Genomic DNA, 57,671 nt, shown 5'->3' with positions numbered 1-57,671 from the left:
ATCGTTAAAAAAACTATGACTTTTTTTCTTGTTTATGTCGTTTAACAAAATTAATTTTGCCCCTGTAATGGAAAAAAAGCATAGCTATTTTAATGTTCTAGTATCATTTTTACTAGTTATTGGATTTCAATTTTTTGGAAACCAATCCATGCTTTATGCAGCATCTTCCAGTTCTACAGTACTAGTTGACACTATAGAATCTAATGTTTCTTTAGAAATTCAAAAAGATCAAGTTGATAGTTCAATAAGTACAACACAACAGTTACTTGTTGAAATAGAAGAAGAAGTCTTAGAGGAAAGAAAAGGTGTAAAGATACGTACACACAATGCTGTGTTCCATACATTTTATACAGCTTTTCTAGAGCTTTTATTCTGCATTTATAATAAAGAAATGCATTCTTTTGAGGCAAGTAAACTAGTCTCATCTATTCCCTTATACTTACAACACGAAGTTTTCAGGTTATGATTGTATTACTAAGATGGGGTAACCTGCCTTAGTTAAATTTTTACTTTTTAATTGTTCACTTAAACAATAATATGTCTTTTGTGTACAATATTCATTTTACAATTATAATATATTCACAATACAACCCTAATGAAAACATTCATTTTGTTTTTGGTTGCTAGTATAACATTAACTAGTTGCAACCATCATAAAAAAGAACACAAAGAAACCATAAAACATATAGTAACAAGTCCTGTAAAAATGGACACATTAATAACAAAAGATTATGTATGCCAAATCCATTCTATTAAACATATAGAATTAAGAGCTTTAGAAAAAGGCTACCTCCAAAACATCTCGGTAGATGAAGGACAATTTGTTAAAAAAGGACAATCAATGTTTAAAATTATGCCTAATGTTTATGAAGCCGAATTAAAGAAGGCAGAAGCCGAAGCAGATGTAGCCAATATTGAGTATAAAAACACCAAATTATTAGCAGATAGTAATGTTGTTTCCCCTAATGAATTAGCAATGTCTAAAGCCAAATACAATAAAGCAAATGCAGAAGTAGCTATGGCAAAAACACATTTAGGGTTTACCAATGTTAAAGCGCCATTTGATGGTATAATGGATCATTTACACGTTAGAGAAGGTAGTTTATTAGATGAAGGAGAGTTGCTAACAACATTGTCTGATAATAGTAAAATGTGGGTATATTTTAATGTGCCAGAAGCCGAGTATTTAGATTATGTAATGAATGGTCAACAAGAGGATAATAAAGAAGTAAGTCTTTTAATGGCTAATAATAGAGAATTTAACCAAAAAGGAATTGTTGAAACAATTGAAGGAGAATTTAACAACGAAACAGGAAACATTGCTTTTAGAGCAACATTTCCAAACCCAGATAAAATACTAAGACACGGTGAAACAGGCAGTGTTTTAATGGAGGTGCCTTTAAAAGATGTGCTTATTATACCACAAAAAGCAACTTTTGAAGTATTAAACAAAAAATTTGTTTATGTATTAGACCAAAACAATAGCATACAACAAAGAGAAGTAGTTATAGGAGCAGAATTGCCACACCTTTTTATTATAGAAAAAGGACTTTCAGAAAATGACAAAGTATTGTTAGAAGGGTTAAGATTGGTAAAAGAAGGGGAGCAAATAGATTATGAATTTGTTAATCCTAAAAAAGCGATATCTAATCTAGAACTCTACGCAGAGTAGTCCACCCCTAAAAATCAAGACAAATGTTTAGTAATTTTATAAAAAGGCCAGTATTGGCCATAGTAATCTCTGTTATTATTATAATTACAGGGTTACTATCCATAAATAAACTACCAACCTCACAATTTCCACAAATTGCACCAACTACCGTAAATATTTTTATTGCATATCCAGGAGCGAGTGCAGATGTACTTGTAAAATCGACTTTAATTCCATTAGAAACGTCTATTAATGGAGTACAAGGTATGCGTTACATAGCTTCTGATGCAACTAGCGCTGGAGAAGGAACATTAAGAATTATTTTTGAACCAGGAACAGACCCAAACCAAGCAGTAGTAAGAGTAAAGACTCGTGTAGATCAAGTCATGCCATTATTACCGCCTTTGGTTCAACGAGAAGGTGTAATTATTACGCCAGTACAACCAAGTATGTTAATGTATGTAAACCTGTATAGTGATGATGCTAAACAGAACGATGAGAAATTTCTATACAATTATGCATACACGAAAATTGTACCAGAAATACAGCGAATTAATGGTATTGCAAGTGCTAAAATTCTAGGAAGTCGTAAATACGCCATGCGAGTTTGGTTAAAACCAGATAGAATGCGTGCCTATAATATTTCTGCAGAAGAAGTGTTAGAAGCTATGGATGAGCAAAGCCTTATTGCTCGTCCAGGTAGATTAGGAAGAAGTTCTGGAAAAGAAGCACAATCTTTAGAGTATGTATTAACCTACGAAGGGAGATTTAATGAAGCAGACCAGTACAAGAATATAGTTATAAAAGCCAATGAAGAAGGCGAAATTTTAAAATTAGGAGATATTGCAGATGTAGAATTAGGAAGCGAGTTTTTCGATATCTATTCTAACCTAGATGGCAAGCCATCTGCATCCATTGTATTAAAACAAACCTTTGGTAGTAATGCAAGTGATGTTATAGACAATGTAAAAGACAAACTAAAAGAATTGGAAGCCTATCTTCCTCCAGGAGTAGATTATAAAATAAGCTATGATGTATCTAATTTTTTAGATGCTTCTATAGAGCAGGTAATGCATACTTTACGAGATGCTTTTATTTTAGTGGCTATTGTAGTCTTTTTGTTCCTAGGCGATTGGAGGTCTACTTTAATTCCAATTATAGCAGTTCCAGTATCATTAATAGGTGCATTTTTTGTTATGCAATTATTTGGTTTATCTATAAACCTTATCACCCTGTTTGCACTTGTACTTGCTATAGGTATTGTAGTAGATGATGCTATTGTAGTTGTAGAAGCAGTACATGCAAAAATGGAAGAAGAGCATTTAAAACCATACGAAGCAGTAAAAAGTGTTATTAGCGAGATAGGTGGTGCCATTATAGCCATTACTTTGGTTATGGTAGCTGTTTTTATTCCAATTTCTTTTATGACTGGGCCTGTAGGTGTGTTTTACAGACAATTCTCTATTACAATGGCAGGTTCTATTATCATTTCGGCAGTTGTAGCATTAACACTTACCCCTGTGTTATGTGCAATGATATTAAAGAATAATCATGGTAAAGCAAGAAAAAAATCTCCAATAAACCGCTTTATTGATTGGTTTAATACAAGATTTGATAAGTTAACAGGAAGGTATGTTAATATCCTAAAATTAATAGTAAACCGAAGAATATTAACCTTTGGAATTTTAATTGCATTTTGTGTAGGAATATTTGTTACAAATAAGGTTTTGCCTGCTGGATTTATACCTAATGAAGACCAAGGAACAATATATGCTATAATACAAACACCACCAGGAGCTACCTTAGAGCGAACCAATGAAGTTTCTAGAAAATTACAGAAGCTATGTGAAGAAATGGACGATATAGCATCTGTATCTTCGTTAGCAGGATATGAAATAATGACCGAAGGTCGAGGCTCTAACGCAGGAACCTGTTTAATAAACCTAAAACCATGGTCAGAAAGAGAACACTCTGTACATGAAATTATGGAAACGTTAGAAGCGTCTAGTAAAGATTTAGGAGCAGTAATTGAGTATTTTGAACCGCCTGCTGTACCTGGTTTTGGATCTTCTGGTGGCTTCTCAATGCGACTATTAGATAAAACAGATAATACAGATTACCATGAGTTCGAGACCATAAATAATAACTTTATGGATGCGCTTAGAACACGTAAAGAACTTACAGGCTTATTTACTTTTTTTGCAGCTAATTATCCACAATACGAATTAGTTATAAATAATAAAGCAGCAATGCAAAAAGGCGTCTCTGTTGGAGCTGCTGTAGAGAATCTTAATATTTTAATTGGTAGTACATACGAACAAGGATTTATTAAGTATGGCCGTTTCTTTAAAGTGTATACCCAAGCAGCTCCAGAGTATCGTAGACTACCATCAGATTTAGAGAAACTTTATGTAAAAAATGAAACAGGAGATATGGTGCCATATTCTGCCTTTATGACCTTAAAGAAAAAATTGGGACCTAACGAGATAACACGATACAATTTATATAATTCTGCGGCTATAAGAGGCTTACCAGCTAAAGGTTATACAAGTGGAGATGCTATTGCAGCAATAAAGGAAGTTGCAAAAGAAACCCTTCCTAGAGGGTACGATATTGCGTGGGAAGGCCTGTCGTACGATGAAGCAGGTAGAGGAAACGAATCCTTTTACATTTTTGCGGTGGTACTTGTATTTGTATACCTTGTACTAGCTGCACAATATGAAAGTTTCTTGTTACCCTTAGCCGTTATCTTATCCTTACCAGTTGGAATTTTTGGTTCGTTTTTATTGTTAAAAGTTATGGGATTAGCCAACGATGTCTATGCTCAAATTGGATTAATTATGTTGGTTGGACTTCTTGGCAAAAATGCCGTACTTATTGTAGAATTTGCTGTACAAAGGCGAAGGGAAGGCATCGGTATTTTAAAAGCAGCAATAGAAGGAGCAAAGATGCGTTTTCGTCCAATTTTAATGACTTCGTTTGCTTTTATTGCAGGCTTAATACCTCTTGTAATAGCTACAGGAGCTGGAGCTATTGGAAATAGAACCATTGGAGGCTCTGCAATGGGCGGAATGCTTATAGGGACAATAATTGGCGTATTGGTTATTCCTGGATTATACTACATTTTCGCAAAAATGGCAGATGGCAAAGGGCTAATTAAAAACGAAGCAGATGAACCCATCTCAGAAGAATTTATAAGAGCTTCCGAAGAGAAAAATACAATTAAAACACAATTGAGAGAGTTAAGAAAACGCATATCAAAATTAACCTCAAGTAATAAAAATAACAAAAAATGAAGATAACGATGAAATTTAAATCTATAGCAATACTTCTCCTTTTGTTAACTGTAGGAATTCAATCGTGTGTACCAGCAAGGCAGGTTAGGGCGGTTAATAAAAAACTACCACAGGAATATAATAATGCTGTAAAAGACACCTTTAATAGTGCCTCTATAGCTTGGAGAGCATTTTTTGCAGAGCCAGAATTAAATGCATTAATAGATTCTGCATTAGTAAATAACCAAGAATTAAATATTTTATTGCAAAAGGTAGCAATAGCTAATAATGAAATAAAAGCAAGAAAAGGAGAGTACCTTCCTTTTGTAAATTATAGAGCAGGTGCCGAGGTTGATAAAGTAGGGAAGTATACCAGAAACGGAGCAATAGAAACTAATCTTCCTGTAAAGGATAACAAAATGTTTCCAGAACCCTTTACCAATTATTCTGCGGGTTTAGTAGCAACTTGGGAGCTTGATGTTTGGAAAAAGCTTCGCAACTCTAAAAAAGCGGCTGTTATGGAATACCTTTCTACGGTAGAAGGGAAGCACTTTATGGAAACCAATTTAATTGCAGAAATAGCTAATGCTTATTACGAACTTGTTGCGTTAGATAATCAATTAGTAATTATCAATCAAAATTTAGAAATACAACAGAAAGCATTAAAAATTGTTAAACTCCAAAAGGAAGCAGCTAGAACTACAGAATTAGCAGTAAAACGTTTTGAAGCTGAGGTATTAAAAAATCAAAGTGAAAAATACGACATTAAGCAACAGATTATTGAGGTTGAAAACCAGATTAATTTTTTAATAGGAAAACAACCAGCTACAGTTGTAAGGCATTCTACTAATTTTTTAGAAAGGTCTATAGATACAGTAATGACAGGGATACCATCTCAATTATTAGGGAATCGCCCAGATATTCGTAAAGCAGAATACGAGCTAGCTGCTGCCAAACTAGATGTTAAAGTTGCCAGGGCTAAATTTTATCCCTCATTTGGCTTAAAAGCTGGTATAGGATTAGAAGCATTTAAACCAAAATATTTAGTATCTGGAGCAGAATCTTTATTATATAATTTAGGCGGAGACATTGTAGGACCTTTAATTAATAGAAATGCAATTAAAGCAGAATATAATACAGCTAATGCAAAACAACTTGCAACTGTTTACGAATATGAAAAAGCTATTTTAAATGGTTATATTGAAGTTGCTAATGAACTTTCTAATATTGAAAACCTTAAAAAAAGTTACGTGTTTAAAAGTAAAGAGGTTGAAGCTTTAACCAAATCTATAGAAATCTCAAATAAATTATACCAATCTGCCAGAGCAGATTATATGGAGGTATTATTAACGCAAAGAGATGCACTAGAATCTAAAATTAAGCTTGTAGATATTAAAAAAGAACAATTATTGGCTCGTATTAATGTGTATAGAGCCTTAGGTGGCGGTTGGAGATAAGCTTATAGCTAGACGTTAGTATATAATATAAAAAGGTTCATTTATACAAGTGAACCTTTTTATGTATAAAATACTGTAAGTGGTTTTTTCGTTATAAATCTGTACTTATAGCATTGTTATGCTTAATTCTACTATTATGTTTATTAGTAAAAAATAAAAAAAGCTTAGCTATATGGCTTTGATAAAATCTATTAAGTTTTGGTCTCTTGTTAATTTTAGTTTTTTACGGAGACTATGCCTGTAGTTATTAACACTTACTATTGCTATATTTAATTGAAGGCTTATTTGCTTAGAAGTGTGCCCCAAACGTATTAATGTTGCTATCCTTTTTTCTTTTTGAGTTAAGTTTGGGTATTGTTTTGTTAGTTGTTCATAGAACGAATCATTACCATCTTCTACATTTAAGTAAAGTTGAGATTTTTCTTTGTTTCTTTTTATGTCATTATTAATAGATATAATAAGATTTTTAATTGCATCGTTTTTATTATGGATATTGGTATCTATTATTTGTAATTTAATTTTTTCTAGCAAATCATTCTTCTCTGTTATGTGTATAGCAAAATCTGTAAGTTGTTTTTGCTTACTACTAACTTCAAAATTAAGTTTTTCTTGTTTTAATTCTTCTACTATTTTTTCAGCATGCCATCTTTCTTTATTAAGACGGTTAATTTTTTTATAACGAAATAAAGAAAAAATGGAGAAGAGAAGTATTGTAGTAAAAATTAATATAGTTAGAATATTATTTTTTGATTTTATTTGGTTTCTTTCTTCTAAAGAAGCTAGCATTCGTTTATGCTCAGCAATTTCATTTTCTACAAACCTATGCTCAAAAGAATGTTTTAATGATTCTATATTATAAATATTATTCCTGTTTTGAAATTCTTCTTTAAGAGCTATATGTTTTTTGTAAGCAATTAATTCTTCTTTATCTTTATGTAATAGATTATAGATTTTTGATTTTAACAAAAAAACATCTTTTAAATTATTGTCAGTTGGTAAATTAACTATTTGACTTATTAATTCTAAAGCTTTATTAGGTTGTTTGCTTTGATAATACAGATTAGCTTTCTCGAAAAGCACATCTATATATAAATCTTTACGAAATCCTTTTTTAGATATATCTTCTGCATATTCAAGTTGTTTTAAGGCGGTTTCATAATTTTTGTTTTCTATATCAATCTTTGCTAAATACAAGTGGGCTTCAATATCATTTCCTTCTCGTTTAGAAAAAGTTGAATTAATAACTGTCTGAAAAAGACTTTTTGCCTTAGTGTATTCCTTTTTATTGTAATGTAAAATTGCAGTATTATGTATTAACATTAGTTCACCATTTTTGTCGCCTAATGCTTTAGATTTTTCTTTAGCAATTTCCATATACTTAAAGGCATCATTATGATTGTTAATTTCACTGTATACACAGGCTATAGAACTGTAGGCATGCACCTCTTCTTTTAAATACTTAGTATTTTTTGTTAGTTTAATTATTTTGTCTAGATAGTTTAAGGCATTCTCATAGTTTTCTAATTCCAAATTGTAAAAGGCAATATTATTTAGGTTTCTTATTTTTAATGGAAAAATACTATCTGTTTTACTAAAACTATTTTCTGTTATTAAATTGTATTTTAAAGTTTTTAAAAAGTCACCCTTTTCGTAAAAATAAGTAGCTTTTTCATAGAAGGCATAACCTTCTAAGTAATTATCATTTAGTTGTTTTGCTATTTTTATTGCGTTGTTAAAATTTCTTATTGCTAAAGTATCTTGCCCAACTTTATTATTAATGTGTGCATATAATAAATTAACATTATACATGCCCTTTTTTAGTTTTAGCGAGTCGCTAATTATTTTAAGTTTTTCTGTATATACCTTTGTGCTATCTAAGTTTTTATCTTTAAAAAAATTAGCAAGCATAGTCAATGAAGAAACTTTTTCTGTAGGCGTTTTAGAGTTTGCTAAATTAGTATATAAGAGGCCAATGTCTTGGCTTTGAGAAATAGAGGTATTACAGTACAAACAAAAAAATAATAAGTATGTTACTTTTTGTAAACTCATAATAAAAACAACTTAGGTTTGTTGTAAAAATAACTATAAAAGAGCTATTTGTAATTTTAAATTTATAAAAACAACTAGTTATGTAAGTTTTTATGCAGTTTAGGTGAATTCTTCTAAGTTTAATATTGGCGTATTACAACAAATATAAGCTTACCTAAATACAATATTTAATATTTTTTATTCGGCATTAAAATACAATTTAATTTAATAATATGAGTTTTTTGTGATCTATAAGTGAGTTTTTAGTGAGTGTAACAGGTTGAAATAGTGATATATATCATGATTTCAGAAAGGCACTGAATTTAATTTTGAGATATAATTTTAAAACTCAAAATATTATGAAAAAAGTAATTTTAGTATTAGCAATTTTAGTATTAGTATTTGGATGTAGTAAAGAAGATCTATATGATTATCAAGAAGACATTACAAGTCAAACATTAGAAGATAACAGTAGTATGTTTGCCAGAACTTTTGGTCTTGGTAGCGGTGTGGTAACAGGTTATAATATGCGTTGGAGGAATACGCCAAGTATTACAAAAACAAATGTTGCAAGTTTAATGGATAGTTTAAAAACTGGAGTATTTAGGTATCCAGGGGGCACAGTTACCCATAAATGGAACTGGAAAAATGGATATATAACAGGTGGAGCAGCGGCAACAGATTTCGTTCATAAAATTGAGGATGTCAAAAGAGTTGTAGATACTACAAAGGCAAAAGTGTCTTTTGTTTTAGATGTTGTTAACAGTTCTCTTAAAGACCAAATAGAAATGATAAAAGCTGCAAAAGTACCCGTTAGTTACATTGAATTAGGAAATGAATTATATGCGCCAGATTATACAACAGAATTTCCTACAGGAAAAGCATATGCAGATACAATTAATTCATGGGTTCCAGAGTTACGAAAAGAATTTTCTGGTGTAAAAATTGGAGCAGTATTAATTGCTAGAACAACAAACAAAGATAGGTCTAAAACATGGAATAATGATGTAACAAAAAATATAACAAAGCCTGTAGATGCTCATATTTATCATGTTTATATAGCTAAAGACGAAAGTGTAGCAGATAGAATAACCAGATTGGCTAGTAAATTTGTTTCAGATAGTTCCGTAGAAACTTGGATCACAGAGTATGGCGATAAAGGACAGACGGTAAGTAAAACATTTGATTTGGCTAAAAAACTTACAGCCTCCCCTTATAATGCAAAATTAATGCTTAATCATTGTATTATAGCTGTAAGTGGGAACTTTACTAAAATAAAGAAAACAACTTCAAACGCTAATAAATATACCTTTACAGATGAAGGAATTGCTTTCTTAGACAAGTTCAATCCGTATGTGTCTGCTTTACCATACCAAGAAACATTTGAAGATTATTCGGGAACGTATAATTTAAAAAATACAGGTATTAGAACTTTTAAACATTCTAATCAAACATTACCAGCTAATAAACTAATAGCTTTTGAAGAAAATGCTGGTAAGTATACAAGTGTAAGCGATGTAACGGCTACTTCTAATAAAGGAATAACAATCTCTCATGATTTAGGATCATCAACAACTGAAACAAAAGTTTTAGATAATATATTGGTTTCTCCGCTAATAGTTGCAAAAGATAAAACGAGTTTAACATTACAAGTTGATGCAGCTTACAATTATGAAGATGAAAATAATGCCAAAGTAACTTATTATTGGTCAACCACTTATAAAGGAGAAAGTACATTCGATTCTAGTAAATGGACTGAGTTAGGAGACAATACAGTTTCAGGTATGGGAGATGATTATGCAGAAGAGGTTTTTAAACGAAATAGTTTTAATATTAATAATTCAGGAAATAACAATATATATATAGCTATTAGAGTAAACCAGACACTAAACTCTACTAATTATAGAACACAATGGCGTTTTGATAATATAAAAGTTTCTAGTAATTAAACTGTAATAAAAACTTTAGGTAATACAAACCATTGTTATTAATTAACTAGATAACGTTAAAGCAAAGCTTATAAGTATCAATTATATACTTGTAAGCTTTGATAAAAGAAAAGTGATATTTTGGTGATTGATTACTCGTTTTAATAATGAATAAGTGATTTTTTAATGATTAATTATTAAAACCAGATTTTAATCTTTAGCTAATATTGTATTAGCTAAAAACATCAAAAAAATATAATAGACTTTACTTTCTTTTGCTCGGTTTTTTATTGCAAGTATACTTTTTAAAGAATCTAAGTGTTTGTAGCGCCAATGCGAAATAAACACAATAATACTTTTAGTGTTTTAAGCGTGTAACGTGTGGAGTTAATATAATAAATACATGTAAGTAAAATATTAAAAAACGAAATATGTTTAAGACATAATTATATGTCATTAAACCATTAATCTACCTTATTTAATATAAACACAAAACAAAAAATATGAAAACAATTATAAATTTAAGAGCGAGTGTTGCATTACTCTTATTAGCACTATTTGCTGGAATTGAAATTAGCTCTGCTCAAGTAGAAGAATCTGATTGGTCTTTTTCTAAAACTCAAAAAATTAATGACAAGGCAGAAAATTTAATTAATGCCGCATTACCTACGGATTATTCTGTTTGGCAAATTTCTATAGCAAATTTTAAAAGTAAATTGCAAGAGACTAATGAGCCACAAGAAATAAAAATTCCTTCACCAGAAGGTAAATTTGAAACCTATATTATAATACCATCTAAAGTTGTAGCAAATGAAGTTGCACATTTATACACCATAAAAACATTTAGAGGGTATAAAAAAGGAGAGCCAAGTACTTTAATAGCTTGCGATGTTAGTGATGCTGGTTTTCGAGCCTCTATCTTTACAGCCAATAATTCTTATTTTATAGAGCCACTTTATAAACATTCATCAGAAACAGTAATAGCTTTTTATAAAAAAAATGCAGCTACAAGTGTGTTTAATTGTATGACCACTAGTATTGCTTCAAAACTGAATAAACAAATTAAAAATATAGATACTGCTAAATCACCATCCACTAAAAGAACATATCGTTTAGCAATACTTGCAGCAAATAGCTATAGGTTGCAATTTGGAGGTAATCCATATAATCCTGTAAATGTATTAAATGCTTTAGCAGCAGGAACTAATATGATTAATGTAATTTATTTAAGAGATTTTGGAGTAGAATTTTCTCTTGTTAGTGATAATGCATTAATACAACAGGATAACGACTCAGACAACTTAACAAATAAACTTAACGACGCTATTGGTGTTAATGCTTACGATGTTGGACACATGGTTTTATGGGGAGCTGAAAATGGTTTAGCGGGCCTTCAAGTAGTTTGCGGAAACGACAAAGGGAATGGGTTTTCATCATCTAGTATGGGGGTTGCGACATTATGGGTCGATTATGTAGCGCATGAAGTTGGTCATCAATTTGGATCAGAACATAACCAGTCTGGCTGCAACAGTGTGCAGAATTATAGATACGAACCAGGAGAAGGATCATCAATAATGGCTTATGCAAATGTTTGTCAAGGTAATGAACAATATGCACAAAACTCAGATCCCTTTTTTCATTATGCTTCAATAGCACAAATAATAGCAGAATTGCCAAATTTTAATTGTTCAGTTAATGATGCTGGAGGCAATGCTAATAATCCTGTTGCAAATGCTCAAGCAGATTTTACAATTCCAATGCAAACACCTTTTATTGTTGTTGGAAGCGGTAATGATAATAACGACCCAGCTAACAATTTAACTTACCATTGGGTACAATACGATGGTAGCGGACTATTAGTTAATAATTCTCCTTCTTGTAATGTTAACAATAATGCATTATTTCGTTTTCGTTCTGCGACAACAGATAATTACCGTAGCTTGCCTCAATATAGTGATGTTTTAGCTGGAAATAATAATCAACAATGGGAACTGCTACCATGTACCACGAGAGACATAAATTTTTCACTTACAGTTAGAGATAATAATTCTACATTTGGAAGATTGGCAGAAGATAGAACAGTTGTTACGGTTGCAAACACAGGCCCTTTTGAGGTTACTAGCCCCAATGGAGGAGAAATATTTTCAGGAAACGATACGCATACAGTAACATGGACGGTTAACCAAACCAATACACATTGTGCTAATGTAGATATTTTAATTTCAACAGATGGTGGTAATACTTATTCTGTTGTTTCAAACGCTACCGCTAATGATGGTGCAGAAAGTATTACTATTCCAAATACTATAACAACTAATGCACGAGTTTTGGTTCGTTGCGATGTTAATGGTGGGTTTAGAGCAGCTTCTACTTTTTACGATGTATCTAACTTTAATTTTGAAATTCAAGAAACTTTAAGTGTTGGTGAATTTTCTTTATTTAATATTAACGTTTTTCCAAATCCTGCATCAAACGCTTTATATATTAATTTAAGTGATAATAAATCTTTCGATTATAAGTTATACAGTGTTAATGGCAGATTAATATATAATGACGAGATTAACAAATCTACAGTTTTAAATACCTCTAGTTTAGCTAATGGGTTATATTTTCTTCAAATCAGAGATGTAATAACAAATAGACAAGCAGTTAAAAAAATTATTATAAGTCATTGATAAGTAATAAAAAATAACTTTAATATTAGCGTGTTTTATCTACAGTTGAACTACTATAATAACTAAAGAAACAATATTTTAATATTAAAGTATATAAACAAAAAAGCATCCTACTGTGCGATGGATGCTTTTTAATATGCTTTGAATAAACTCCCTACAATTTATTCAGTTACAAAGTAATAACTTAATAATGAAAAAGTAGTAAGGATTTTCATTAGTATTAGTAAGGGAATACATTAAAATAATCTAAATCCTGTTTTCCGAATAGTCTATTTATAAAGCAGCATGTATGTCATTCCTGTTAAAGAAAAAGCACCGTACTATTATTCAGGTGCTTTTTAGTACTATTGCTTCTTACGTTGAAGAAACTTACAATATTGTATAATTATAACACAACTGAGGGTTAAAATTCTCTATGAGATACCTACTTATTTTAGATTATGTGATAATGCTTTTTAATTTTCTTTATTATTATATGAAGTGAAATAATTAGGTATAGGAGATTATAGTATGTCGTTCTAAGTATTTTTTATCAAGTATTTATCTTAGATGACACTAAAGCTATAGAAGGTTTTGAATGTTTTAAAGTAATTGTTGCAGTTAAAGAACAATCTGATACTAATGATGAAGTAAGCCAAGATATACCTGCTGTTTTAAAAGAAGCGATACTTAATACTGAGACAGAATATATAATGTATGTTACAGATAAAATTAAAAATAGTTATCATCCTGTAATAAAGTATAAATCTGTTTTGGGTAGATATTATCCTATTATAAATCATCGAAACAGAGAATAATATTAGAGGTGCTCAGATAAACTACAATTTAACAAGATTAGAGTTAAAATAAGTTTAACCTTTAAAGTTATATTTTTTTAATTTTTAGTAGTATGAATATGTAGTTAAATAATATACTTCTGACATCTACATTGGTACTTAAAAAACAAAGCCTTGTAAATCAAAAGATTACAAGGCTTTTCGCGGAGAAAGAGGGATTCGAACCCCCGGAGGTGTGACCCTCAACAGTTTTCAAGACTGCCGCATTCGACCACTCTGCCATTTCTCCTTGAGCGTCTCATCAGGTATTCCCTGATTGCGGGTGCAAATATAAGACCCTTTTTAGATTAAAAAAAATAAAAAAAGTATTTTTTTTAAAATTTTTAATCCAGTATTGCTATTGGTTTCATGTCTTCATTAACAGCAACAAATGTAAAGAACCCAGTAACAGATAGTTCACGAGATTTATCGTACATTTTCTCCATAAAAATATCCACTTTAACCACACAACTTGTACGGCCCACTTTATTTATTGTAGCCACTAGTTCTACAATAGTGCCTTCAGGAATGGGTTTTGTAAAGTCAATTTTATCGGTAGAGATGGTAACCACTTTCTTTCGGCTAAAACGTGTAGCACAAATAAATGAGGCTTCATCCATCATATGTAATGCGGTACCACCAAAAAGGGTGTTGTAGTGGTTTGTAGTGTTGGGGAAAATAGCTTTAAAAATTCTGGTTTCCGAAGCTTTAATTAATTCATCAGTTAGTTTCATAATAGTAGTATTACTTTTTATTATAACAGCAAGGTCTGTTATGTAAATGTCAAATAGTATTTTTGTGTAAAGATAAACCGTATTTAATGAATATTATAGATAAATTACAGTGGCGTTACGCAACAAAAAGTTTTGATGCTACAAAACTAATTTCAGGCGCTAAGTTAAACACTATATATGAGGCCTTTAACCTTACAGCAACCTCTTATGGACTACAACCCTTAAAATTAGTTGTAGTTAGCAATAAACCATTACAAGATAAATTAGTACGTGTTTCTATGAACCAACAACAAGTGGCACAAGCCTCTCATGTATTAGTGTTTTGTATAGAAACCACAGTAGATAAAGCCTATATAGAAAACTATTTTAATCGTGTAAAAAGCATACGCCACACACCAGACGAAATTTTAGCGGGGTTTAAAGATTTTTTAATTCATGATTTTGAAACTAAGCCAAAAGAAGCCATAGCACTTTGGGCTACAAAACAAGCCTATTTAGCAATGGGAAACCTATTAACGGTTTGTGCGATAGAAGGGATCGATGCTTGCCCAATGGAAGGATTTGAGCCTTCTAAATATGATGATATGCTAGCCTTAAAAGCTAAAGGCTTACAATCTGTATTAGTAATGCCAATAGGTTACCGTGCTGATAATGATATGTTTGCAGGATTTAAAAAGGTGAGAAAACCATTACAAGACTCTATTATTGTAATGTAACACAATATAATGGCAAGATTTTTGTTATTTAGATAAAAGTTTTATTATTGTAGTATTAATCTGAAGGAGTTTATGAAAAAATTAATTGTAATATTAACATTATGTTTCGCAGTACAAGGCTTTGCACAGTATGATGAAGAGGAAGTATCTAACCTAAATTGGTTAACAGATATAGAAGAAGCAAAACAAGAAGCAAAGGCATCTAAAAAGCCAATATTACTATTTTTTACAGGAAGCGATTGGTGTCCACCATGTAAATCTTTAAAAAAGGATTTCTTTAACTCTGAAGCCTTTGAAAAAAAATCGAAAGACTTTGTGTTGGTAATGGTAGATATACCAAGACGAACAGATATTATTACACCAGAACAGCGTAAAAAAAATAACATATTAGTTAGCAAATACAATAAAAAAGGAAGCTACCCCAATTTAGTAGCCTTAAACGGAAGCTTAAACGTCATTGGAGAACTCTCTGGCTATACTTTTTTACGAGAGACCGATACGCACTTTAATTTTATAGATTCAGTTTTAGAGAATTATTAAAGTTGTTTTAAATAGAAACTGAAGTCGAAATTGAAAAAATAAATCGAAATGTCAGTTCGAGTGATTCCGAAGTATGAGGAATCGTATCGAGAACTATTTTGTTCTAAAGTGTATGTTCTCGATACAAATTTTACTCTTTTTCAATCGTAAAATCCACTCGAATTGACGAATTTCATTAAAAAACATAACACTCAAGCCTTAATAAAAACATTAAAAAGCCTGTAAAACTTAGTGTCTACAGGCTTTTTTAATTGACTAATTTCTGTTAGTTTTGACGTTGAAACTATAAAAGATATACAATGCCTGGATTTGAACGCTTTGGAGACCAAGAACGAAAAGAAGTACAAGATGTATTAGATAACGGCGTATTGATGCGCTATGGGTTTGATGGTATGCGAAATGGCCATTGGAAAGCAAAATCTTTAGAGCAAGAGTTACAACGTACCTTTAATACAAAACACGCGCAATTAGTATCTAGTGGAACAGCAGCCGTATCTGTAGCCTTAGCAGCAGCAGGAGTAGGAGCAGGAGATGAAGTTATTATGCCAACCTTTACATTTGTAGCTAGTTTTGAAGCCATAACCATGCTTGGTGCTATACCTGTTTTAGTAGATATAGACGCTACATTAACATTAGACCCGAAAGCAGTAGAAGCCGCTATTACCCCAAAAACAAAAGCAGTAATGGTAGTACATATGTGTGGAAGTATGGGTAATATGGATGCATTGCAAACAATTTGTAATGCACATAACTTGTTATTGTTAGAAGATGCTTGCCAAGCTATAGGCGGAACCTATAACAATAAAGCTTTAGGAAGTATAGGCGATTTAGGATGTTTCTCTTTCGATTTTGTTAAAACAGTAACCTGTGGAGAAGGAGGAGTCGTTATTACAAACAATGCAGAATATTATACAAACTCTGACCATTATAGCGATCATGGACATGACCATGAGGGGAACGATAGAGGAGCAGAAACACACCCGTTTTTAGGTTATAATTTTAGAATATCGGAATTACATGCCGCAGTAGGTTTAGCACAAATAAAACGTTTACCAGAGTTTTTAGCTGTACAAAAACAAAACTATACCATTTTACGAGACGCGTTATCGCAAATACCAGAAGTGACGTTTAGAACTGTACCAGAAGGAGGAGAGGAGAGCTATGCGTTTTTAAATTTCTTTTTACCAGATTTAGAATCGGCAAGAAAAGCATCAAAAGGCTTTAAAGAGCAAGGCGTAGATGTTTGTTTTCATTATTACGATAATAATTGGCATTATGTGCGTAGATGGGAGCATTTAAAAAATGCAAAATCGCTATATCCAATGAGTGCAGATATTAAAAAAGGATTAGAAGAACTTTCTAATAAAACCTTTACACAATCCGATCATTACATTGGGCGCAACATTTCGGCATTAATAAAACTATCTTGGACCGAAGAGGAAGTTAATGCAAGAGCTGCTAAAATGGTAGAGGTTATAAAAGCGTCTATTTAAAAAAGTTAATATTTATTACATAAAAAAGCCTTTACAATTAATGTAAAGGCTTTCTTTTTATTTTAAAACTAAAATGTTTTAATAGGTTACATATTCTACAATTTCTAAACCATAACCAATCATTCCCACACGCTTACTCTGTTGCGAGTTCGACACTAATTTTAGTTTATGAATATTTAAATCGTGTAATATTTGTGCTCCAATACCAAAATCTCTTTCATCCATATTAATCGCAGGCGCCTTAACCACTTTATTCTCTTCTTGAGAAGCTTTTAAAAGGCTTAAACGGTTTAATAGGTTTAAGGATTGTGCTTGCTGATTAATAAATAGTATAGCACCTTTTCCTGCCTTGTTTACAGCCTTAAACATGTCGTCTAGCTTTTTATCGGCATTATTAGTTAAGGTTCCTAAAATATCATTATTAACTAAAGTAGAATTAACACGAGTTAAAACGGGCTCGTTAGTTGCCCAATCTCCTTTTGTAAGTGCTATATGTACTTGGTTATTGGTTGTTTGTTGGTAGGCTCTTAATCTAAAACTACCAAAACGCGTTTCTATATTAAAATCTTCTTTTTTATCTATTAAAGAGTCGTGATCCATTCTGTAAGCCACTAAATCTTCAATAGACACGATTTTTAAATCGAATTTTTTAGCAACCTCTATTAATTGAGGTAAACGCGCCATAGTACCATCTTCATTCATAATCTCAACGATTACACCAGCTGGGTTTAAACCAGCTAAACGTGCAAAATCTATTGCTGCTTCTGTATGGCCAGTACGTCTTAATACACCGCCTTCTTTAGCTACAAGAGGGAAAATATGTCCAGGGCGTGCCAAATCGAATGGTTTAGTAGTAGTATTAACTAAAGCTTGTATTGTTTTTGCTCTATCACTTGCAGAAATACCAGTAGTAACCCCATGTCCTTTTAAATCTACAGAAACCGTAAATGCAGTTTCCATAGGATCGGTATTATTGGTTACCATCATGTGTAAACCTAAATCTTTACAACGGTTTTCGGTAAGTGGTGCGCAAATTAACCCACGTCCATGCGTTGCCATAAAATTTATCATTTCTGGAGTTACAAGTTCTGCTGCAGCTAAGAAATCACCTTCATTTTCTCTATCTTCATCATCTACAACAATAATAACTTTACCAGCTTTAATATCGTTTATAGCGTCTTGTATGGTATTAAGTTTAAACTCTACTTTACTTTCAGTATTGGTAATCATTATAAAGACTTTTTAGTTTCGCAAAGATATCGCTTATTTGTGATTAATGCTTAAAATCGGATTCTATTTTTCGATTTCGGAATAGATGAATTATTGGGTAAATTATAAAACCAACTATTAATAATAATGGTTTTTTAGGAGCCGTAAGGTCCTCTATGTTATAATAGAGTTTACTAAAACTAAAATAACTCTTTAGGTAATGTACTATATATATTATAAACGAAATAAGACATAACTGTAGTGTAGCTGGAGCTAATAATGGTTTGTTATTATTTAAAACAAAGTATAAAATAAAAAGTATAACAGCAAAACCATAGAATATATAAGAGAATGTTGCGACAGTTTTATAATCTTTTAACTTAGTTTTTGAGACTAAAACATTTGATGTCGTTATTTTTTCTGCGTTTTCTATAACTGGTTTATTATGAGTACTTTCTTTTAAAGACACAGGTTTCATTTTAAGTTCTTTTGCAATCTGCTTGCTCTGAATAAAATAATTAACCATGTATAGTGGAATACCAAATAGTAAAAAGACTAAAGCCCCACCAATAGCACTTTTGTCTAATTGTTTTGTTAAGTTAGAAAAGCTGTTAAATGATTTCATAAATGAAAATAGAAACAGAACTTCTATAACAATACCTGTAACAAATAAAATGTTTCCTATAAGCGGGAATGTATTGTTTTTTAATATACTCCCTAATAGTATTAAAGGAACTGCTATAGCATATAAGATAAGAGACAATTTTGAATCTTCATCGTACATGTGTTTTAAACGTACAGCTTCTTCATATTTTTGATTGGTAAAGTGTCCTCCAATTTTTAATTCTTGTGCAGTAATGCCTCTTGTTTCTAAAATAGCTACCGAAGAGTTTTTGTAAGCAATACTATAGTCGTATTCTCTATAATTTTTAATAACATCTATAAGCTTATTATTATCATAACCTTCTAGAGTAGTATATGCATTAGAGTTAGTTGCTAAAAGTGTTTCGCTTTCTGAAACTGTTTTCTGTTTTACACCAAACAGTTTTTTAAGTGGCTCTAAAATACTATCGGTTTCAAAAGCACCTTTATCTTTCGTTGCTCTTGTAGTTAAGTAAATACTTAATGGTAACATAATAAGAGTAGAAAACCAAGTCGCCATTGCGGGGTTAAACGAACCATCTTTAGCACTGTTTTTTGCGAAAATTCCTATAAAGTGATAGGATAAAAATAGTACAATTGCAATTACCATTGGTAAACCTAGTCCACCTTTTTTAATTAGTGCTCCTAATGGCGCACCAACAAAAAAGAGAATAATACAAGCTATAGCTAATGCAAATTTTTCATGAAAAGCTATAATATGCTTATTAAACCAGATAGTTCTAGCTTTTATAGTGTTTTGTTTAGATGTAATAATTTGTATGGTACTAGAAGATGCATTTACAGCATAATCTAATAGTTGTACTTGTCGTTTAGTTTTAAATAAGCTTAAAATATCATGACCAGAATAAATTGTATCTTTTCTTGGTTCTACCGTAAGATTTAAGGTTCCTATATTTGTTCTATCGTATAACGATTTGGCGTTTGTAGCATATAAATTTTGGCGTTGTGTATTTAAAGAATCTATTGCATAGTTTAACTCGTTAATACTAAGCATTGTATATTTATCGTCAATGTTTTTCTGGCTTAAATCTACAGTGTTTAATTGCGATAAATCAATATTCATAATATACTTATCAAAAGAACTCTTTGTAAATGGACGCCTTAGCCTTTTTTTATAATCTTTTGGTGGCGTATCATCGTAATGATAGCCATCAAAAAGCACTAATTGTAATACATCCGATTTTTTGCTACTTATTAGCTCTCCCGTTTTTGCTATGGTTGTTTTATGGTTACCAGGTTTCCCTTTTTGACTTTGGTGTATAACAACATCTTCTAAAAACTGTCCGCGCTCTCCTGTTTTTTTAGCAACTTTAATATTAAAGTTTTCGCCTATTTGATTAAACTGCCCTTCGGCAATAGCCATGGCTGGCTTTACTTTTGCAATGTTTTTTCTTAAATTATAACTATTATACTCCGCCCAAGGAATAACATTATTACTAAAAAAGAAAGTGGTAATAGCTAACAGTACAATAAAAACACTTAAGCTAGACATAGCACGTTGTAATGAAATCCCTGTAGATTTCATTGCAGCAAACTCATAGTTTTCAGCAAAATTTCCAAAAACCATAATAGAAGATAGTAGTATGGTAAGTGGTAATATTAATGGAATTAGAGTGGGGGTTATATAGAATAAAAACTTTAGTACGGTTAATATATCTAAATCTTTTCCTGCTAATTCTTTAATATATAACCAAATAGCCTGTAATACAAAAATCAGCATGAGAATAACAAACACGCTGATAAAAGTTTTAAGATAAGAGGTTAATATATATCTATCTAATATTTTCAAAGGGTAACTAATCTAATGTATTGATGTAGTAATCGCTATATTTACTTTCGTCAAAGGTAAACAAGCTTTTTGAAATAGGTTCATTTGTTTTAAAAGAATTAACAGTCAAAGTTGTTTTTGTGTTATTCTTACCTATTTCAATTAAGTTATAAATGTGCTTTGTTTGCGAATCTATACCTAGTAAAATATATTTTATTTCAGATTTAGAATCTATAGGCGTTAACTTTACATATTGTATTTTTCTTCCTTTTACATTTTGAACAATATCCATTTTGTAAGTAAATCCCTCTTCGTAAAATGAAAGCATTTTACTTGGCGTAATACTATTTTCGTCGTCTTCATTTTCATTAGAAATTGTTACTTCTTCGTCTGCAGGGCTAATGGAATACAATTTAGAACCGTCAAAAATTCTGGTAATTCCTAATATATTAAGTTTATACTTGTCTTTTTGCAATGTAACATCTCCACGTGTTTCTTGCTTGATATTTTCTTTTTTCTTTTCTAATACATATTTAAAATCTATAGCAATATTATCATAGCTTTTTACTTTCTCTGATACTTCAGTTAATAATGCCTTTGCATCACCTTTACTTTGTGCAAATGTTACTGAACTTACTAATAATAGGAGTAATACTATTTTTTTCATTTTAAAATTTTAATTTTAATAACTTCCACGAAAGTGAAAATCTTATTATTCTTTTTATTGACCTTCGTTTGCTAAATGTTCATCGAGTGCAACTAAATCTGTTATTAACACTTGTCTTGCTTTACTACCTTCAAAACCACCTACAATACCCGCAGCCTCTAATTGGTCGATTAAACGACCTGCTCTGTTGTAGCCTAGTTTTAATTTTCGTTGTAATAAAGAGGCTGACCCTTGTTGTGCTGTAACTATAATTTCTGCAGCTTCTCTAAACAATTTATCTCTGTCTGAAATATCTATATCAAGAGTTGTGCCACCTTCTTCACCAACATATTCTGGAAGTAAATATGCATCTGGATAAGCTTTCTGAGCACCTATAAAATCTGTAATTTTTTCTACTTCCGGCGTATCTACAAAAGCACACTGTATTCTAATTAAATCATTACCTTGTGTATAAAGCATGTCTCCACGACCAATTAATTGATCTGCTCCTGGGCCATCTAAAATGGTGCGAGAATCTATTTTAGATGTTACCCTAAAGGCTATTCTGGCTGGGAAATTTGCTTTTATAATACCTGTAATAACATTAACCGAAGGTCTTTGTGTAGCTACAATTAAATGTATTCCAATGGCACGTGCTAATTGTGCTAAACGTGCAATAGGCGTTTCTACTTCTTTTCCAGCTGTCATAATTAAATCGGCAAACTCATCGACAACTAATACTATGTATGGTAAAAACTGATGCCCATCGTTGGGGTTTAATTTACGAGCCTTAAATTTAGTATTATACTCTACAATATTTCTACAAAATGCATTTTTAAGCATTTCGTAACGGTTATCCATTTCAATACATAAAGAATTTAAGGTATTTATAACCTTAGTATTATCTGTAATAATAGCCTCTGCACTGTCTGGCAGTTTTGCAAGATAATGGCGCTCTATTTTATTAAATAGTGTTAATTCTACTTTTTTAGGGTCTACTAAAACAAATTTAACTTCTGCAGGATGCTTTTTATATAAAAGTGACGTTAATACAGCATTTAACCCTACAGATTTTCCTTGCCCAGTAGCACCAGCCATTAATAGGTGAGGCATTTTTGCTAAATCTACAACAAGAGTTTCGTTACTAATTGTTTTCCCTAATGCAACAGGTAAATGCATTTCAGATTTTTGAAACTTCTGTGAAGCAATTACAGAACGCATAGAAACTATAGTTGCATTTTTATTTGGCACTTCTATACCAATGGTTCCTTTACCTGGAATAGGCGCAATAATACGAATTCCTAATGCAGAAAGTGATAGAGCTATATCGTCCTCTAAATTTTTAATTTTAGAAATACGTACACCTGCTTCTGGAACAATCTCATATAAGGTTACAGTTGGCCCAATAGTAGCTTTAATAGACGAGATGCCTATTTTATAATTATTTAAAGTTTCAACTATTCGGTTTTTATTTTCTTCAAGTTCTTCTTGATTTATTGTAATTCCTTCAGTATTATATTTTTTTAATAAATCTAAAGGAGGAAATTGATAATTACCTAATTCTAAAGTAGGATCGAATAACCCGAAGTCTTCAACTAACTTATCAGATAGGTTGTCGGTTTCCGATTTTTCTTCAACTACCGATTCTACCTTAATTTCTAAAGATGCTTCTTCCTCTTCGTCTTTAGGTATTTCCACTTCTAAAGTTGTAGATGGTGTTTTATCTACCATAGGTTTTGTAGAGGTAATATCTAGCTTAGAATGGTTTTCTATAGTTGGCTCAATGGTTTCTGGAGTAGTATCGAAAGCAGCTTTTATAGCTTCTGCTTCTTCTGTTAAATTATTATCAACTGGTGTAACTGTTTCCGTTTCGTTTGAAGCGTTTTCAAATTCAGATTTTATATCTTTTTTTGCATTACTAAAAAACGAACCAATACGTTGTGGTGTCACTTTAAAACGTATTGCCAAATAAGTAATTAAAACAAAAAGAAGTAAAAGTATAGTACCAATTTTACCTAAGTAATCTTGTAAATACATGTTAATTTCGTAACCTACAGTACCACTTAATAAACCATCTTTAATTGCTACAAAACCTAATAATACAGATAACCAAATGACCGTTAAAACACCCCAAAACCAATGTTGACGTAGTTTTTCTTTTTTTAAGTCTAAAACAATATATACACCAGATAAAAAAACTAAACCCGCAAATATAAATGATGAAATACCAAAACCACTTTGAATAAATAAATCGCTTACCCAAGCGCCAAATTTACTTAACCAATTTTCAGACTTTACTTGTCTCGATGAGAATTCAGATAAAGTACTTTGGTCTGCTTCTCCTGTAAAAAAGAAAGATAAAAACGCTATAAATAATATTATTCCTAGAATAATTAAAAAACTACCAACAATTAATCTTTGTTGACTGTTTAAAACCATATTAGGACGCTTTAACCTAAATCTTTTCTTTTTTGTGGTTTTTTTTGTTGATTTTGCTTTCGGTTTTGCTTTAGCCATTATCTGTTTTTAGGTGAAACAAAAATACAAATACTTAACGTTTATCCTAATTGATAATTGTATTTTAAAGTAAAAGGTTATGGTTTAACTTATACGTATTACTCTTTACTTATAGATTTTGTATGTGCTAGAAAATCTTTGGTATATAAATAATTGCGCCTACAACAACAGCTGCTATTGCAAAAATAAAAACGGCACCAGCAGCTAAATCTTTTATTAAGCCAATTTTTGGGTGACGCTCTGGGTGTATAAAATCTGCAATCTCTTCTATAGCCGTATTAACACCTTCTAAAGCCATAATTAAAGCAATTATAAGTATTTGAATCATCCATTCTGTTGCAGATAGCTCATAATAAACACCTGCAATAGTCATAATAATACCTATAAAAAACTGGACTTTTAAACTTGCCTCTGTAGTAATTAGAAGATAGGCTCCTTTAAAAGCATAGCCTACACTTTTTATTCTATTTACAATAAAAGAGTCTTTTTTGCTCATATATATGTAGTAAATATGCTTTACTATAATTTATATAGTAAAGCATATTATTTAAAATCTTTAAAAATTATTCGTCTAATAAAGCATATAAAGACGCTTTATAGTTTGGTTCTTCTCCAATTTCTGGTACTTGTTCTGTGTATTTTACAATTCCGTTTTCATCTAAAACGATAACGCACCTAGAATGTAGCCCTTCAAAAGCACCATTAATAATGTCTAATCCATAAGCTTTACCAAAACTTCCATCTTTAAAGTCAGACAACATCATAACATTATCTATACCTTCAGCACCACAAAAACGTGCTTGAGCAAAAGGCAAATCTCTAGAAATACATAAAACCTTTGTGTTTTCCATTTCTGCGGCTTCTTTATTAAATGTTCTAATTGAAGTTGCACACACACCAGTATCTACACTTGGAAATATGTTTAAAACAACTTTATGTCCTTCAAAATCTGATAGAACTTGAGTAGATAAGTCGCTTACTGTTAATTTAAAGTCTGGAGCTTTTGTTCCTATTTGGGGAAGGCTACCTGATGTTTCTGCAGGATTTCCGCCTAATGTAATTGATGCCATTTCTATTGTTTTTTAATTAGAAGACTAAAAATAAACATTAATTATATGTTACCCTATATTATTTCTGTTGATTTTATTTTAAATAAATTATAGTTATTGATTTTTGTTTAAGGTATAATTAAAAACTATTATTAAATAAAAACTATCAATTTTTTGAATGTTGACCGAGCGCTTTAATTAACTAATTTTATAACAATATTAAATGAATAACAACTAAAATATAAATACTATGAATAATCAAAATGGGGATATTAGCAAATGTCCTTTTCTGAGTGGAGAACAAACTAAAGCTGCAGGTGGCGGAACATCTAATAGAGATTGGTGGCCAAATGAATTAAAATTAAATATTTTAAGACAAAATGGAGCTAAATCTAATCCATTAGGAGAAGATTTTAATTATGCTGAAGCTTTTAATAGTGTTGATTTTGCAACACTAAAAAAAGAAGTTATTGATTTAATGACAGATTCTCAAGATTGGTGGCCAGCAGATTATGGCCATTATGGACCTTTTATGATTAGAATGGCATGGCATAGTGCAGGAACTTATAGAGTAGGAGATGGAAGAGGTGGTTCTGGTTCTGGAACACAGCGTTTTGCACCCCTTAATAGTTGGCCAGATAATGGTAACTTAGATAAGGCACGTTTATTATTATGGCCAATTAAAAAGAAATATGGTAAAAAACTGTCTTGGGCAGATTTAATGATTCTTGCTGGTAACTGTGCGTTAGAGTCAATGGGCTTTAATACGTTTGGTTTTGCTGGAGGAAGAGAAGATGTTTGGGAGCCAGAACAAGATATTTATTGGGGGTCTGAAAACCAATGGTTAGGAAACGATGAGCGTTACGATACTAGTGATAGTGATTTAGAAGGGCATTTAGGAGCTGTACACATGGGATTAATTTATGTAAATCCTGAAGGGCCAAACGGAGAGCCAGATCCATTAAAATCTGCACACGATATAAAAATAACATTTGGTCGTATGGCAATGGATGATGAAGAAACCGTGGCATTAGTTGCTGGAGGGCATACATTTGGTAAAGCGCATGGTGCAGCAGATCCAGATCAATATGTTGGAGCAGAACCTCATGGCGCTTCTATAGAAGAAATGAGTACAGGTTGGAAAAATACTTTTGGTTCTGGTGTATTAGATGATGCAATTACTAGTGGAATAGAAGGTGCTTGGACGCCTAACCCAACACAATGGGATCATGATTACTTTGATGTATTACTAAATTACGATTGGGAATTAACTAAAAGTCCAGCTGGAGCACACCAATGGACACCAACTGCGGCTTCTAATGCAAAAATGGCACCTAAAGCAGGAGATGCTAATGGAAAACAAGCGTTAATGATGACTACTGCCGATATGGCTTTAAAAATGGATCCTACTTATTTAGAAATCTCTAAACGTTTTCATAAAGATCATAAAGCATTCGAAGACGCTTTTGCAAGAGCATGGTATAAGTTAACACATAGAGACATGGGGCCTGTATCTCGTTATTTAGGACCTGAGGTACCAAAAGAAGAGTTGCTTTGGCAGGACCCAATTCCAACAGTAGATTATACTTTAAGTGATGAAGATATAGACTCTTTAAAAGTAAAAATTATAGCGTCAGGACTATCTGTATCTCAATTGGTAAAGACAGCTTGGGCATCTGCATCTACTTTTAGAGGATCAGACAAGCGAGGAGGTGCTAATGGAGGACGTTTACGATTAGAACCACAAAGAAGTTGGGTAGTTAATAATCCAGCAGAATTAAATAAAGTATTAAATGTTCTGGAAGAAATTCAGAAAGAATTTAGTGGTACAATTTCCATGGCAGATTTGATTGTTTTAGGAGGGAATGCAGCAGTTGAAACGGCTGCCGTAAGAGCAGGATACTCGGTTGATGTACCATTTACTCAAGGTAGAGGAGATGCTTCTCAAGAACAAACAGATATAGAATCGTTTGGCTACTTAGAGCCATTGGCAGATGGATTTAGAAACTATATAAAATCTGATTTAAAAGTTGCTGCTGAAGATTTATTAGTAGATAAAGCAAACTTATTAACACTTTCTATTCCAGAAATGACTGTTTTAGTTGGTGGGCTTCGTGTTTTAGGTGCTAATTACGATGGTTCTAAGCATGGTGTGTTTACAAATAATGTGGGTAGCCTTACTAATGATTTCTTTACTAATGTTTTAGACTTTGGAACCACATGGAGTGCCACAACTCCTGAAGATAAAGTTTTTGAAGGTAAAGATAGAAAAACTGGTAATGTATTATGGACAGGAACTCGTGCAGATTTAATTTTTGGTTCTAATACAGAGTTAAGAGCAGTTGCTGAAGTTTATGGAAGTGAAGATGCAAAAGAACAATTTGTAAACGATTTTGTTGCAGCTTGGGCAAAAGTGATGGATTTAGATCGTTACGATGTAAAATAAATTGAATTAGATAAATGATACTATTGGGGTAGGTATTAATATAATATTTACTCCAATTTTATTTTATAAAAAGGATTATAATGGATGATATTAAATTGTTATTTGAAGCCATTCAGTTGGGAGATAAAACTAGTGTAGAAACACAAATAAAAAGTATCCCAAATATTGTGAATGCTAAAGACTCTAGAGGGTTTACCCCTTTAATATTTGCTTCTTATTTTGATAAAAAAGAGTGTGTAGAGCTATTACTTAAATATAATGCATTGGTAGACGATACAGATGCTTTAGGTAATACAGCACTTATAGGAGTTTCTTTTAAAGGAAATATAGATTTAGCATCACTTTTAATTAAAAATGGAGCAAATGTAAATGCTAAAAATAATCAAGGCATAACTCCAGTAATATTTGCTTCAATGTATAATCAAGTAAAAATGATAAAGCTTCTGCAAAACAATAAGGCTGACATTAGCATAAAGGATAATGATGGTAAAACTGCTTTAGATTATGCTAAAGAAAAAGGTTTTGAAGCTATTATTGATTGTTTTAAATAGTATTAACAAAATAAAAAAAATGAATATCCGTATCAATCATAAAGTTTACCGTTAACCAGAACTTGTTTTAGGTTTTCACCATGAAGCATCTATATTTTTAGGTGTTATGTGATGCTGAAACAAGTTTAACATGACACGATAATTAGTATTATGGTACAAAACGGACAATCAAAAAAAAAATCCACTTTCTAAAAAGTGGATTTTTTAATGTAATTATTTTTTCTTTTTCTATTTATCTATAGATCCTAAAACACGTTTCATAAAACTATTTAAAGCTTCTTTTTGCGGTGTTCCTTCCTTTATCATTTTATTCACTTCCATTGCACCATACATATTAGAGATTAATTCTCCTATGACATCTAGTTCTTCATCTTTTAAAGAAGGAACTTCTGTTAAAGCTTCTAATGTTTCTATAGTTTCAACAATGTAATCTTCATCATTGTTTTCAATAAATTGTGTTAAGTGTTTTATTACTGGTAATTTCATAGAAAATTTTAGTTTCGTTTTTGCTTTCCAACTCGACTTAGAATAAATTCTAATATTTAAATGAAAAACATGTTAAAACCGCTTCTAATGTATACTAGAAGCGGTATTGTTTTATATAACTTCGTTAACTAATTCTTTTAAAACGTCGAACTTGTTAGTTTGTACTTGGTTAACAAAAGTTCCATTTTTAAACGTAGCAAATGTTGGTAAATTATCTACAGTTGCTAACTGTCTAGATTCTGGAAATTTTTCTGCATCTGCAATAACAAATGTTACATTGTCTAACTCTGAAGCTAGTTTTTTAACTTTTGGTTTCATAATACGGCAGTTGCCACACCATGTTGCAGAATATTGTACAACAACAGTTTCGTTATTGGAAACGACTTCGTTTAAATTGTCTTGACTTAATTCTTGTAGCATGACAAAATTAGTTTACGTGAGCAGCTAAATACTCTGCAGTTGCATTTCTATTAGCACCCATTGCTTCTTTTCCTTCTTCCCAGTTTGCAGGGCAAACTTCTCCATTTGTTTGTACGTGAGTGTAAGCATCTACTAAACGTAAAAATTCGTTTACGTTACGTCCAACTGGCATATGGTTAATACCTTCATGGAATACAACACCATCTTCGTCAATTAAGTAAGTTGCTCTGTAAGTTACGTTATCACCATCTACAGTTATCACTCCGGTTTCTTCGTTATACTGCTCATTAGTAACGTCTAAAATTCCTAGAGTAGACGCTAAGTTTCTGTTAGAATCTGCTAAAAGTGGGTAAGTAACACCTTCAATTCCACCATTATCTTTTGCAGTGTTTAACCAAGCGAAGTGTACTTCTGGAGTATCACAAGAGGCTCCAATAACGATAGTATTACGCTTTTCAAATTCTGCTAAAGCAGATTGGAACGCGTGTAACTCGGTTGGGCAAACAAAAGTAAAATCTTTTGGGTACCAGAATAGTAATACTTTTTTCTTATTTTTTTTTGCTTCTTCAAGAACGTTTAATTTGAAAGTATCTCCCATTTCGTTCATTGCATCCACATTTAAGTTTGGGAATTGTTTTCCTACTATTGCCATTGTATTTAATTTTATAATTAATGATTCGTTTTTCAGTGTGCAAAGATACGTTGCATCATGAGAAATTGGAACATTAATAAAATTTTAAATACTTATTTCTTAATAGTATTTATTTATGGTAATTGAAAATGAGTGTATTATGTTTTATTTGCTAGTTTTTAATTGCCTTATTTTAATATTAAGAGCAGCAAACAATAGTGTTGTAAATGGACTTAGCCAATTAAATATTGCGTACATAAAATATTGGCTAACATCAACGCCCAACACTCCACTTTGGTAAGCTCCACAAGTATTCCAAGGAATTAATACTGAGGTTACTGTTCCTGAATCTTCTAGTGTTCTACTAAGGTTTTCTGGAGCTAAGCCTTTATCTTCGTAGGCTTGTTTAAACATTTTTCCTGGTATAACTAAGGCTAAATATTGGTCTGAAGCAATTGCATTTAAGCCTAAACAACTTATTACTGTACTGGCAAATAAACCAAAAACAGTGGAAGCAAAAGATAAAAGAGCATTTGTTATTCTAGATAAAGCTCCAATGGCATCCATGACACCTCCAAATACCATGGCACAGCATATTAAATATATTGTCCAAAGCATACCGTTCATTCCGCCAGAGCTAAATAGATCATTTAATTTTTCATTATCTGTAGTAATTTGAGTATCAGTAAATATTGAAGTAACAACTGCTCCTAATTTAGATTCAGATAGCCCCGTTAATATTTCTGGTTGAAATATAAAAGCAAATACAGCAGCAAGTAATACCCCTGTTCCTAAAGCTATTAAAGGCTTTGTTTTTAATAAAATTAAAGCAATAACAACTCCTGGTACAATAAAAAGTAATGGAGAAATATTAAAGGTTGAATTTATAGTTGTTAAAAGTCCGCTAACATCTGCACTACCAGTAGTATCAATAGTTGTACTTAAAATAGCAAATACAATTAAAGTTATTAGTATGGTTGGTACAGTAGTAATTGTCATATAACGAATATGCGTAAATAAATCTGTGCCCGCCATAGCAGGTGCTAAGTTTGTTGTATCACTTAAAGGCGACATTTTATCTCCAAAATATGCTCCAGAAATTACAGCTCCAGCAATCATTCCAGTTGGTATACCTAAAGCACTACCAATACCTATTAATGCAATACCAACTGTGGCAGAAGTTGTCCAAGAACTACCAGTTGCAATAGATATTATTGCTGCAATAATTACAGATGCTGGTAAAAATATTGAAGGATTAAGCACTTGCAATCCATAATATACCATGGCAGGAATGATCCCACTAATTAACCAAGTTCCAGCCAAAGCTCCAACTAAAAATAATATCATGATAGGGACAAAAACACTTTTTAAATTCTCCCAGATTTCTTTTAACATAATACCAAACGATACCTTATTGAAAAAACCAACACCAGCAGCAACAACTCCTGCCATTAATAAAATTAATTGGTTAGAGTAATCTCCAAGCATAGCACCATCTGCAAAGAAAATATTATAAGCTAATAAAGCCATTAAAAAAACTACAGGTATTAAAGCCTCCCATATATTTAATTCTTTGTTATCTATTATTTTTTGATCTTCTATATCTATTTCTGAAAGGTTGTCGTCTTGCATTATCATTTGGTTTTTAAGAAATGTAATGTTACGATTTTAGTAGAAGTTATGCAAATTGAATTGCTTACTGTAAATTAGCGTTTTATATGGATTCTATAACTCAAATTGTACTTGGAGCTGCTTGTGGAGAAGCTGTTTTAGGAAAAAAAATAGGAAATAAGGCGCTTTTGTTTGGTGCTATTGGTGGTACTATTCCAGATTTAGATGTTTTTATTGGTCGCTTATTATATAATAATGAGATTGATATTATGTTGTTTCATCGTGGTTTTATGCACTCTATTTTATTTTCTATTTTAGGTGCTTTCCTTTTTGGTTGGCTCGTTCATAAATTATATAATACAGGGAAGCGACAGTATTATACGACAACACAAGATTGGATTAATTTATTCTTTTGGTCCTTATTAACACATCCTATTTTAGATTGTTTTACACCGTATGGCACACAATTATTTGCTCCTTTTTCTAATTATAGAGTAGCTTTTAATACTATAGCAGTGGCAGATCCTATGTATACACTTCCTTTTTTAATTTGTATACTTATGGTAATGTTTTATAAACGACAGACAAATACACGGCGTTTATATTTAAAACTAGGGTTTGGATTAAGTTCTTTATATATACTATTTACAATTGGAAATAAATTTTATGTAGACTCTGTGTTTAAAAAGACTTTAAATGAAAAAGGGATTACTTATCAACGTTTTAGTACACAGCCTTTTATTTTAAACAATATTTTATGGTACGGTATTGCAGAAACCGAAACGTCTTATTATGTAGGGTTTTACTCTTTATTAGATTCAAAAAATAATTTTACTGATTGGGAAGAGTTGCCTAAAGAAAGAGCCATAGATATTAGTGATTATAAAAACTTAAAGGCTTTATCTTGGTTTAGTAATGCGTACTATAATATTATAAAAAATGAAGATGATACTTTTTCATATCAAGATTTAAGGTACCCAATTATTAAAACGGAAGACAAATCCTCCTCAGTTTTTAATCTTACATTATTTAAAGATAAAAATCGTTTAAATATGCTGCCTTTTGAGCCAGACAGAGGCGACTTTAATAAAGTAATGTCTACATTATGGGAACGTTTAAAGGGTGTATAAAAAAAGACCTATAGTTATTTTAAACTGTAGGCCTTTTTTATTGATTTGTTATAGTATTAATTTAATAATGCTTCAGTTTCTATCTTTAATTCCCCTATCATTTTAACCTCATTTTTTATAGTATTAAAATTTGGAGAATGTTGCATTACTCGCTCTATTAGCTTATTGTATTGTTCTTGAGTACCATTACCTTGAACATTAAAAATAAATTTTAATTCAGGAAAACCAGAATTAACTTGCTTATCTATGCCTAAAAAACCATTAAGGTCTAATTCTCCGTCAATTTCAATATTTAACTTGTTAATTTCTATTTTCATTGCAGTAGCCCCAGCCATAAAAGTTACGGCCATGCAACCAGCTAAACCACCTAGCATGTATTCGGCTGGATTAGGCGCATGGTTTACACCTAATAATTGTGAGGGTTCGTCTATAACAAACTCAAAATCTCTTATAATTTTATGTTCCCCTAAAACCATGTTTTTGGTTTTTACCTTAGTTTTGGTTCCACTTACCCAATCTAAAGAGATGCCATAAGATGCTTTGCCCTCTTTATTACTATCTTTTACTTCGTTAGTAAACTCGCTAAGTCCAGCGATATTAATATTATTTAGCATACCAGTTCTTTTTTAAATACGTTATTAATAGCTTGTTTAAAATCTGAAATTAAGTCTTCAATGTCCTCTATGCCTACAGAAAGGCGTATAAGACCTTCATTGATACCAATATTTTTTTGTTGTTCTTTTGTTAGTGAGGCTTGAGAGGTGTTATACGGTAATGATATTAAACTTTCTACACCGCCAAGACTTGTGGCTTCTTTAGGTAATTTTAAGTAACTTAATAATTTGTGCGCGTTAGTATTACCACCCTCAATTTCAAAACTTATCATACCAGAGTATTTTCCTTTCATCTGTGATAAAGCAAGATCGTGTTGCGTATGTGAGGGTAAACCTGGATAATAGACTCTTTTTATTTTGTCGTGAGTTTCAAAAAAATGAGCCAGTTTTAAAGCATTTTCATTATGTGTTCTCATTCTAAGAGCAAATGTTTTTAAACTACGCTCTAATAAAAAGCAGGCATGAGGATCCATAGAGCCTCCATTTTTAAGTAATTGTGGCCATATCCTATCTATTAATTTTCTAGAGCCAGATACCGTTCCGCCAATTAAATCCGAATGCCCATTTAAGTACTTTGTCGCAGAATTAACCACTAAATCTACACCCAAATCTAAAGGTTTTACATTGTATGGTGTTAAAAATGTATTATCAATAACGACTCTTAAATTATACTTTTTAGCCAATGCAACTAAATCTTGTATTGGAGTTATTTTTAAAAGCGGATTAGTTAATGCTTCAAAATATAACACTTTTGTATTGTCTTGTATTGCACTTTCAATAGCTTGTATGTCTGTAGGAGAGGTAAAGGTTACAGACATCCCGTAACGGTATAAATCTTCGTATAGAAAGTTATAAGTACCTCCATAAATGTCTCTTGAAGAGACTACATGGCTTCCTTTATCTAAAATGGCTAATAATGTAGAGGAAATTGCTGCCATACCAGAAGAAAATACAATAGAACTTTCTGCATTTTCTAATGATGATAGCTTTTCTTGTACACTCCATTGCGAAGGATTTCCATATCTAGAATATATCATTTCATCTCTTCCTCGTCCTTCTTCTATAGCTTTATACGAGGCTTCGTTTAAATAGAATGTAGAGCATTGATAAATAGGGGTGCCTAAGGCTCCTGTTTTTGGGTCATTGTATTGCCCAGCATGCACAGATTTTGTAGAATCGTTAAATTCTGTGTATGCGTCTTTATGTAGCGAAGGGCCTTTTTCCCTTTTGCGTTTTAAATCATTTAACCACATAAGTTTAGGTTGTTTTTATTGAGACTTTGTTATACTGAGACTAATTGTTCTTTTTTTACAGCTTCTGTTGTTTTTTTATAAATGGGTGTTGTTTTTAAAATATAATCGTTTAAATATTTAGCATCGTTTTGTACACCTCCAAGTGTAGCCGAACCTCTAGTGTGTAGCCATGGCAAACCTAAATAGTATAATCCTTTAGTTTCACTAACACCTCTATAGTTTTTTGGATAATTTTTAGAATCCATTTGTTCACCTTCAATCCAATTAAAATTAGGTTTAAATCCTGTAGCCCATATAATATTTTTTATAGACGAAATAGTTTCTTTCTCAAAAATTATAGACTCTTTATTAGCATCTAAAGTTCTACCAACACATTGCACATTACTTTTTTTAAATAATGCTTTTACATCTGTTCCTATTACTGGCTGTCTGCCATTTATTAATCTTTTACCAATCCAAGAATGTTTTGTGGCAGATAAAAATCCAATTTTTTTAAACCACCACCATAGCGTTTTACCAAGAATTTCCTGTGGTAGCGTTGCTATATCTGTTGTACCAGAAAAATATACTTTTCTGTTAGTTTCCGATATTTCTTGTAAAATTTGTACTCCAGAATCTCCAGCACCTACAACCAAAGTTTCTCCTTCTTGTAATTGACTAGGGTTTTTATAGTGTTCACTGTGAATTTGAACAATATTATCGGCTATTTTTAAATGACAAGGTGGGGTAAAAGGAGTGTGAAATGGCCCTGTAGATACTACTACATTTTTAGCCTTGAATGTCTTGTTTTTACTGCTTAAAACAAAGTGATCTCCTTCTTTATTTAAAGCTGTTATTTTTTCATTAAATGTAATAGGAATATTATATGTTGCAACGTATAGTTTTAAATAATCAGCTACTTCATATTTACTAGCATAGTGTCCTTTTTTATGAGGAAAAGGTAACCCCGGTAAGTTATTAAATTCCGATGGTGTAAATAATTTTAAGGAGTCCCAACGCTTTAGCCAAGGTGCTCCAGCTTCAGAATTTGCATCAACGACCAAAAAGTCGCGATTCTGTTTTTTTAAATAATAGGCCATTGATAATCCAGCTTGACCAGCTCCTACAATAATGAAATCTTTCATAAAATTATTTATAATAATAATCAAAATTAAATTTAAGTAGATTAATAACCAATCATTTTTATTTTTTTTAGAAAATAAAACTATTATTTTTGTTTTATATAGTTTTATTTATATATTAAAATATAGTTTTAACTAGTTTAATAGAAAAATTTTCAATGATGCAATTTGATAGTATAGATCGAAAGCTTATCGCTTTATTACAAGAGGATAGTAAAAAAACCAATAAAGAGTTTTCTAATGTGTTAAATTTATCTGTAACCGCAGTCTATGAGCGTATTAAAAAGTTAGAAAACCATGGCGTTATAGATAAATATGTGGCTTTAGTAAAAAAAGAAAAGGTAGATAAATCGTTTGTTGCATTTTGCCACATTAAATTATCTCAACATACGCAGGATTATGTTGTTAAATTTGAAAAAGAAGTTACAGGTTTAGAAGAGGTTTTAGAATGTTACCATATAAGTGGTGATTACGATTATCTTTTAAAAGTTTTAGTTAAAGATATGGAAGCTTTTCGTGAGTTTATGGTTAAAAAATTAACCTCTATAAGCCATATTGGTAGTACGCACAGTATGTTTATGATTAATGAAGTTAAACATACCACAGCGATCTCTTTATAGGTGTTATTAGGATGTTATACTAGTTAGTTTTAAATTTGAATATGCAATCTACATTATATAAAAGCATAGAATTTTTTTTACTATTTATAATAGTACCTATAAGTTTCGTGATTGAGTTTCCTGTTTGGATTAAAATGGTAATTGGACTCTTGGGGTTTTTATACGTAGTATTTTTACTGTTAAGAGTAGAAAAAGAGACATTTAAACTTTCTAAAGGTATAGATTGGAAAACATTTTTTAAATACACACTGTTAAAGTTATTTGGTATTGCATTGCTAACACTATTATATGTGTATTTTACAAATGCCTCAAACTTATTTATCGTTTTAATAGAAAACCCAATCTTGTGGATTAAAATACTGTTTATTTACAGTTTTCTTTCTGTTTATCCACAAGAACTAATTTATAGAACATTTTATTTTAAGCGTTACGAAGCATTATTTATAAATAAAAAACAGTTTTTATTTATAAACGCTATTGTATTCTCATTAGCACATTTGTTTTTTAAAAACACATTAGTTATTGTCCTAACTTTTTTTGGTGGTTTGTTGTTTGCTTTTACATATAATAAAACGCGATCTACTGTTTTAGTAAGTATTGAACATGCTATATATGGTTGTTGGTTATTTACTGTAGGTATGGGAGAAATGTTAGGGTTTCCTTCCTCAGATTTTAATATGTAATTTTAAGGCAAAACACTAAATAAAAATAAAAGTAAATATGAAAAAAATCATTATCAGTGATTCGTATAAGAGCATTCAATGTTGTACTTTTGTTTAAATTTATAATTTATGTCATTTCCGTATAAGAGGAAATATTACACTAAATAAAACTTATTTATGAGTAAATACGATGTAGCCGTTATAGGCTCAGGACCTGGAGGATATGTAGCAGCAATCCGTTGTGCACAACTAGGTATGAAAACTGCAATAATCGAAAAATATTCAACATTAGGAGGTACATGTCTTAACGTAGGATGTATTCCAAGTAAAGCATTATTAGATTCTTCTCATCACTATGAGGATGCTGTAAAACACTTTGAGGATCATGGTATTGAAATTCCTGGAGATATTAAAGTAAATCTAGAAAAAATGATTGCTCGTAAGCAATCTGTAGTAGACCAAACTACAGGAGGAATCGATTTCTTAATGAAGAAAAACAAAATTGATGTTTACGAAGGTGTTGGTAGTTTTATTGATGCTACTCATATAAAAATAGAAGGTAAAGATGCCTCAGAAATTGAAGCTAAAAATACAATTATAGCAACAGGTTCTAAGCCATCTACACTACCATTTATATCTATAGATAAAGAGCGTATTATTACTTCTACAGAAGCTTTAAAACTTAAAGAAATACCAAAACATTTAATTGTTATAGGAGGTGGTGTTATAGGTTTAGAGTTAGGGCAAGTATATAAAAGGTTAGGTGCCGATGTGTCTGTTGTAGAATATATGGACAGAATTGTACCAACTATGGATGCTGGTGTTTCTAAAGAACTAAATAAAGTTTTAAAGAAGCAGAAATTTAAAATGAATACGTCTCATAAAGTGAAATCTGTTGAGCGTGTTGGTGATGAAGTTGTTGTTAAGGCAGATAATAAAAAAGGAGAAGAAGTAGAGTTTAGAGGTGATTACTGTTTAGTCTCTGTAGGACGTCGTCCATATACAGATGGTTTAAACTGTGAAGCAGCTGGAGTAAAACTAACCGATAGGGGACAAGTAGAAGTTAATGGACATTTACAAACATCTGCTAGTAATATTTATGCTATTGGTGATGTTGTTAAAGGCGCAATGTTAGCGCACAAAGCAGAAGAAGAAGGTGTTTTTGTAGCAGAAACTTTAGCTGGACAAAAGCCACATATAGATTATAACTTAATTCCAGGTGTTGTTTACACATGGCCAGAAGTAGCTGCTGTTGGTAAAACAGAAGAAGAGTTAAAAGAAGCAGGTATAGAGTATAAAGCAGGACAATTTCCAATGCGTGCTTTAGGTAGAAGCAGAGCTAGTATGGATTTAGATGGTTTTGTTAAAGTATTAGCAGACAAAACTACAGATGAAATATTAGGTGTACACATGGTTGGTGCTCGCGCTGCAGATATGATTGCAGAAGCGGTTGTGGCTATGGAGTATAGAGCAAGTGCAGAAGATGTATCGCGTATGTCTCATGCGCATCCTACTTTTACTGAAGCTATTAAAGAAGCTGCATTAGCCGCTACAGATAATAGACCATTGCATATATAAACAAATAGCTTTAAACAGGCATTTTATAATATCTAAAAAGCGAACCTAAATTTAGGTTCGCTTTTTTTATTACATTTAGTTTCTAAATAAAAACGATATGTATGTGGGAAGATAAACTTAAGTTATACGACGAAATAGTAGCTATGTGCCCTGATTTTGAAAGGAAAGGTAAAAAAATGATATATACGTCGTCTAATGGCTATATGTTTACACTTTTAAATAAAGCTGGAGAAATAGGCATACGTTTATCTAAAGAATCGCAAAAGACTTTTAAAGAAAAACATGAAGCGACTATTTACAAATCTTACGGAGCGGTAATGAAAGATTATGTATTAGTACCAGAACATTTGTATAACGACAAGGCATTACTAGCGTCGTATTTTCAAGAAAGTTTTACTTATGTAAATACTTTAAAACCTAAGTAGAGCATTTAATATTGCTCTAACCGCGCTAAAACTTCTTTTCTATAACTTCTACTAATTGGTAGTGCTTGTTTATTTATAGTAATATGCTCGTTAGTAAAAGATTCGATATTTTGTATAGAAATAATAAACGAGCGATGTATTCTAATAAATTGTTGCTTTGGTAATTTGGCTTCAATAGCACTTATAGTTTCTCTGGTAACAATAGTTTCATTTGGTAAATGAATTTTTATGTAATCGCTATAACTTTCTATATAAATAATGCTATTAAAATCTATTTTTAGCATTTTTCTCTCCGAGCGTACAAACATAAAACTATTAGTAGACTCAATAGTCAGTACTTTGTGTTCTATATTAGTATTGTAAACTTCAAAATAAGTAGTTACTGCTTTTAATAAACGCTCAAAGGCTATGGGTTTTAAAAGATAATCTACTGCTTGTAACTCGAACCCTTCTACAGCATAATCTCTATAGGCAGTTGTAAATATTATTTTAATATCTTTATTAATAGATTTAGCAAAGGCTATTCCAGATATTTCTGGCATATTGATGTCTAAAAACACTAAATCTATAGTATTATTACTAATACAGTTAAAGGCTTCAATTGCATTGCTGCAACTTTTTACAATAGTTATGTTTTTTATTTTAGCAAGATGTGTTGCTATAACTTCTCTAGCTATGGCTTCGTCATCTACTATAATACATGCTATTTGTTTAGACATTATTGTAATTGAGATTTTGTGTTTAGTGTTAGTTTAACTTCAAAAGAATCATTATTTCTATTAATATCTAGATTGTAGTTGTTTTTATATAATAATTCTAGCCTTTTTTTTATGTTTTCTAGTCCAATACCTTGTTGCTCGTTATTGGTATTTTGTACTGTGTTTTTTATATAAAAATATAGACTATCATTTTCAAAATTAATAGTGATATCTATTTTTAGTATTCCGTTTTTTATAGTACCATGTTTAAAACTATTTTCAACAAAAGGAATGAGTAACATAGGTGCTATTTGTAAGGTTTCGGGTATAGTATTAGAAATAAAAGAAACATCCAATGTATCATTAAAACGCAATTGTTCTAAAGCAATATAATCTTTTAAATGATTTATTTCTTCAGTTAAACTTACAAAAGGTTTATCTACTTGATATAATAAATAATCCAATAAATTCGAGAGTTTTAAAATCATTTCGGGCGTTTCTTCAGCTTTTTTTATAGCAAAACCATACATTGTATTTAATGTATTAAATAAAAAGTGAGGATGTATTTGCATTTTTAAATAGTTAAGCTCCTGTTCCTTTAATTTTAATTGAGCTTCTAAAATTTTTTTTTCTAAAGTGTTCGCTTTAGTTATATTTTTCAGGTTTAATTGTAATAATTTAAACGCACTAACTATAAGCGTTACTAAGTAAACTCCAGTCATTACAAAAATAATATTCTTATTTATTGGACCAATGGCACTGTATTCAAAATGAGAAAGATATAAAACACTTAATGCTATAGACGTAAATATAGCATAAGCCGATATTATTAAAGTATATACTGTATATAACCCAAAACGGAAGTACCGTTTAGTAATTAAATAGCAAGGAATTAGCTTATAAATAAAAACATAAGTAGTAGCTATTGTAACAGGCATTAAAAACAGGGCAAAATTGAAGGCGTTAAAATAGTTTTTATTACCAACTCCAAAAAAATAAGTAAAAAAGAAAAGCACACTTACCCAAAATATAATATGAATAAGCACTTGTTTTATTGTTTTAAAAATATGTTTTCTTTTTAGCATTTATACAGTTTAATGATACAATAATAGTATATTTTCTATTGTATTTATTCTTTTTATAGACGAATAACTGGTTTAGCAACCGTTTTAGCATTTCTGTTATCTACTCCCTTAAATAGGTTACTCATCGCATTTTAGTTTTTTCAACGATAAGTGATATTATGTTTGCTTTAAGTTTAATTAAAAATGACAAACTATATGAAAAAACAAATTGTATTATTTCTATTCTGTCTAGCCTTTATTGGAGTGCATGCACAAGATTATAAGCAATTAGATCGGTTATTGGAAACGTTGTCTAATAACACAAAAGTAATGGGAAGCCTTTCTATTATTAAAAACGGAGAATCGGTTTATAATAAATCTGTTGGCTATCAATATTTATCTAAAGACAAGAAAACACGATCAAATATAGACTCGAAATATAGAATAGGGTCTATTACCAAAACGTTTACGTCTACTTTAATTTTTCAATTAGTTGATGAAAAGAAGATTATGTTAAAGGATAAATTATCTAAGTATTTTCCAGAAATAGAAAATGCTTCAAAAATTACAATTCATCATTTATTAACGCACAGTAGTGGCTTATATAATATAACTAATAGCCAAAATGTAACAGAATGGATTTATAAGCCTTCAACTAAAAAAGAGATGCTATCTAGGATTAAAAAATACGATGCTGTATTTAACCCGGGCGAGAAAAACGAATACAGTAACACCAATTTTTTGTTACTAGGTTATATTATTGAAGCTATAGAAAATAAAACTTATGAAGCGGTTTTAAAAGAGCGTATTATAGATAAATTAAATCTAAAACATACGTATTACGGGCATAAAATAAATAGTAATAATAACGAATGTCTATCTTACACATACGAAAATGAATCATGGAGTAAAAGTCTAGAAACAGACATGAGTAATCCTGGTGGGGCAGGAGCTATAGTATCGTCTGCTAAGGATCTGACCTTATTTATAGAAGCTTTATTTAATAATCAATTAATGTCTACAGAAAGTTTAAAGAAAATGATTACACCATTAAACGATGATTACTGTAGTGGTATATTTTACTCTAAAGTAGAGGGACAAACTATTTATGGACATGAAGGAAGTATAGATGGTTTTCATTCTATGTTAATATACCTTCCAGATCATAAAATAGGAGTAGCCTTTACAGCAAATGCATTGAATTATAGTAAAATGACTATTATGCTTAATGCTGTTTCTGTATGTCTTGGAAAAGAAATAGTAATACCAACTTTTGAGAAAATTGAATTAACAGTAACAGAAGTTAAACAATTTGAAGGCATTTATGAAAGTAAAGAATTACCTTTCGATTTGGTTTTTGAAGCACATGGAACTATTTTAAAAGGCGCTCCAGAAGGAAGTAACTTAAAAGAATTGGTTGCTGCTAAAAAAAATGAATTTAGATTTGATACTCTGGGTATAATATTAAAGTTTAACCCAGAAAACCATACACTTTTATTTACAAGGGCAAATAACCCAACCGTTCTATTCACTAAAAAAAACTAATTTAAAAACTTATATTATTATGAAATCTATTATATTATTAAGCTTAGCTGCTAACAAGTTTCAAGAAGGAGGACCATTATTCATGTCTTTAATTTTAATCTGTTTACTGCTATCATTAGCCTTTACAATAAGAGGTATTATTATTAATAAAAAAAATGCCAAGCAATCTAAAAAAATGCTGAGCCTATCTATAGATACTGGACTTCTTGGCTTAACAGTTGGCTTTTTAGGTTCTATTTTAGGGCTTATTCAAATGTTTGATGTATTGCAATCTATGGGGGAAACAGATCCAGGTATTTTTGCTGCAGGGCTTAAAGTATCGTTATTAACTGCTACTTTTGGCTTGTTTACGTTTGTTGTTTCTAGAGTTGGTATTTTAATTTTGAGATGGATTCAAAAAGAAGATACTAAAGTCTAATAATATTATATAACATCAATCAAATCCTGAATGCGTAATCTCTTACTGTAGTCATAATCATTTATGTCTCTTATAAGGCATTGCGCATTTATACTATTGTCCTCAACACGTTTTAAAAGGTACTCTGCTGGAACAGGGCCATATTCTTCAGACTGTTCTATATAATAATATTGATGCTTATTAATAATGTTTTTAGCTTTATTTACATATTTATCATGTAAATAATTAGTAATATCATCGTAAGTATTAAAGGTGGTGTTACTTCTGGTTTCATTTATAAAAACGGCTAAATTATTAGAGTGTCTATCTATATCTAAGGTTAAAATATCTTTATCTCTAAAATTCATTTTAATAACATTAATTTCTCCATTAGCAGTAATACGAATATAATTAGCATTAACATAATGCCATTGCGCTTTAGAAACAGAACCGTTTGTTGTACGGGTTAATTTATTGTCATCGTGAAAAAAATAGAAAGTCTTTTCATCTTTAATTTTATTTACTAAAACCCAAGTTTGGTTTACCAATAGGTTTTTTATATCTACTTCTTTGTGAGATACGTCCTGTTGCTGGTTTAATAAATTAAATAAATCTTCCATTCTATAAATTTACTTTATTTTTTAATTAATGTATTTTAATTTTAAAAATTAACAAAGTTTAAGATTAAAGGAATCTAATAAAATGGCGACAGATTGTAATAATATAGCTTAATTATAAAATTTGTTATTAATTATAATAACAAATAATGTAAAAAAGAGGAGTTTATTGTGTTAGAGCTCTTAAAATTATTAAATATCAGTAATCAATCATAAAGTTTACCGCTAACCTGAGTTAGTTTCTCGTTTTCTCCACGAAGCATCTATATTTTTAGGTATTATATAGTGCTAAAACAAGTTTAACATGACATTGTAGTATTATAATACAAAACGGACAAGCTGTAAAACTATTATGAAACTGAGATTATTTCTTTTTATTCCGTTTATTATAATTTTTATCTCCTCTGGTTTTAGGTTTTTTATATTTAGCTGCTATTTTAAATTTGTATGAACCTCCTAAATTTGTTTTAGAGTTTTTTTCAGATTTTTCATGAAACGCAGCTCCAGGGGCATCTTCGTCTTTTCTTCGTTTGTGTGGGTTATTACGCTCTTTTATTTGCGGGCGTTCTTCTTCAATTAATTCTGTAGAAACTTCAACACTTTCTGGGAACTCTAATAAGGGAATTTCCATTTGCATTAGCTGTTCTATATTTTGTAAACTTTCCTGCTCTTTTTCAGTAGAAAACATTAACGCATGTCCTTTACGTTCTGCACGACCAGTTCTACCAATACGGTGCATATAATTTTCTGGATATGCGGGTGTATCAAAATTAATAACATGAGAGACATTGTCTATATCTAAACCACGCGCCATAACATCTGTAGCCACTAGAATCCTGTTAAAACCTTCTCTAAACTGCTCTATGCTTCGTAATCTGTAATTTTGCGTTTTATTAGAGTGAATAACACATAGCTCTTCTTTAAACTCTTCATCTAAACTTTCAAACAAACGATCGGCCATTTTTTTAAAAGCCACGAAAATTAATACTTTATTATACGTTTCAGTATCTAGAAGTAAATGCTTTAGTAAATTTAATTTTGTGTAGAAATTTGGTGTATTATAGCGTTCCTGAGTTATGTTGTCTAGAGGTGTACCAGATGCTGCAATAGATACTTTTTGAGGCGCAATAAAGAAATCTGTTATCAAGTCATCGACATCATGCGTCATAGTAGCCGAAAACATAATATTTTGGCGACGTTCTGGAAGAATATCAAAAATATTAATTAATTGATGTCTAAATCCAAGATCTAGCATAACATCTACTTCATCTATAACCAATTTTTGTATAGATTTTAATTGTAATACACGACTTAAAGCTAAATCGTAAAGACGACCAGGCGTTGCAACTAAAATATCTATACCTTGCGCAATAGCCTGTTTTTGGGTATTAATATTTGTACCTCCATAAACACCAAGTACACGGTTGTTTATGTATTTAGAGAGCTTTTCAATTTCATCAACAACCTGTACAACTAATTCTCTGGTAGGAACCAAAATGAGCACCCTAGGGTTTTCCTGTTTAGAAAACTTTAAGTTCTTTAAAATTGGAAGCATATACGCAAAAGTCTTTCCAGTACCGGTTTGTGCAATACCTACCATATCTTTTCCGCTAGCTACAACGCTAAATGCTTCAGCTTGTATAGGTGTGGGGGTCGTAAAACCCAAATCGTCTAATGCGTTATATAAGGGCGTATTTAAATTTAAATCTTGAAAAGTCACAGTATCCATAATATTATGTGCGCAAAGGTAAACTTAAAAACTTAATTTTCACTGTTTTTAGTTTTTTCAAAAATTAAAGCTTTGGCTTGAGCTTTCCAATCACTTGTTGTTTGTTTCCAATTGGTATAAATAGGGTAAGGTTTTAGTTCTTCCTTTTTATAAATAGCATCGTCAACTTCTGTTACTATTAGATAAGATTCAGAAGTTTCATCACCTTCATTTTCATAATTGTAAATGAGATTGTGAACATAATAGGTTTTTTTATCAATTTTTAACTGGCCTAGTAATTCCTTTTTTGTTGGATATTCTTCACTAGATTCTAGATACTCTTGTAATGATAGGTTAACATATGCATCCGTAGACTTATATTTTTTAGGAACTTTTTTAAAGGCTTTTACTTTATAATAAGCTTTCATTAACCCCATTCTAGTATCCATACTATCTAATAATTGTTTTTTAAGTTCTTTAGGTAGTGTATATCCATTTACAATTCGTGTTTCGGCAGCATTAGATGTTAACCAAGCGTTAGAATTTGCTTTTATTAAACTTGAGGTAAATGCATCAATTGGATTTTTTGTAGAAGTAAAGCTTATTTTATTAGCTGTCGCTTTGTAATAGTTTAAATAACTATATATAAGGGCGTGTTTAGAATAATCATATTCTTTTTCCTTTAGCATATTTAAATAATCTTTTAAATCATCATTTGCATGTTCATTTACCTTTTTAAATTTAGATAAAATACTATTTTTTTTATTGTAAGTAGAATTTAATACTCTGGTAGAGATATTTAAAATTTGCTTGCGATAATTAGTAATAGCATTTAGCTTTAATAGTTCTGTATAGCTATCTACAGCTAAGGGTATAGAATCATATAAAGGAACAAATAAACTATAAGAATAGTTAGTTTTAAGAATAGGCGGGGTATTAAAAAGTAAATCTTTATATACAGCTATATTATTCTTGTAATCTAATTTTGGTATGCTTCTTATAATAGAAGCTTTTAAGTCTTCAGAAGTATCTTTTCTTAAATAGATTGTCTTTAAAAAGGGTATAGTGTTCTCATCGTTTATATTATTTAATTCATTTACAATGGCTTCTGTTACCATTACTTTATTTTTTAAAGAAGGATATTTTAAATCTACTACGTTGTATAATTTTGGTAAATCTTCTTTGTTAAATTCATAATAATTAAAAGCTCCTATTGCATTTTTAAAAACAATACTATCTTTAGATTTTAAATCAGTAATAATACGATTGGTTTTAGAACTATAATAGTCTATAGTTTTAGTATTTTTTAGTGGTAGGTAGCTTTTTAAAATAGTATTAGTTATTTTACTATCTATGCTCTCTTTACTAGTATAGGCACTTGCTAAAAAAAATAAATCATTATCTAACCATTGTACATGCCTACTCGTAAATTTACTTTTCTTATTATATAAACGAAACTCTAATGCATTTTGATTTCTAAATTTAATATGTTCTTTACTTACTAAAGAATCATTCCATCCTTTAAAATCATCAATAATATTATCATACATAACATTTAAAGAATCCACTTTAAAATAAGGCTTAAGTTTAGAGAAACTAAAAGCATATACGTTTCCATTATTTTCATCTCTTGTATAATAATCTGTGGAATTATAAATATAGTTTTCAGAATAATCTTCATTATCTATATCCATTCTATTATTTTTTAAAAGATTAAAACTAAAAGAATCTTCTGTAATAGTAACTAAATTACTGTCTTTAAAATCAATTAGCTTAAAGCTATCAAAAAAGCGTTCATCTATACTTATTTTTTCTTCTGCTTTAGATGATTGACTTAAAAGAAGATATGTTCTATTCCCTCTAAAAAATAATATACAAAGTGAAGGATATTTATTGTCTATAAGTAATTGGTACTCTTTAGCTTCTATACCTTTAAAAATAATGTTTTTTGGTTCTCCTATAATTTTTGCTCGTGTTAAAAAAGCTTTTGACATTTCTTTATACGATGCTTCGACATCTTCGATTTTGTATCCTAATGGCAAATCGTTGTAACGGAATAAATAATTTTTATTATTTTCTACATCTGAAGCGAAAAAAATGTTTAAATCATAAGTAAGCATTTTACCTGTGCTATCAGGACTTTCTGCTTTTCGAGATAAATCTTTTGGTGTTGTAGGTAGCTCAATAGAAAATGCTCCAGTATCGTACGTATAACTAATCCAATCTGTGGATTTTACTTTAGGCAAAGGTTTTGGGGCTGTAAATTTTACAGAATTAAAGAATCTTTTTGAAGAATTGGATTCAATATTATCATCATTTCCTAAAATAATAAATTGATAAAAGATATCATCTTTGGCAATGTAGGCAGATTTAATAGTTGAATAATCAGAAGCAAGCGCTTCGTTTTTATCTAGTTCCATAGTCACTAAATACCCTGGGACATTATCCATAATAATAGATTCTCTAGTAGTTTTTATGGCCTTATATTGTTCAATATTTTTGTTAATTATCCTTGCTATTATAGTACTGTCATTTTCATTTTTTTTATTTCCTCTTACATCTAAAGCATAAAAAGTATAACATTTTAAATTGGTTAAGTCTACACTAATATTAATATTAATGATGTTGGTACTGTCTGACGTTATTTTTGAAGGGACTTCAACACTATAGCCTAAATCGGAATCTTTAAAAGTATTCCACTGCATTTTTGAGTCGTCTATTTTATATTGTTCTTTTACTCCTGTAAAGTTTGCTTCTACTGCGGTTACTTTATATCCTTTAGCTCTTAATAATTCAATTAGGCCAAATTCCCCAGGTAAATGAGCGGCTCCAACGGCAGAAAATAATGACTTGTTTTTAGTTATTACATTAATAATACTTTTACACATTACTCTATTTCTACGCTCTAGTTGTAAAGTATATCCCTTATTCTGTATTAAATAATTATTTATTTTATTTATATCTCCAGAAATATAAATCTTGGTTATTTCTTCAAGACTTTCTTTATAATCTTCAATATTATGCTTTAAATAGTCTAGTATATACTCTTTTTGCTCATTTTTAGTAAGATTTTTAAAAGTATTCATTTGGTCATCAATACTTTCTAACCCAATAATTTCTTTTCGCATTGTTTTTGCATGAGCAAGTAAATGTAGATCTACAAAGTTATTTTTATCGGTTTCTTTATCTTCACTTGGACTTAATGAAAAGATGAAAGCGTCAAGATCTGTTATATCACTTTTTTCTATTTCATAGCCATGAACATCAAAAAAACGTTTAGATAATTTTTTGTAATCATTATCATCTAATAAATCTTTAAACTTTAAATACGCTTTTTGCGCATTTTTTTCTTTAATATTTAAAACACTTTCTAATATGGAATCTGGTTGGACTTCTAAAGCAAATTTTTCAGAGCTTTCTATAGCTGGTAATACAGCATCACTAAAATTAAATGCTCTAACATCATCAACATGCATAGTACCGAAAATATAAGATGGTTTTTTTAAACCTTTACCTTCAATTTTCCATAATAAACTATAAGAATCATTATTTTGTGCTTGTAAAGAAAAAGATGTTATAAAAAGAAATAGTAAAATTAACTGTTTCTTAAACAGTGTTTTTGAAAATGAATTCATAAGATTGGTCTAGTAAAGTCTTTTATTGGAATTATTGTACGAAAATAGAGAGATTCTTAATAAATTTGGCACTTATCTGAAAAAGATATTCTATTGAGGAAAAAAAAAATATATAACGTAAAAAACATAACTGCGTTTAAGCAAAAACTATTAACCTGGAGCACTCAATTTGATGATGCGGTTTGGTTAGACTCTAACCACCATAATGGACATTACTCTAATTATGATGCTATTTTAGCTGTAGATGCATTTACAGCAATACAAACCGACCATGTAGATGCTTTTGATAAATTTAAAGAATACCAAACCGTAACAAACGATTGGGTTTTAGGGTATTTAACTTACGATTTAAAGAATGATGTAGAAAAACTGCAATCAAATAATTACGACGGTTTAAACTTTCCAGAGTTATACTTTTTTCAACCTAAAAAACTATTTTTAATTAAAGGAAATACTGTAGAATTACAATATTTAAAAATGGTTGATGATGAATTTGAAAGTGATTTTAATGCCATCAAAACTACAAGTTTAAGTATAAAAACAGAGGAAGAACCTGTAAAAATTAAGCTAAGAATTCATAAAGAAGACTATTTTAATAAAATAGAAAAGGTACTGCACCATATACATAGAGGAGATATTTATGAAGCTAATTTTTGTCAAGAATTTTATGCAGAAAAGACAATAATTAATCCGTTAGAAACCTATAAAAACCTTAATAATATTTCTAAACCTCCGTTTGCTACTTTTTTTAAATTAGGAGATAAGTATTTGCTATCTGCTAGCCCAGAACGCTACATAAAAAAAGAAGGGAGTAAGATAATATCACAACCTATAAAAGGCACAGCGAAGCGGTCTAGAAATAAAAGCGAAGATGACGCTTTAAAACAAGAATTAGCATTAGACGAAAAGGAGAGAAGCGAAAATATAATGATTGTGGATTTAGTAAGAAACGATCTATCTTTAACCGCTACAAGAGGAAGTGTAGAAGTAGAAGAGCTATGTAAAGTGTACACATTCGATCAAGTACACCAGATGATTTCAACAGTAGTATCCAAAATAGATAAAGAAACACACCCAATAGATGTAATAAAAACGACTTTCCCAATGGGTAGCATGACGGGAGCTCCAAAAATCTCTGCAATGAAAATTATAGAAGCTTTAGAAGAAACAAAACGGGGGTTATATTCTGGAACAGTTGGGTACATTACACCAGAAGGAGATTTTGATTTTAATGTAGTTATTAGAAGTATTTTATATAACGAGACAAAACAATACGTATCGTATTCTGTAGGTGGTGCAATCACAGCAAAAAGTAATCCCTTAAAAGAATACGAAGAATGCTTAGTGAAAGCCAAAGCAATGCGACAAGTGTTAGAAGGATAATAAATGTTTACTTTATATAAACTTATAGGATAGTTATGGAAAACACATTTTCATTTAAACTACATAATACAGAACTGTTTGGGCAATATTGGAAACCACAACATGAAAAAGCAGTTGTTGTATTAGTGCATGGAATGGGGGAGCACATGTTACGTTTTCAAAATTCTGTAATACACTATTTATTACAATCTAGTTTTGCTGTTGTAGCTTTAGATTTATATGGACATGGAAGAAGTAAGGGAAAGAGAGGACATTGCCCAAGTTATGAAGCGCTATTAGATGCAGTAGATTACACTATAAACAAAGCACAACAATTATTCCCAGAAAAACGTACATATCTCTATGGCCATAGCTTAGGCGGCAACATTGTTATTAATTACACACTAACAAAAAACCATGCAATACATGGAGTAATAGCAACAAGCCCTTTTTTACGCCTTGCTTTTACACCACCAAAATGGAAGTTAACCATAGGTAAATTATTATATAAACTATGGCCTTCGGTAACACTATCCAATGAATTAGATATCACTGCAATTTCTAGAGACACAAAAGAAGTAGAAAACTATAGTAAAGACGCTTTAATACACAATAAAATAAGCCCTATGTTTTCTTTTCCTGTGTTTAACGCAGGAGTATATGCTTTAAATAACGCAAATAAGTTACAAACACCAATGCTTGTTTTACATGGTACAGGAGATAAAATAATAGACTATAAAGCAGCGGAAGAGTTTTGCAATAGTACAGATAAAGCAAAACTAGTATTGTTTAAAGAGGGCTATCATGAGCTACATCATGACCTTTGCAAAGAAGAATTTATAGAAACAGTACTTAAATGGTTGGACAATATGTAAATTAGCACTATGATTAAAACGTTTAAAAATCATATTGAAAATCAATTACCGTTTCTAAAAGAAAAAAAGTTACTTATAGCCATCTCTGGAGGCTTAGACAGTGTTGTATTAACACACTTATGTTATAAATTAGGTCTAAATATAAGTTTAGCCCACTGTAATTTTAATTTAAGAGGAAAGGAGAGTGATGAAGATGAAGCCTTTGTATTAGAATTAGCAGAGCAACTAAATTTAGAACTATTTACCCAAAGCTTTGATACTTCTAGATATGCAAATAATAATAAATTGTCTATTCAAATAGCCGCTCGCGAATTACGTTATACATGGTTTAAAGAACTATCTAAACAATTACAATTCGACTATATATTAACAGCTCATCATGCAGATGATGCTCTAGAAACATTTTTAATAAATTTAACAAGAGCAACTGGTTTAGATGGATTAACAGGTATTCCTGAATTAAATAATACCATAGTAAGACCCTTGTTACCATACTCTAGAGGAACAATAGAACATTTCGCTAGAACGAATCATTATACATGGAGAGAGGATAGTAGTAATGCATCAACAAAATACCTTAGAAATAAACTGCGCCATGATGTAATTCCTATTTTAAAAGAAATTAATCCACAACTTTTAAATGGATTTCAAAGCACATTGCAACATTTACAAGATGCAGCAGATATTGTTGAAAATAGTGTAAGCGATGTATTAAAAAAGGCTATAGTTAAAGAAACCAAAACCACTATAACTTACAATATATCGGTTTTTAAAGCATTAAAAACCCCCAAAGCCTATATATATCATATTTTTAAAGTATATGGGTTTACCGCCCATAATGATGTGTATAATCTATTAGAAGCCCAATCCGGTAAACAAGTATTTTCTAAAACACATAGATTAATTAAAAATAGAGAGAATTTAATACTAACAGTTATAGCAAATGAAGCAGACAATAGTATTTTAATATCTAAAGAAAATAAAGTAATAAAAACACCTTTAGGAACTATTATTTTTAAGGAAGTAAATGAAGTTTCTAAGACCCAAAAAAATGAACTCTTTGTAGATGCCGATACACTACAATTTCCTTTAGAAATTAGAAGATGGAAAGACGGGGAACTCTTTTACCCTATGGGAATGCAAGGGAAAAAGAAATTAAGTAAATTTTTTAAAGATGAGAAATTTTCTTTGCTAGATAAAGAAAAATGTCTGTTATTGTACTCTAATAATGAAGTCGTTTGGATCATTAATTATCGAGGGGATAATCGTTATAAAATTACCGAAAAAACAAAGAGAATTTTTAAAATTACATTGCAAGATTAATAAAGCAAAACACTTCTTAACATTATTTAACATGTTAATACTAAGTTATACGTTTATTTTGCGACAAAAAACATCTTAATTTATATAAATGATGAAAAAAGTTTTAGCATACTTACTAGTCCTATTTTCTATACTTACAGTAAAAGCACAAATTTTTGAACCTGTAGAATGGGAAACTTCTATAGAGAAAAAATCTGATACAGAAGTCGATTTAGTATTCACAGCCTCTATAGATGAAGGTTGGCACTTATATTCGCAAGATGTACCGCCAGATGGACCTGAAGCAACAGAGTTTACGTATACTAAATCAGATAAATATGAATTGGTTGGTAAAACAACAGAAGGAAAAGGACACGTTGTAGATGACCCTGTTTTTAATATGAAAATTAAATACTTTTCTGATCATGCAGAATTTAGGCAAACCGTAAAGCTATTAGACCCAAACATTCATAAAATTGAAACTATGGTTTATTTTATGGTCTGTGATGATAGTAAATGTTTACCACCAACAGAGGAAGAGTTTGAATTTGTTATAAATAAAAAGAAAGAATCTACAGCAAAAACGGAAACTAATGAAAATGCTATAGCAAAAACTAAAACAGAAGATTCAGATTCCTCTAAAAAAGGATTATGGGGTATTTTCTTTGTAGCGTTTTTATCTGGCTTTGCAGCTTTACTAACACCTTGTGTATTTCCAATGATACCAATGACGGTTAGCTTTTTTACCAAGCAAAGTAAAACTAAAGCTATAGGAGTAAGAAATGCAATAATTTATGGAATAAGCATAATAGTAATCTATGTATTACTTGGTAGTGCAGTAACCGCAATATTTGGTGCAGACGCCTTAAATGCACTAGCTACAAATGTTTGGTTTAATATTATATTTTTCTTGATATTAGTAATATTTGCAGCTTCATTTTTAGGAGCATTCGAGATTATGCTACCAAACTCATGGGCAAATAAAGTAGACTCTCAAGCAAATAGAGGTGGTTTAATAGGTATTTTCTTTATGGCATTAGCCCTTGCAATAATCTCTTTTTCTTGTACAGGACCAATTGTTGGAACCTTATTAGTTGAAGCAGCTTCAAAAGGAGGTATAGCCCCAATAGTTGGAATGTTTGGCTTTTCATTAGCCATAGCATTACCATTTGCATTATTTGCAGCATTCCCAGGATGGTTAAATTCATTACCAAAATCTGGAGGATGGTTAAATACAGTAAAAGTTGTTTTAGGCTTTTTAGAATTAGCATTAGCATTTAAATTTTTATCACAAGCAGATTTAGTATTGCAAACACATTTCTTAGAAAGAGAAGTATTTATAGCAATATGGATTGCCATTTTTGGAGCATTAGCCTTGTATTTATTTGGAAAAATACAACTACCGCACGATTCTCCATTAACACATATCTCTGTAGGACGTTTATTTTTAGGACTTTTTACACTAACATTTACTGTATACATGATTCCAGGATTATGGGGCGCACCATTAAATTTAATTAGTGCATTCCCTCCACCATTAGAATATAGCGAATCGCCTTATGGCGTTGGGTATTCTAAAATAGGAGGAGGAGCGTCTAGTAGTGAGCATTCAGACTTGCCAGAAGGCGCACATTTATTAGCCCCACACGATATTTTAGCATTTAACGATTACGATTTAGGTTTAGCTTATGCTAAAAAAGTTGGTAAACCAGTAATGATTGATTTTACAGGATGGGCTTGCGTAAATTGCAGAAAGATGGAGCAAAATGTTTGGCCAAAACAAAACGTTTTAAATATGCTTAAAAATGATGTCGTGTTGATCTCTCTTTATGTAGACGATAAACGACCATTACCAAACGGAGAAGTTCTAGAATCTAAAATAAAGGAAGGTAAAAAACTGAAATACATAGGGCAGAAGTGGAGCGAATTACAACAATTAAAATATAAAGCCAATGCACAGCCTTTTTATGTATTAATGGACCATGATGAAGCTAACCTAATAAAACCAGTGGGCTATACACCAGATGTTGAAGAGTACTATAACTGGTTAAAAACAGGAGTAGATAATTTTAAGAAATAAAACTTAAAATAATAGAAAGTATAAAGCGAGGCTATTTGTCCTCGCTTTTTTTAGCTTAAAATGGTAGTTTTACAACAAATTATAAAACATATAGAAGATGAAGTTGCAAGGGCAAATAGTAGATATAAAAAATAAACGTATATAAAGGCGAAGTTACAGTTGAAAACAATAAAATAGTTTCAATAATAGAAAAAGAGCATGATGTAAACCATTACATCATGCCAGGTTTTGTAGACGCGCATATACATATAGAAAGTTCAATGCTAGTGCCTAGTGAATTTGCAAAACTAGCAGTAACACATGGAACAGTAGCAACAGTTTCAGACCCGCATGAAATAGCCAATGTTTTAGGAGTAAAAGGCGTAGAATTCATGATAGAAAATGGAAAAAAAACACCTTTTAAATTTAATTTTGGAGCACCATCATGTGTGCCAGCAACGGCTTTCGAATCAGCAGGCGCTATTATAGATTCTGACGCTATTAAAACATTAATGGCTAATCCAGACATTAAGTATTTAGCAGAAATGATGAATTACCCAGGAGTGCTTTTTAATGATGCCGAAGTATTAAAAAAAATTGAATGGGCAAAGCATTATAATAAACCTATAGATGGTCATGCACCAGGAGTAAGAGGAGAAAACATTACAAAATACATAGCAGCAGGAATTACAACAGATCATGAGTGCTTTACCTACGATGAAGCTTTAGAGAAGCTACAAAAAGGAATGAAAGTAATTATTAGAGAAGGCAGCGCTGCCAAAAACTTCGAAGCTTTAATAAGTTTATTACCAGAACACTATAACGAAATGATGTTTTGTAGCGACGATAAGCATCCAGATGATTTAATAATCGATCATATCAACGCATTGTGCAGAAGAGCAGTGGCAAAACAAATAGATGTTTTTAAAATATTACAAGCCGCTTGTATAAATCCCGTTAAACATTATAACCTAGATGTAGGATTATTAAGAAAAGGAGACTTCGCAGATTTTATTGTCGTTGAAGATTTAAAAACGTTTAAAACCCTTAAAACCTATATTAACGGAGAATTAGTATATAATAATGGGCAATCTTATATTAAAGAAGTACAATTTAAAAACCTAAATAACTTTAATACCAATACAAAAACAGTTAATGATTTTAGATATGAATCATCAGCCGAAAAAATTAGAGTTATTGAGTGTTTAGATGGCGAATTAATTACAAACGAGGTTATAGTAAATGCTTTAATAGCAGATGGGAATTTAGTGTCTAATACAGATAATGATGTCCTAAAAATAACAGTTGTAAACCGTTATCAAGACCAAAAACCAGCAATTGCTTTTATTAAAAATTTTGGTTTAAAAGAAGGGGCCATTGCAAGTTCAGTCGGGCATGACTCGCATAATATTATTGCTGTAGGAGTAGACGATGATGCAATTTGTAAAGCAGTAAATGCTATTATAGAAGCTAGGGGAGGCATTTGTGCCGTAACCGCTTCTAAATCTAATACAGTACCACTACCAGTTGCAGGTATTATGAGTGATAAAGATGGAGAAACTATAGGGAAGCAATATGCAGCATTAGATAAAATGGCAAAAGATATGGGGTGTACACTTAATGCACCATACATGTCTTTATCATTTATGGCATTACTAGTAATACCATCCCTTAAATTAAGTGATAAAGGGTTATTTAATGGAAAAGATTTTAAATTTACATCCTTAGAGTTTAACTAACTTAGCCTTTAATGCTTTGGCTTTATTATAATTATAATGACTTTCTTTTTCTAAAATTAGATTTATAGTTTCTAAAGCCTTAGTCTTATTTCCTAATTTTAAATAAACCAAAGTTTTATACCAATACCCTTTAGAACTATCTAATGATTGTTCTTTTAATAAGTTATTAAACGTATTTAAAGCCAAATCATATTGTTCTAACTCTATATAGCTCACCCCCAAATAGGTTGTTGCTTGAGGGTTTATATTATTTTTTAAATAGGTGCTAAAAATAGTAGAAGCCTCTCTATACTGTTTATTTTTAAAAGCCTCTTGTCCTTTAGAAAGGTCGTTATTATCATCAGCTCTATAAGTTAAAGAAGGTAAATCGTTCCAGTTTTTGTATTCTGCATATAAATCTTCTGTAGTTTGTGAGTCACCAAAAAATAAAAAATAACCTAATAATAATGCTATAGATGCAGCAATTGGGTAAATAAATCTTGGCAACTTAAAAACACGTTGTTTAGAGTTTTGGTATTCGGTATTTGTTTTTGCAATAGCAGAAGCAATAGATTTTGCCTCATTACTATTTAAATAATTTTCAATAATTTTCACCTCGTCTGGGTTAGGTTGGTCCTCAAAAGCCCATGAGTTTTCATCTAATGTATTAAATAAATCTTTTTGAACAATAAATTCTTTATATAACTCAGAATCTTCTTTTAATTTGTTTTCAAACTCTAATTTATCTGTAGCATTTAGAGTGTTTTTTAAGTACTCATCAATTAAACTATATATATTATCATCAAACATTATATTGCTTTTAGTTGTTTAAATCGTTTGTCTTTTTTAACTAAATCACTTAGTTTTTTTCTACATTTAAAAACACGTTGTCGTGCTACAGATTCGGTTGTATACGATAGTTTTTTAACAATATCTGCATACGAAACCTTGTTATAATAGAAGCCTAAAACTTCTTTACAGTTTTCAGAAAGTTTATTAAACATTTCTGTGTATAATTCCCACTTTTCTTGTTCTAATAATTCCTGTATTGAATCCGAATGTTCATCATAGTGTTCTTGATTAGGAATGTTTGTTACCCTTCTTTTTTTTAAATTTAATTCTCTACGCCATAAATTCATACAAATAGTGAATAAATAGGCTTCAAATGACGAGTGGAATTCTACACGTTTTAGTTTTAATCGTGCACTAAATTGAATTAATGCTTTTTGAAAAACATCCTCAGCATCTTCCGTTTGCCCGCTATTTTTAAGAACAAATTTTAGGACTTTTGGATATACTAATTGGTAGATTTTTAAAATTCCTTTATTGTCTCCATTAATTAAACTATCACAAAAATATTTGATATTTTCATTACTCATATTGGTCATCATAAGGCTAGAAATGTAAATATAAATGAATAATGCATTTTTTTGTGGGTAACAAAAAACTTTTTTTGAAAACAAGTTAGTAAATACACAAACCAAAAAAATAATTAACAATGAAAACAAAAGCTGTAATTTACTTAGTCATTTTTATTCTATTAGGATGTTCTGTAGAAACTGAAAATATTGTAACAGAACAAGAAAACAAAACTTTGTACAATAAAATAAGTACACAATCAAGTCTAGCTAATCCAGACCCTTTAGACTATTCCCAAACAGAATTAGTAATAAAATTTAATCCAGGAATAGATGTAGAAGCCAAAGAAAGCATAAGGCAAAGCCATGATGTTATTAAATATGAAACCTGCTCTTGCTCCAATGAAGATATTGAAGTTTGGCATTTTAATACAGACGAAAATATAAAAAGTAGGTTAGGAGAAACAGAAGCAGATCCAGATTTAGAAGGATCAGAGTTACAATACTACATAACTAATTCTAATAATTTATTTAATATAAATGGTAGTAATTTAAAAAATTTGCAAACTAAAGTAGCGGCTTCTAATAGAGATGTTGTTATTGCTGTAATAGACTCTGGAG

The 57,671-nt window shown here is 30.7% G+C and carries 45 protein-coding genes, 1 tRNA gene and 1 pseudogene (1 of these 47 only partly in view); 24 read left to right on the top strand and 23 right to left on the bottom strand.

The genetic code is table 11. From position 1 onward, the window contains the following. Positions 1–67: 67 nt before the first annotated feature. The 4 genes from ACVC08_RS18320 to ACVC08_RS18305 all read left to right on the top strand — a co-directional run bounded on the left by ACVC08_RS18320 (position 68) and on the right by ACVC08_RS18305 (position 6,383). Positions 68–466 carry a hypothetical protein gene (locus tag ACVC08_RS18320; RefSeq protein WP_452603146.1) on the top strand — a complete coding sequence of 133 codons (399 nt, stop codon included), beginning with the start codon at positions 68–70 and terminating at the stop codon, positions 464–466. Between the two features lie 129 nt (positions 467–595). Continuing rightward, entirely contained in the window at positions 596–1,672 is a 1,077-nt protein-coding gene (locus ACVC08_RS18315) for an efflux RND transporter periplasmic adaptor subunit (RefSeq protein WP_452603145.1), read from the top strand. Positions 1,673–1,695: 23 nt separating this feature from the next. Continuing rightward, entirely contained in the window at positions 1,696–4,947 is a 3,252-nt protein-coding gene (locus ACVC08_RS18310) for an efflux RND transporter permease subunit (RefSeq protein WP_452603144.1), read from the top strand. A gap of 8 nt (positions 4,948–4,955) precedes the next feature. Further along, positions 4,956–6,383: a TolC family protein gene (locus ACVC08_RS18305; RefSeq protein WP_452603143.1), complete on the top strand. Its 1,428-nt coding sequence runs from the start codon at positions 4,956–4,958 to the stop codon at positions 6,381–6,383. A gap of 168 nt (positions 6,384–6,551) precedes the next feature. Here the strand turns inward: ACVC08_RS18305 and ACVC08_RS18300 are convergent, their stop codons facing one another. Then, positions 6,552–8,432, bottom strand: a complete 1,881-nt coding sequence (locus ACVC08_RS18300) for a LuxR C-terminal-related transcriptional regulator (protein ID WP_452603142.1) — start codon at positions 8,430–8,432, stop codon at positions 6,552–6,554. Positions 8,433–8,770: 338 nt separating this feature from the next. Between ACVC08_RS18300 and ACVC08_RS18295 the strand changes: the two genes are divergently transcribed. Both ACVC08_RS18295 and ACVC08_RS18290 read left to right on the top strand, forming a co-directional pair. Next, positions 8,771–10,360: a hypothetical protein gene (locus ACVC08_RS18295; protein WP_452603141.1), complete on the top strand. Its 1,590-nt coding sequence runs from the start codon at positions 8,771–8,773 to the stop codon at positions 10,358–10,360. A gap of 482 nt (positions 10,361–10,842) precedes the next feature. Next, on the top strand, positions 10,843–13,014 hold the full coding sequence (locus ACVC08_RS18290) for a zinc-dependent metalloprotease (protein ID WP_452603140.1): 2,172 nt from the start codon (positions 10,843–10,845) through the stop codon (positions 13,012–13,014). Between the two features lie 980 nt (positions 13,015–13,994). On the opposite strand, the gene ACVC08_RS18285 is transcribed toward ACVC08_RS18290, so the two are convergent. Then, positions 13,995–14,079, bottom strand: a tRNA-Ser gene (locus ACVC08_RS18285). A gap of 94 nt (positions 14,080–14,173) precedes the next feature. Further along, complete coding sequence (locus ACVC08_RS18280; protein WP_452599481.1) at positions 14,174–14,563, bottom strand: acyl-CoA thioesterase; 390 nt, start codon at positions 14,561–14,563, stop codon at positions 14,174–14,176. Between the two features lie 86 nt (positions 14,564–14,649). On the opposite strand from ACVC08_RS18280, the gene ACVC08_RS18275 reads away from it, so the two are divergent. The 3 genes from ACVC08_RS18275 to ACVC08_RS18265 all read left to right on the top strand — a co-directional run bounded on the left by ACVC08_RS18275 (position 14,650) and on the right by ACVC08_RS18265 (position 17,312). Beyond that, positions 14,650–15,279 (top strand): NAD(P)H-dependent oxidoreductase, encoded by a 630-nt coding sequence (locus ACVC08_RS18275; protein WP_452603139.1) that lies wholly within the window; start codon positions 14,650–14,652, stop codon positions 15,277–15,279. A 72-nt stretch (positions 15,280–15,351) separates the two neighbouring features. Next, complete coding sequence (locus ACVC08_RS18270) at positions 15,352–15,819, top strand: thioredoxin family protein (protein WP_452599483.1); 468 nt, start codon at positions 15,352–15,354, stop codon at positions 15,817–15,819. 299 nt (positions 15,820–16,118) lie between these two features. After that, a complete protein-coding gene (locus ACVC08_RS18265) occupies positions 16,119–17,312 on the top strand; it encodes a DegT/DnrJ/EryC1/StrS family aminotransferase (protein ID WP_452603138.1) in 1,194 nt (397 codons plus the stop codon). A 78-nt stretch (positions 17,313–17,390) separates the two neighbouring features. Here the strand turns inward: ACVC08_RS18265 and ribB are convergent, their stop codons facing one another. The 6 genes from ribB to tpx form a co-directional block, all read right to left on the bottom strand. Continuing rightward, complete coding sequence (ribB, locus tag ACVC08_RS18260; protein ID WP_452603137.1) at positions 17,391–18,542, bottom strand: 3,4-dihydroxy-2-butanone-4-phosphate synthase; 1,152 nt, start codon at positions 18,540–18,542, stop codon at positions 17,391–17,393. 43 nt (positions 18,543–18,585) lie between these two features. Further along, on the bottom strand, positions 18,586–20,973 hold the full coding sequence (locus tag ACVC08_RS18255; RefSeq protein ID WP_452603136.1) for an LptF/LptG family permease: 2,388 nt from the start codon (positions 20,971–20,973) through the stop codon (positions 18,586–18,588). A gap of 7 nt (positions 20,974–20,980) precedes the next feature. Then, entirely contained in the window at positions 20,981–21,619 is a 639-nt protein-coding gene (locus ACVC08_RS18250; RefSeq protein WP_452603135.1) for a LolA family protein, read from the bottom strand. Between the two features lie 54 nt (positions 21,620–21,673). Further along, on the bottom strand, positions 21,674–24,115 hold the full coding sequence (locus ACVC08_RS18245) for a DNA translocase FtsK 4TM domain-containing protein (protein ID WP_452603134.1): 2,442 nt from the start codon (positions 24,113–24,115) through the stop codon (positions 21,674–21,676). A 127-nt stretch (positions 24,116–24,242) separates the two neighbouring features. Beyond that, positions 24,243–24,611 (bottom strand): diacylglycerol kinase, encoded by a 369-nt coding sequence (locus tag ACVC08_RS18240; protein WP_452598782.1) that lies wholly within the window; start codon positions 24,609–24,611, stop codon positions 24,243–24,245. A gap of 67 nt (positions 24,612–24,678) precedes the next feature. Then, positions 24,679–25,185: a thiol peroxidase gene (gene tpx / locus ACVC08_RS18235; protein ID WP_452603133.1), complete on the bottom strand. Its 507-nt coding sequence runs from the start codon at positions 25,183–25,185 to the stop codon at positions 24,679–24,681. 229 nt (positions 25,186–25,414) lie between these two features. Here tpx and katG point away from each other — a divergent pair, with 229 nt between their 5' ends. Continuing rightward, positions 25,415–27,610 carry a catalase/peroxidase HPI gene (gene katG, locus ACVC08_RS18230; RefSeq protein ID WP_452603132.1) on the top strand — a complete coding sequence of 732 codons (2,196 nt, stop codon included), beginning with the start codon at positions 25,415–25,417 and terminating at the stop codon, positions 27,608–27,610. Positions 27,611–27,690: 80 nt separating this feature from the next. Beyond that, the gene (locus ACVC08_RS18225; protein WP_452603131.1) at positions 27,691–28,161 is read left to right on the top strand and encodes an ankyrin repeat domain-containing protein; all 471 of its coding nucleotides are present in this window, start codon (positions 27,691–27,693) and stop codon (positions 28,159–28,161) included. 228 nt (positions 28,162–28,389) lie between these two features. On the opposite strand, the gene ACVC08_RS18220 is transcribed toward ACVC08_RS18225, so the two are convergent. From ACVC08_RS18220 to nhaC, 4 genes are all read right to left on the bottom strand, one after another. Then, a complete protein-coding gene (locus ACVC08_RS18220) occupies positions 28,390–28,647 on the bottom strand; it encodes a DUF6952 family protein (RefSeq protein WP_452599827.1) in 258 nt (85 codons plus the stop codon). A gap of 111 nt (positions 28,648–28,758) precedes the next feature. Then, complete coding sequence (locus ACVC08_RS18215; protein ID WP_452599826.1) at positions 28,759–29,067, bottom strand: thioredoxin family protein; 309 nt, start codon at positions 29,065–29,067, stop codon at positions 28,759–28,761. 7 nt (positions 29,068–29,074) lie between these two features. Continuing rightward, complete coding sequence (locus tag ACVC08_RS18210; protein WP_452599825.1) at positions 29,075–29,719, bottom strand: redoxin domain-containing protein; 645 nt, start codon at positions 29,717–29,719, stop codon at positions 29,075–29,077. 144 nt (positions 29,720–29,863) lie between these two features. Next, positions 29,864–31,330 carry a Na+/H+ antiporter NhaC gene (gene nhaC, locus ACVC08_RS18205; protein ID WP_452599824.1) on the bottom strand — a complete coding sequence of 489 codons (1,467 nt, stop codon included), beginning with the start codon at positions 31,328–31,330 and terminating at the stop codon, positions 29,864–29,866. 86 nt (positions 31,331–31,416) lie between these two features. Here nhaC and ACVC08_RS18200 point away from each other — a divergent pair, with 86 nt between their 5' ends. Continuing rightward, a complete protein-coding gene (locus ACVC08_RS18200) occupies positions 31,417–32,439 on the top strand; it encodes a metal-dependent hydrolase (RefSeq protein WP_452603130.1) in 1,023 nt (340 codons plus the stop codon). Between the two features lie 56 nt (positions 32,440–32,495). On the opposite strand, the gene ACVC08_RS18195 is transcribed toward ACVC08_RS18200, so the two are convergent. From ACVC08_RS18195 to ACVC08_RS18185, 3 genes are read right to left on the bottom strand one after another with little or no spacing between them, the layout of a single operon-like run. Beyond that, the gene (locus ACVC08_RS18195; protein WP_452599822.1) at positions 32,496–33,053 is read right to left on the bottom strand and encodes an OsmC family protein; all 558 of its coding nucleotides are present in this window, start codon (positions 33,051–33,053) and stop codon (positions 32,496–32,498) included. Beyond that, positions 33,047–34,306: a trans-sulfuration enzyme family protein gene (locus ACVC08_RS18190; protein ID WP_452603129.1), complete on the bottom strand. Its 1,260-nt coding sequence runs from the start codon at positions 34,304–34,306 to the stop codon at positions 33,047–33,049. Before ACVC08_RS18190 ends, ACVC08_RS18195 begins: the two co-directional genes overlap by 7 nt. Before the next feature lie 29 nt (positions 34,307–34,335). Beyond that, positions 34,336–35,430, bottom strand: a complete 1,095-nt coding sequence (locus ACVC08_RS18185; RefSeq protein ID WP_452603128.1) for a flavin-containing monooxygenase — start codon at positions 35,428–35,430, stop codon at positions 34,336–34,338. A gap of 158 nt (positions 35,431–35,588) precedes the next feature. Between ACVC08_RS18185 and ACVC08_RS18180 the strand changes: the two genes are divergently transcribed. The 4 genes from ACVC08_RS18180 to ACVC08_RS18165 all read left to right on the top strand — a co-directional run bounded on the left by ACVC08_RS18180 (position 35,589) and on the right by ACVC08_RS18165 (position 38,712). Next, positions 35,589–36,047, top strand: coding sequence for an Lrp/AsnC family transcriptional regulator (locus ACVC08_RS18180; protein ID WP_452597406.1), 459 nt, complete (start codon positions 35,589–35,591; stop codon positions 36,045–36,047). Between the two features lie 41 nt (positions 36,048–36,088). Further along, positions 36,089–36,730, top strand: coding sequence for a CPBP family intramembrane glutamic endopeptidase (locus tag ACVC08_RS18175; protein WP_452597404.1), 642 nt, complete (start codon positions 36,089–36,091; stop codon positions 36,728–36,730). Between the two features lie 156 nt (positions 36,731–36,886). Further along, entirely contained in the window at positions 36,887–38,287 is a 1,401-nt protein-coding gene (lpdA, locus tag ACVC08_RS18170) for a dihydrolipoyl dehydrogenase (protein ID WP_452603127.1), read from the top strand. 101 nt (positions 38,288–38,388) lie between these two features. Beyond that, positions 38,389–38,712: a hypothetical protein gene (locus ACVC08_RS18165; protein ID WP_452603126.1), complete on the top strand. Its 324-nt coding sequence runs from the start codon at positions 38,389–38,391 to the stop codon at positions 38,710–38,712. A gap of 5 nt (positions 38,713–38,717) precedes the next feature. Here ACVC08_RS18165 and ACVC08_RS18160 read toward each other — a convergent pair whose 3' ends face one another. Then, positions 38,718–39,431 (bottom strand): LytR/AlgR family response regulator transcription factor, encoded by a 714-nt coding sequence (locus tag ACVC08_RS18160; protein WP_452603125.1) that lies wholly within the window; start codon positions 39,429–39,431, stop codon positions 38,718–38,720. Next, positions 39,431–40,495 (bottom strand): sensor histidine kinase, encoded by a 1,065-nt coding sequence (locus ACVC08_RS18155; RefSeq protein ID WP_452603124.1) that lies wholly within the window; start codon positions 40,493–40,495, stop codon positions 39,431–39,433. Before ACVC08_RS18155 ends, ACVC08_RS18160 begins: the two co-directional genes overlap by 1 nt. 195 nt (positions 40,496–40,690) lie before the next feature. On the opposite strand from ACVC08_RS18155, the gene ACVC08_RS18150 reads away from it, so the two are divergent. Further along, a complete protein-coding gene (locus ACVC08_RS18150) occupies positions 40,691–42,019 on the top strand; it encodes a serine hydrolase domain-containing protein (RefSeq protein ID WP_452603123.1) in 1,329 nt (442 codons plus the stop codon). Between the two features lie 19 nt (positions 42,020–42,038). Then, positions 42,039–42,437: a MotA/TolQ/ExbB proton channel family protein gene (locus ACVC08_RS18145; RefSeq protein WP_452603122.1), complete on the top strand. Its 399-nt coding sequence runs from the start codon at positions 42,039–42,041 to the stop codon at positions 42,435–42,437. 5 nt (positions 42,438–42,442) lie between these two features. On the opposite strand, the gene ACVC08_RS18140 is transcribed toward ACVC08_RS18145, so the two are convergent. The 3 genes from ACVC08_RS18140 to ACVC08_RS18130 form a co-directional block, all read right to left on the bottom strand. Further along, a complete protein-coding gene (locus tag ACVC08_RS18140) occupies positions 42,443–43,036 on the bottom strand; it encodes a hypothetical protein (RefSeq protein ID WP_452603121.1) in 594 nt (197 codons plus the stop codon). 361 nt (positions 43,037–43,397) lie between these two features. Further along, positions 43,398–44,762, bottom strand: a complete 1,365-nt coding sequence (locus ACVC08_RS18135) for a DEAD/DEAH box helicase (protein ID WP_452603120.1) — start codon at positions 44,760–44,762, stop codon at positions 43,398–43,400. 32 nt (positions 44,763–44,794) lie between these two features. Further along, positions 44,795–48,376 (bottom strand): TraB/GumN family protein, encoded by a 3,582-nt coding sequence (locus tag ACVC08_RS18130; protein ID WP_452603119.1) that lies wholly within the window; start codon positions 48,374–48,376, stop codon positions 44,795–44,797. A 93-nt stretch (positions 48,377–48,469) separates the two neighbouring features. Here ACVC08_RS18130 and ACVC08_RS18125 point away from each other — a divergent pair, with 93 nt between their 5' ends. From ACVC08_RS18125 to ade, 5 genes and pseudogenes are all read left to right on the top strand, one after another. After that, positions 48,470–49,759, top strand: a complete 1,290-nt coding sequence (locus ACVC08_RS18125; protein WP_452603118.1) for an anthranilate synthase component I family protein — start codon at positions 48,470–48,472, stop codon at positions 49,757–49,759. Between the two features lie 35 nt (positions 49,760–49,794). Next, entirely contained in the window at positions 49,795–50,613 is an 819-nt protein-coding gene (locus ACVC08_RS18120) for an alpha/beta hydrolase (protein ID WP_452603117.1), read from the top strand. Positions 50,614–50,622: 9 nt separating this feature from the next. Further along, complete coding sequence (gene tilS, locus ACVC08_RS18115; RefSeq protein ID WP_452603116.1) at positions 50,623–51,936, top strand: tRNA lysidine(34) synthetase TilS; 1,314 nt, start codon at positions 50,623–50,625, stop codon at positions 51,934–51,936. Between the two features lie 91 nt (positions 51,937–52,027). After that, complete coding sequence (locus ACVC08_RS18110) at positions 52,028–53,995, top strand: cytochrome c biogenesis protein CcdA (protein ID WP_452603433.1); 1,968 nt, start codon at positions 52,028–52,030, stop codon at positions 53,993–53,995. 97 nt (positions 53,996–54,092) lie between these two features. Beyond that, positions 54,093–55,713 (top strand): annotated as a pseudogene (gene ade / locus ACVC08_RS18105) (adenine deaminase). On the opposite strand, the gene ACVC08_RS18100 reads toward ade, so the two are convergent. Beyond that, positions 55,699–56,502 (bottom strand): tetratricopeptide repeat protein, encoded by an 804-nt coding sequence (locus ACVC08_RS18100; RefSeq protein ID WP_452603115.1) that lies wholly within the window; start codon positions 56,500–56,502, stop codon positions 55,699–55,701. The pseudogene ade and the gene ACVC08_RS18100 overlap by 15 nt on opposite strands. Further along, positions 56,502–57,083 carry an RNA polymerase sigma factor gene (locus ACVC08_RS18095; protein ID WP_452603114.1) on the bottom strand — a complete coding sequence of 194 codons (582 nt, stop codon included), beginning with the start codon at positions 57,081–57,083 and terminating at the stop codon, positions 56,502–56,504. Before ACVC08_RS18095 ends, ACVC08_RS18100 begins: the two co-directional genes overlap by 1 nt. A gap of 107 nt (positions 57,084–57,190) precedes the next feature. On the opposite strand from ACVC08_RS18095, the gene ACVC08_RS18090 reads away from it, so the two are divergent. Then, positions 57,191–57,671, top strand: partial view of a S8 family serine peptidase gene (locus ACVC08_RS18090; protein ID WP_452603113.1) — the 5' end (the start) only. It continues 749 nt past the right edge of the window; the window shows 481 of its 1,230 coding nt (coding positions 1–481); the start codon lies at positions 57,191–57,193; its stop codon lies off the right edge, out of view.

The sequence above is a fragment of the Pontimicrobium sp. MEBiC06410 genome (genome assembly GCF_053601615.1).
The sequence above is the reverse complement of the archived record's forward strand: the minus strand, read 5'-3'. Positions and strand labels throughout refer to the sequence as shown.

Bases quoted from the DNA above. Each gene is read 5' to 3' on its own strand.
- ACVC08_RS18220 (WP_452599827.1), bottom strand. From the start codon at position 28,647: ATGAAATTACCAGTAATAAAACACTTAACACAATTTATTGAAAACAAT.
- ACVC08_RS18315 (WP_452603145.1), top strand. From the start codon at position 596: ATGAAAACATTCATTTTGTTTTTGGTTGCTAGTATAACATTAACTAGT.
- ACVC08_RS18130 (WP_452603119.1), bottom strand. From the start codon at position 48,376: ATGAATTCATTTTCAAAAACACTGTTTAAGAAACAGTTAATTTTACTA.
- ACVC08_RS18270 (WP_452599483.1), top strand. From the start codon at position 15,352: ATGAAAAAATTAATTGTAATATTAACATTATGTTTCGCAGTACAAGGC.
- ACVC08_RS18100 (WP_452603115.1), bottom strand. From the start codon at position 56,502: ATGTTTGATGATAATATATATAGTTTAATTGATGAGTACTTAAAAAAC.
- ACVC08_RS18200 (WP_452603130.1), top strand. From the start codon at position 31,417: ATGGATTCTATAACTCAAATTGTACTTGGAGCTGCTTGTGGAGAAGCT.
- katG (WP_452603132.1), top strand. From the start codon at position 25,415: ATGAATAATCAAAATGGGGATATTAGCAAATGTCCTTTTCTGAGTGGA.
- ACVC08_RS18300 (WP_452603142.1), bottom strand. From the start codon at position 8,432: ATGAGTTTACAAAAAGTAACATACTTATTATTTTTTTGTTTGTACTGT.
- ACVC08_RS18095 (WP_452603114.1), bottom strand. From the start codon at position 57,083: ATGATGACCAATATGAGTAATGAAAATATCAAATATTTTTGTGATAGT.
- ACVC08_RS18215 (WP_452599826.1), bottom strand. From the start codon at position 29,067: ATGCTACAAGAATTAAGTCAAGACAATTTAAACGAAGTCGTTTCCAAT.
- ACVC08_RS18155 (WP_452603124.1), bottom strand. From the start codon at position 40,495: ATGCTAAAAAGAAAACATATTTTTAAAACAATAAAACAAGTGCTTATT.
- ACVC08_RS18320 (WP_452603146.1), top strand. From the start codon at position 68: ATGGAAAAAAAGCATAGCTATTTTAATGTTCTAGTATCATTTTTACTA.
- ACVC08_RS18295 (WP_452603141.1), top strand. From the start codon at position 8,771: ATGAAAAAAGTAATTTTAGTATTAGCAATTTTAGTATTAGTATTTGGA.
- ACVC08_RS18180 (WP_452597406.1), top strand. From the start codon at position 35,589: ATGCAATTTGATAGTATAGATCGAAAGCTTATCGCTTTATTACAAGAG.
- ACVC08_RS18120 (WP_452603117.1), top strand. From the start codon at position 49,795: ATGGAAAACACATTTTCATTTAAACTACATAATACAGAACTGTTTGGG.
- lpdA (WP_452603127.1), top strand. From the start codon at position 36,887: ATGAGTAAATACGATGTAGCCGTTATAGGCTCAGGACCTGGAGGATAT.
- ACVC08_RS18290 (WP_452603140.1), top strand. From the start codon at position 10,843: ATGAAAACAATTATAAATTTAAGAGCGAGTGTTGCATTACTCTTATTA.
- ACVC08_RS18275 (WP_452603139.1), top strand. From the start codon at position 14,650: ATGAATATTATAGATAAATTACAGTGGCGTTACGCAACAAAAAGTTTT.
- ACVC08_RS18175 (WP_452597404.1), top strand. From the start codon at position 36,089: ATGCAATCTACATTATATAAAAGCATAGAATTTTTTTTACTATTTATA.
- ACVC08_RS18135 (WP_452603120.1), bottom strand. From the start codon at position 44,762: ATGGATACTGTGACTTTTCAAGATTTAAATTTAAATACGCCCTTATAT.
- ACVC08_RS18185 (WP_452603128.1), bottom strand. From the start codon at position 35,430: ATGAAAGATTTCATTATTGTAGGAGCTGGTCAAGCTGGATTATCAATG.
- ACVC08_RS18150 (WP_452603123.1), top strand. From the start codon at position 40,691: ATGAAAAAACAAATTGTATTATTTCTATTCTGTCTAGCCTTTATTGGA.
- ACVC08_RS18160 (WP_452603125.1), bottom strand. From the start codon at position 39,431: ATGTCTAAACAAATAGCATGTATTATAGTAGATGACGAAGCCATAGCT.
- ACVC08_RS18110 (WP_452603433.1), top strand. From the start codon at position 52,028: ATGAAAAAAGTTTTAGCATACTTACTAGTCCTATTTTCTATACTTACA.
- ACVC08_RS18310 (WP_452603144.1), top strand. From the start codon at position 1,696: ATGTTTAGTAATTTTATAAAAAGGCCAGTATTGGCCATAGTAATCTCT.
- ACVC08_RS18225 (WP_452603131.1), top strand. From the start codon at position 27,691: ATGGATGATATTAAATTGTTATTTGAAGCCATTCAGTTGGGAGATAAA.
- tilS (WP_452603116.1), top strand. From the start codon at position 50,623: ATGATTAAAACGTTTAAAAATCATATTGAAAATCAATTACCGTTTCTA.
- ACVC08_RS18145 (WP_452603122.1), top strand. From the start codon at position 42,039: ATGAAATCTATTATATTATTAAGCTTAGCTGCTAACAAGTTTCAAGAA.
- ACVC08_RS18280 (WP_452599481.1), bottom strand. From the start codon at position 14,563: ATGAAACTAACTGATGAATTAATTAAAGCTTCGGAAACCAGAATTTTT.
- ACVC08_RS18190 (WP_452603129.1), bottom strand. From the start codon at position 34,306: ATGTGGTTAAATGATTTAAAACGCAAAAGGGAAAAAGGCCCTTCGCTA.
- tpx (WP_452603133.1), bottom strand. From the start codon at position 25,185: ATGGCATCAATTACATTAGGCGGAAATCCTGCAGAAACATCAGGTAGC.
- ACVC08_RS18195 (WP_452599822.1), bottom strand. From the start codon at position 33,053: ATGCTAAATAATATTAATATCGCTGGACTTAGCGAGTTTACTAACGAA.
- ACVC08_RS18245 (WP_452603134.1), bottom strand. From the start codon at position 24,115: ATGGCTAAAGCAAAACCGAAAGCAAAATCAACAAAAAAAACCACAAAA.
- ACVC08_RS18240 (WP_452598782.1), bottom strand. From the start codon at position 24,611: ATGAGCAAAAAAGACTCTTTTATTGTAAATAGAATAAAAAGTGTAGGC.
- nhaC (WP_452599824.1), bottom strand. From the start codon at position 31,330: ATGCAAGACGACAACCTTTCAGAAATAGATATAGAAGATCAAAAAATA.
- ACVC08_RS18250 (WP_452603135.1), bottom strand. From the start codon at position 21,619: ATGAAAAAAATAGTATTACTCCTATTATTAGTAAGTTCAGTAACATTT.
- ACVC08_RS18165 (WP_452603126.1), top strand. From the start codon at position 38,389: ATGTGGGAAGATAAACTTAAGTTATACGACGAAATAGTAGCTATGTGC.
- ACVC08_RS18265 (WP_452603138.1), top strand. From the start codon at position 16,119: ATGCCTGGATTTGAACGCTTTGGAGACCAAGAACGAAAAGAAGTACAA.
- ACVC08_RS18305 (WP_452603143.1), top strand. From the start codon at position 4,956: ATGAAATTTAAATCTATAGCAATACTTCTCCTTTTGTTAACTGTAGGA.
- ribB (WP_452603137.1), bottom strand. From the start codon at position 18,542: ATGATTACCAATACTGAAAGTAAAGTAGAGTTTAAACTTAATACCATA.
- ACVC08_RS18140 (WP_452603121.1), bottom strand. From the start codon at position 43,036: ATGGAAGATTTATTTAATTTATTAAACCAGCAACAGGACGTATCTCAC.
- ACVC08_RS18210 (WP_452599825.1), bottom strand. From the start codon at position 29,719: ATGGCAATAGTAGGAAAACAATTCCCAAACTTAAATGTGGATGCAATG.